Genomic DNA, 56196 nt, shown 5'->3' on the forward strand with positions numbered 1-56196 from the left:
CCCAATGGTTGATTCATGTGCTGGACAAAAGGAATAAATGCATTGCTTTTTAGCGTGTTACTTGTGCGCAAGGGGCTGAGCAAGCAGACGCCAAATCTGGCGTCTGATTAGATATCAATGAGTTATCACTAAAATGGGCTTTCAAATCCCAATTGGCGCGATCAGCCAAAAATTTGTTCGATCGGAACTGAGCCAAAGTGAGGACCTCGGATAAATCAAGGAGTTAGGTTAAAGGGGAGGATTGTTCCCTTTTTAGCTCATTATGTTCTATCGGTAGAGGAGTAGATTTTATTGTATGAAAAAAACCGCACGAGACGGGTCAGTTTAGATAAGAGGATAGCGGCATTTTAAACGGAGGATGACCAGAGAAATCCACTACTTTTAGCTCGTCAGGAACTAGCTGATTTATGTAATGAAGAACATACTCAGAAGTTCTATCGCCGAATGGTTTAGAGAGATCATATTCAACAACACCAATGTGGTAATGCCATAACTTATGCTGCTGGGCAAATTTCACCTTTGTGGGGAAAAAAGGGTCATCTTTGTCAACATCATCAGATGATTTATTCCTGCCCTCCAACTCACGCAGCCCATTTTGTTGAGTATGCTTAATAAATGCCAAAATTTTCTTTTTATCTTCAATCGGATAATTAAGGATTTCTTTAGCGAACTGGATACCTATTTTAACAATCATTATCAACAATTCCTCTCAGCCATTCATCCATATCTTCTATGCTATTAATGTCTGTTGGTACTGCCACAAAGTCATCGTTTACTCTACATTTCAACTTTTCTAAGTCAAAATGAACACTAAAATCCCTCGCACCAAAGAAGCGTCCTTCTTCAGTCACTATGCATTCTTTCAGTAACTTATTATCTATTGCTGATTTTTCACTGTTTGCCTTCGACCAAGCCGAACCAGGTAAGTGAGTAATTCTAGATAAGTAAGTCGCTTCCATACAACCATAAACAGAAACAACGCTATCAATTATCCGGTGCATCCAGATATCGTTTGCTGGTATGACTGGTGTCACTTGCTCAATATAGCCATTTTCATAAAATTCTAATGATTCTATGAGGTTACCAATCGTTGAGCCACCATATTCTTTCACAGCATGATAAAGGGATGGGATTACTGGCCCGTATTCCCATTTAGCAAAGAATTCATCTACTAATGGTTTATTAAAAATACGCAAGCACCATGATTGCGCGAAGAAAATTAACTTCTGCAGCTTCATTGGGGAAAGGTTTGGTATCTGCCCGCTAATCCCTCTTTCGATAAAGGCATTCGCGACAGCGACAGTTGAATATGCCATCTTGCCTCCTACAATCATGTACATTAATACAGTAATACAGATGAGCTAATGATAGCAGATTGCATGCAGTTGTCTATATCTAAGAGATCATTTTATAAATGTCAATACCTAAATGACCTTGTACAACCAAAATCATATTTTAGGAAGATGCGCGCACATTCGCAGCATAATCGATATAAAATTCTGACTAATGGCATCACATTACCGTCACTTTGTATTAAATTCCATACGTGTGATGAGAGTCAAATAAAGTCATCCGTGGTTTGGGATTATGTATTGACCTTTACCCCCATCATGTTTCATCAGTGGGATATGGATTTTATTAATGTCCTGCCAGTCATTCCATGCCATCCTAATCAGAAGTTCTCTCCAGTATTGATGAACCCCTTTATTGATGTTCACAGGCGGAGAAGTAACCCGCCTTCATAGATATAAAACCACTGAAATATAATTGGAGGTAATACTATGTACGATTGGTCTGGAACTGTGCCAGGAAAAGCCGAAAAAGGTCAACCCACAGGGCTTATTCTCAAGGCGGGAGATGTAATATCTATTATTGCAACAGGATGGATAAAATACGGCCATCCAGATAATTACTGGGGAGCACCTCAGAGCTCTATCCCTACCAACCCAAGGCCAGTACCTATCATCTCACTAGTAGCTAAAATCGGAAACAGCGCCTACAAAATAGGAAATGGTGTGCTTCATAAAACAGTTCCTGTGGATGGAGAGCTAATACTTTTATTCAATGATGCCCCTGGTACGTTTAGTGATAATTCAGGTGAATTTCACGTCGATATAAAAATAGAATCCCGATATAACCCAGATTACCTTGAAGAAATAAAATAAATAACAAAAATTCTAACCCGCAATTTTCTGCGGGTTAATGATTCTTCTGTGGCATCACCCCACCAGTTCAGATAATTCGATATCAGACGCCAATTTTTGTTTTTGATTCCACACCGAATCTTCCGGCATCTGGACGCGGACAGAAATAGACCGACCGGTGGGAATGTCAATTGGCTATAGGGCACTCAGCCCCTGATTGTTATTCTGGCGCTTTCGGCCAGTCAATTTCTGGTGCTGTCGAACAGTCGACGCGGTTCAGTAACACACAGTATTTTTTCCATGCTGTTAGCAATGTCAGCTCTGCGTTCGTCGCCATTTTCAAATCGACGGCGTATTGGAGTGGGGCAATAGAGTTTGCAGCTTGCGACATGCGTGATTGTTTCTGAGACTCAGCCTGTTGCTGTAATTCAGCCGGTGTTGGCGGCGGAATATCGACCCACGCAATTTTACCATCGGCGGAACCCAACATTTTTCCCGCGGGTGGGTGCGTTATGTAGTAGCTGCGTAATTCCTCATCTGTCAGTTCATACGCATCATCTGGCCACGTTCCAGCAGATTGATAGGCCGCCAAAAATTTTACCGGATAAAAACCCGTTGTTTTTGGAGAGAAATATATACTCATATCAGTACCCCATACAGATAACAGAAATGACATTACCCCCACCCGACCAGTTGAATATTCGGATGCCCCACGCTCCCTCGTTTGTATACGTGGGAGCTATGGTAATATCGCCAATACCATCCCGAGGTGTCAGTATTGCTGCGGAAAACAGATTAGGGAACGCGAACGGCAGTGGATATACATAGCCCCGCGGAGCTGTTCCCGGCACATCACATTCAAATGATTGTAAAATCAGTCCAGATGGAAATGTTGCGTATAACCCTCGGGATGTGCTGCTCGCCAGAGTAAAAAACGACATATCTGGGATTTGGTTGCGACCATTCCCGATAGTCCTGTAAACGGAATCCGATAAACCGAGGTTTTTCACAAACTCGTTTTTGTTTGGAATGTCCGCGCCGTTCTTGGATTTTTCCAGCGCTCCACTGGAAATTAGTTTCCTGATTGCCTCGGATAATTGCGCATCATTATGTTTATTCGGCTGTATTCCAGCCGCTGCCAATGCATTAATTATTTCTCGCTGGACAGTATTAAACCACGGTGCCTCTAACAACGTCGGTGGCACACCTGCGGCCACATTTCCATTCGTGAATTCACCATTACTGTCAGCGGTATTTGTCACGTCACCTATTTTTTGCATAGAAAATCCTCACTCAGTTAAGGTGATTAATAAATGATTAATAAATTTAAATTGAATTATTACTGGTTATAACCAAATTGAAGAATGGTATGGGATGGGCTAATTTTTCGGAATTGGCATTCGAGTTTTTTATTTCCCCATGAACGCAATGGATCACCGCAATAACTCCCGCCTGCGACGGCGTAATTCGTGGTGGTTGTCGGCGCATTAATACGCCAGACAAACGGCCACTCATCACCATTAATCGCCGCACCACAGGCAGACATGCCAGCGCGAGCCTGCCTAAATTCGGTGATCGTTATTTTAAATCCGAGTTCAGCCGCCAGACCGATAAAATACTCATTGGACTGGCCACCCGTTCGCAGCAATTTAGAAACAACAGATTTTTGCCGCAATGAGATACTATCAATTTCCCCAATCGCACAGGCATCAGGCAGTCCCAACGATTTTTCCCACTCCGGTAACATAATGGTTGCCGTCGCAGGAAAACTACCCTCTAGCAACTGATGCCCATCCTGATCACTCCGATGGTAACTACGCGCCATAGCACGGATAACCGCACTCATTATCGATTTTGGCTGCCGTGTCCATGCCATGCCTGTTGGCAATAGCCCATTCAACGCAGCGGTATAATCATTCACACTATATTGTTTCATGTGTATCGCACCTCACCCCGAATAGGTAATTGACCCACTGACAATTCAATATTGGTTACCGGTGATGTAATCACAAAACCCGCTGTTCCTGGCACATCTGCAATGGCGTATTGCAAATCGGATATGAATATTCGCCCCGTTCCGTCAGGATTGCCGTGTTCAAACAGCACATTATCAATCGCCGCCTCGATTTTACTCGTGACATCCGTTCCAACATGCGCGATACCAGTAATGGTGAAATTGATAGTGCGTTTTATCGGTGATAATACCCAGACCAACGCCGTTGTTGGTCGCAGCCGATAAATATAATCAGCAACACGCAATTGATCGCCTGTGGCGTGAACTGCATACGATTCATGGGATGAAACGCCATCTGTACCAATGGGAAAGCCATCCCGCCCGTTATTGTCGCACATAATATAAACACCTACCGTTCCCGCGCCCGCCGCTCTGGGTCTGACCCATGCACGGGTAATCCCCGGTACAGCCAATGCCCACTGTTTATAGTCATCATCAGAGCCACCCTGCGGTGAACCCTGATAGGCGAGTAACATTCTGGAGCGAAAATCTGATTCGCGCTCAATATCAGCCCCACCAGTTATCGCTACGATTGCCGTGCCCTCAACATCCACACCGGCAATACTCTGGTCGAGCGTTAACACGGTTCCCGCAGGAGCATTGCCTGCAACTCCACCCCCTGAAATATTGTCAGTGATATCAGGCAATATCCCGATGATACTACTGATTCCACGCCCGTGAGCATCAATACGGGTTTCTGCCACCGTCTGATACTGGTAACCATCCCCCCGGTTCAAAATCGCGGCAGGCGGAATAATTGCCCCCGCAGTACCCGTAAATTGAAATTTCTCACATCGGGCGGCAGCCGCCGGTTTTCGGTATATTTTTTTCAACGCAGCCCAGCCTGCCAGCCATTCATCCGTTGATGTAAACGGCGTCGTTTGCCGGGCAATATAATCGAGGTAACCGTAATGCAGATGCGCCATCCCGGCGTCCATATCTGCCAGAACACCCATATTGGAAAATCGCAATAACGGCCCTGTTTTCTGTAACTCCGATTGTAAAAAACTACGATTTTGCTCGCGTAATTCGGTGAGTGTTTTTCGTTTAAATGGCATTTTCTCGCTCCCATACCCAGAAAAACCGCAGATCCTCATTATCCCGTCCGGGACGCTGATAACGAATAATCATATTCAATCTGTTGGGCCAGACAATTTGAGTGCCGATGTCGATGGAGTCAGCCACACCATCATCTAGCATCCATTGCAGCGCCTCACGCGCATAATCCTCGGCGGCCAATGCAACTGCTGTAGTGAGTTTTTGTCGGTGTAATAGCCATAAACGGGAACCAATAGGATAATCAGTACCGCTGTCACCCCACCAACCGCGACGATCAGTACCGTCAATTTCATCATCAGCCCGCGCCTGTCGGTCAGTAAACAGACTAATAATGATGGCGGTTTGCAGGTCATTCCCGGTCATCAAATCCCCGCGCCCAATCGACCAGTCTGCATGGATATTTTTCACATCCCACCATGACGTTATGTCACTCATCTGACTGTCGCTCCTGTTGTCCTGCTGGTTACGGTCGAACTGCCTGATTCAACGCCTGAAACGGGGTGAGTATGGCGATTGTAACTATCACGCAATTGTTTCATAGTAGTTTTATTGCTGTTGCAATTATCAATAATATCGCCGGAAACCCGCAATACAGGCGTATTCAATAAAACCTCGGTTGAGGCGTTAATCGTTACCTGAGTGGCATTATTGACTGTAACAGGTTGCCCTCGTGCCTCCACCGTGATTCCCGATGCAGTCAGCAAAATATGCAGCCCCCACTGGTTATAAATCACAACCTCACCGGGATTTAATCCCTGATGCCGATATTGCTGATGATTGCTGCCAATCACTACGGCATTGGAGCGATCCCCGCCCAAAAAGGCGAGCAGCACATCAGTGTTCGCGGGCAATCCAGACGAAAAGCCAAACTCGGCGATCCGCTGGGTGTTATCCCGCACTTCCATTGCGGTCTGATACTGCACCTGCTGGATAACGCCGTTGTCATTACACGTTGTAACCCTACCTAAACCGATCATCATCATTGCCCGGCGATATAAATGGCGATATAAATTCTTAACGGCTTCCATTATTGACATAACCTCCATCACGAGTCTCCATCAGCGTGGAGTAAAATTCATACGGTTGCACGGTGAACGCAGCAGGCGGCATGAGTGTGAGTTCTGCTCGCGTGCCATCGTCTTTATTGCGAACATACGACACTTCGGATAATAGCCACTGTTCAGACTCCAGCCCGAACACGGGTAAATGGATTGGGATCAGGGTATTGGGTGTCCACAGCGTTCCGCTGACATCCCGCCAACTGTCAACCAGCACTTTGATCACTTTAGCGCGCCCGTAACGGCGGTTCATTTCCCAGTCAATGGATTCCTGTTGTCGCTGGTGTGAGTGCAGGGTGCTTTCGATAATAGTGACATAATTGCGATAGCGCATTGATTCGGTTTCAGGATCTTTTGCGGTGGCAATTTCAACCACGCTATACCCCTGCCCCTGAGACAACTCGCTGAGACCGCTGACATTCATAGACAGCCCGCTGTACTCTGAGAACCGCTCATTCATTGACGACTGATAGTCCGCCATTTCAACGTTTTTACCCTGTTCGACTCCACTGGCAGCCAACTGGTTACTGACACGGGTCAGAAACAGGTTGCCGTCCGGCGTGTCATAATAGAGCAGGGCTGACCAGCGAGTAATCCGATCAATGATTTCCTGTGAGGATTCCCCCCAGTTCAGGGTAAATTGCGGCACGGATTTCATATCAGTCACGTCGGAACTCACCTTAATGCCGTACCACTGCGCCAGTTTTTGGGCAATTTGCAATGCCGTTGCTGAGGTGATCACGTTCTGTGGCCATTTTGCCGAGCAGTCAACCAAATCCTGACATTTACTACGACCGGTCACCCGTATTTGATGGCTGCTCTTATTAATGGACGAGTTCCAGATATCGATATACCCCGTAATCACAGGGTCATCACCCAGCAACACCTGACAGGATTGCCCAGCCTCGACCAGTTGTTTTTCACTGCTGCCGGGATAATAGTCCATCAACATCAGTTCAAAATCAGACGGCAGTCGCTCTATGCCGCGCGTGACTCGGATACTGTCCCAGCCGTAAATCCGCTTGCCACCAATAACCAATGAGAGTTCATTTGAATTTTGTTTCATTTCCGTAACGCCGTAAATTTGACGGGCATAAATGCCGGGTGACGGGGGTTGGTCGCCTGTATTAACTCATCACTGCGTCCAGCATCCTGATAAATCCGATTGGACACATTCAGTGCCGGCAGAACCGCAGGCAGACTAAACTGCGCCAGTCGACCTGATTCAGCGCCGTTCAATTCTGCACTGGTGACAAACTCATGCCTCAGCGTTGTTAACGCCGAGTAGATCTCATCCATACCCAAATCACCAGACATCACTAGCGCAGTATTCAACGCATGGCACACGCGCCGCTGTAATTCGTTTGCGGCTTGCGTGTTCGCGGGTGTGATTTCACTGGCAACCTGCGCCATTGCCCCAGCAGATAGCACAACCAGTAGTAAAACCGTCATGTTCGTTACATGGCGATCGCTATCACTCAGTTGATATTGAGTGTTTTGAAATGCAGATAAATTTTCAAAAATGGCGATTTTCTCTTCCGCACTACCTGCTGAACGGATAATCGCATCCACGACGCCATGCGCTGCCTGACTGAATACCTCAACAGTCAATGAATGCGTCATTTTATCGATGGATTCGGCAATGGATTTGCGCCCCATGACAACCGCCGCTGTAGCCTGCTGAATAATTTCAGCATCATGCCGGCTTTGGTTATCACGTGACCTGACGCCAGTTGCTCCTGAAACCGTGCCACCAATCTGCCCCCGCTGATAGCGTCCATAGCGTTCTGTGCCAAACGTTGTTTTCAGCATATCACTCAGGTTCGTCACCTCATCCACCGAACGGGTTACCATCCCAATCCACTGACCGGCTGTCGATTTGATGATTTTCATGCCCCACACCACGGAGCGAATTTCACCCCGTACCATTGCGACATATTTCGCCAACGTCGTGGTATAGGTTAGCAGCCAGTGATTTTTAACCTCGGTTGCAGATTTGGTGCTATTGGTAACGGCAAAAACCTGTAACCCAGATTCAATGACTGTCAGCGTGAATTCAAACACCCGCCCAAACTCGACGCTTTCATTCATGCGTAGCCCGCTCTCTGTCACACTGACCGTCAGTTCCCCCAGTGTTGGGTGAACCAACGTCCCAGTTGAACCCGTTTCACAGGCAGCAACCAAATTTTTACGCTGAGTAATAACATCCGGTGCGTGATAAACCGCGCTGTCTTGAATGATAAAACCCCGTAATGTGATTTTTCGCGTTGCCCGGCCTAGATCCTCAATCCACGCGGTATCACGGTACGGGTATTCATGTACTGCCTGACGGCGACCAAAAACACTCTCACCGGAAACAACTGCAAACGGGACACCGCGAAATGATGCAGGGTGTAAATGTTCTGACCATTTCCATGATGAGCCACTATCGCCACCCAGCAGGGAATGGATAGCATTTTTAATAAAGGCCATGAATACCTCTTTTAGGCGGCTTGGGTTTGGACGTAAAAAAACCGCACTAGGCGGCAGATATGAAAAACCCGCCTGAGCGGGTTAGTTATTTGTTCGGGAGAGCTATTCTCGATATTATGGCTAGCCTATTCATGTAATGTTCCACATTACCCCATAACCAAGACTGATAGTAACCTACTTCATCTTCATTAGATATTTGCCTAACTTCACCACTCATTACGTCGTAGCCGTAGACATACAATCTATATTGTAATGCTTCGTACATTCTAGCTTGCCAGAATGACATACCCTCAGTTGTTTGATTTACATCAGAAGCTACAACGTCATAGCTTTTAATCAGGTAATGGAAGAATATTTTTGAAGCTAAGCCAGTTAGCGCAGCGTTGTGCTTAGGTTTTTTCGTGCGCCAAATCAATACTTGTGATACGGGTCTGTAATTTAGCTCTACATCATTGGTTATTATCACTTTATTATAATAAACCACTTCATTAGTGATATCGCATAGCAAAGCCAATTCAAAATGAGTCCTACCTAATGTTAACCTGTTATCAACCCGAATTAGTCGATATCCCGGAGGTAGAATCAGTTCGTCAACGTCCTTTACTATCTCGTTAGCCAATGGATTAAGAACATCATACAGGGCACGATTGCGCTCAGACTCATTCAGGTGACTGAAATCAGCAGCAACTTTATCTATATTTTCAAGATGTAACGGCATACCGACTCCTCACCAAAAGATTCAATATTTAGCTCATTGATAAATATTCCTTGAGGTGATATTAGTCTACTTGAACCTAAGGTTCAATAGCATTGGCTATATTGCTATTGTTCTGTTGACGATTAAAATGCATCAAAATATGGCAGTTTTTAGCCATCCGTGGCTTGGGGTTAGGCGCTGAACTTATAACCCCCCAGTGCTTTCATCATCGGCTGTATATCCTCTTTATGTATGAGTAAATAACCAGCACGTTGTGCAATTTCCATGAAATCATTTATGGTCGCTACATGATGATTTGGTGTCAGTGTTGAGTAATAAAAAAGATCTTGGCACAGAGGGAAACATCAGGTAAGGGAAGTGATAATAATGCTTTCGTTCAGGGCGTAAAAAGGAAGCGAATGACGTCTGAAGAGTTGAGAGAACTTTATCAAGAAAATGTCAAAAGACATAAGATGATCCATACAAGATCTGAATTTACAATATCTAGCCTGATGATCGTTAAGGAAATTATGATGAATTTACTGCAGGACAAAGAATTTTCGGGTCTTTTGTCTACTGAGAGCCTAAATTCCGTCCCTGCATTTATTCTCGATAATGTTGACCCAGAGCGAGGTCTTGAAAATGAATAAACCTAACTTCGGCAATAAGTGCTTTATAATTGATATTACTGATTTACAATACGGGAAAAAATTACCTATCAACGTAAAATCAAGCGTTAAATATCTTCAGATATTATCCACTATTAAAACAGTCGGCGTCATTGAACCAATCGTTATTTATATTAATAAATTATCTGAAAAGATCATACTTGATGGACACCTACGAGTCGAAGCATCAAAAGACATAGGTCTTGCAAATGTACCTTGTTTAATCGCAGAGGATGAAGAGTCTTACAGCTATAATAAGTATGTTAACCGATTACCTGTGATTCAGGAACACCGTATGATATTAAAGGCTGTAGATGATGGTGTTTCCGAGGAGAAAATAAGTGATTCACTAAATATATCGATCGATACGCTTAGGGCAAAATTTAAGTTACTTGATGGGATCAGCCCTGAAACTGCTGCATTGTTAGCAGAGAAGCATGTTCCACAGGCTATATTTAGCATTTTACGAAAAATGAAGCCTGAAAGACAGCATGAGGCTGTTTCCACGATGATAAGTATAAATAATTTTAGTCGTAAATTTGCCCTTTCATTATTACATTACACTCCTGATGAAATGTTAAAAAATCCGAAAGATTCGAAACTCAAGCAGCAAGATATCTTAAAAAACTTTGCCAGAATGGAACGTGAAATGGCAGCAATGGAAATGGAAACTAAGCAACTTGAAAATATTTATGGTACAAATAATTTAAAGCTGGCTGTGATTATTGGTCACATTAATAGATTACTTTCTAATTATGCCGTGTTGAATTGGTTAGTAGATAATAATCCAGATTATTTAGCTCAATTAAAGAAAATCGCCGCGATCGATTCCTTGCCAATGCACGAAGATACAAAATCTCGTTGAATGTTTTTTACGGCTACTATGAACAATGTATTTTATGCTGTAGTGTGTTGTTCATAGTAGAACTGCTATAGAAATAATATTCTAAGATTGTATGTTCGATAATGAAGTTTTTTTCAATGTTTGTCATTAACATAAAGTAAGAAATAATAATGACAGCTCCAATTAAAATTATTTCAATATAAATCATTTTTCCATTGCAAATGGATAATGAAAATACCAGACAACATCACTAATTATCTATACCAATCTAACTTCAAGATGCGTGTGATTTCTCCCCGCTTCGCGGGGAGAAATCAGGTTTCATATAGTGTTGTAAATTGCAACTTGAAGTTTAATGCGTATAGTTGATAAACTAGTAAATAAATGGTAATCATAATCCATAAAATTATTCATTACTTATTAAAAGCATCAATATTATTAATAAATAAGGTATTTAAATTTTAAAGAGGTAATAACATGAACAAAAATATTATCATTACTTATGGATTTCGTAAATATAGAAATCCTTATTTGGTTGATATTAAAAACATCAACACTAATGATATTTACATCACTATGGATGATTTATTTACCAGCCTGATGCTACTAATGCCTGGAGGTGGAAATCACCTAAAAAGAGTTAATATTTTCTTTGAAAACAATGGACAAAGTGATTATCTTTTGCAAAAAGAACGTGGTTATGATACCGATCGTTTTCATAATTTATTCATAGAAGAAATCTTAATAAATCAAAAAAGTGAACTTGATTCACAAATCTCAAAAATCAATAAAGACACCACAAATTATCTATTTCATAGCCTTAGTTATTTTTTAAAGAATCATTTTCCTCAACTATCGGTAAGTGCCACTCTAAATAGAAGGAAAGAAAACAAAACTAAAACAGGTGGTTATAAAAAGTATCAAAATTATCAAGCTGGGTTTCTCGCTAAAAATACACTTCTTAACGATGGTTACCGAAACAAAGATATCCTAAAAGAAAAAAGGAGCACCTCATCAGAAATATTAGCTAATAGATTCAATCATAATTTTGGTTCTAAAGATTATCCTAACCGTTCAGGACAAGATTTCATCTCAAATTCGCTTTACGGTCATTATGATATTGGAAATAGAGAATATACTTCCAATATTTTTAATGCTTTCCTTGAAAGTGATCAAAGAGGTTTTAGTCGCCTCTTTGATATGAAAGAGGATATAGAGGAACGTGATCGCCGCTGTTATAAAAAACCGGTCACCGAACAAGACAAGGAGATGTTTGAACATGGAAAAGTCCTTACAAATTGTTTTACAATGGCTTTTATACGAAAATTATGTAAACTATCAATCGATTGGGCTGAGCAAGAAGCGAGTAAGGAAAATTCACCCATCAAAAAAATCATCTTTTATTTAGAGGAACATTCTCCTTTTAATCTGGCAAAGATGGATAATATTAATTCCCATAATTTTCATCATAAATGGAGAACGAGTGATTTCAGGGATATCGGTTCCAGCAATAGAGGTTTCCCGATTACTTATTCCGAACTTAAATATGCCTTTGAATTAATGGACAGAAAAAAAGATCATCATATCGAACTGGTTCCTGTAAATAAATTCGCTTATAACAAAAGAGTCATTGATAATCTTTAACAACTTAAAATTATTTTCAGGACAAAAATACTGATGTATTTTTGGTAGCCATAATAATTTATTTAATTTCACCCTGCTCTTTCGTTAACCTCCGCCATAACGTCGTGCGGCTAATGCCCAGATATTCCGCTGCCGCACGCCGATTACCTGAAAATCGCGCAACAATATCATGGACTGAAACGTCGTCCCCTAAAAGCGCCGTTTCTGCCCTCATTTGGGTTGCTTGCGTGCTGGCGTTAACAATATTGGCATCAGCCTGACGCTCAGGTGAAAGGGACAATATCAATGCCGGCGTCAATGCCTGCTCTGGATGGGCACTCAAATACAGTGCGATCCGTTCCGTCAAGTTACGGAGTTCACGCACATTTCCAGGCCAATGATAGTCGTGTAACACGTCATGGCATCCAGCAAGCTCCTGTGTCCTCGATGCAGAAATAGGTAAGTCAAGTGCCGCGAAAGCCCGTTGTAAGTACTCTGTCGCCAACAAGCCAATATCATTTCCTCGCTCCCTTAATGCCGGCACGTTGATCCGCAAGACACTTAAACGATAAAATAAATCTGCCCGAAAACGCCCTTCCCTGACCCAGGTATCCAAATCACAATGTGTCGCACAGATGATCCTCACATCGACGGCAATTGGGCGATATCCCCCTACCCTGACCACAAACTTTTCTTCCAAGACCCTTAATAACCGCGTTTGCAACGGTAACGGCATTTCACCGATTTCATCCAAAAATAGCGTCCCCCTGTGCGCAATTTCAAATAATCCCGCCCGCCCGCCACGCCGTGAACCGGTGAAAGCCCCCTCCTCATAACCAAAAAGCTCGGCCTCCAGCAAAGATTCAGTAATCGCCCCACAGTTAACGGCAACAAAGGGGCGTGAATGCTTGCCCGCTAGCGACCCGTACCGCAAGGTATATTCATAATGAATAGCCTGTGCCACCAGCTCTTTTCCCGTACCGCTTTCTCCCTGAATGAGAACCGCCGCCGTCGAGCGGGAGTACAGCATAATCGTATTGCGCACATGTTCTACCGCAGCAGAATTTCCTCTAATGTCGCTAATTGTGTGCCGTGTATGTCGCTTATCTTCTGTAGAATAAGGAGAAATGACCGCCTGATTGAGTTTGCTCATGCGCGCCATCTCCAAAGCGTCCCGAAATGCCTGCCGAATGGAATCCGCTGAATAGACAAAAACCCCCACTAACTCAGCTTCATAAGCCAGATCGGTAATTAAGCCTGCCCCCACAATCACTTTGATACCCATCGCTTTCAACGCATTGACCTGCGCCCTGGCATCTTCTTCTGTGACATAACTACGTTGCTCAATGCGCAAATTGAAACGCCGTTGAAACTCCTCCAGTGCCGGCAAGGTATTCTGGTAAGTAATGACCCCAATTCGGGAGCTGATTTGTCGGGCGCGGGCCAGTGCCTGCATAAAATCAAATCCGCTGGCGTTAGCAATAATCACCGGTACGGATAACCGGCTTTTTAAATAGGCGCCATTAGATCCCGCGCAGATCACTGCATCACAATGTTCGGTTTCCAGTCGCTTACGGATATGCTGAACCGCACGCTCAAAACCCAACTGAATCGGCGTGATATTGGCCTGGTGAGCAAATTCCGGCGTGATATCACGAAACAGGTCAAACAGCCGGGAAACAGAGACTGTCCAGATCACAGGTCTGTTGTTACCATGCTCTTCTGCGGGTATCGATGCCATGTCTTCTCCTCTCTCTCTGGTAATACGGTTTATCCCCATCCAAACTGTAAGTTGCAGCTTGCAAACCAAGGTAAGTGTTTATATCTCCTCGCGCAGCGGGGAGATATAAGACGCATCTTGAAAGGCGACGGGTACATAACGATATTACGCCCCAGATATTCAGCGCTTACGTAGTGCTCTCAGCCGCATCGTCAGGATGAACAGGGGCACGCCAACGAGTGTGAAGCTCAACCCGATAGGGAGAAAGACGCCTGCGGGTGCTGCTTTCGTCATAATATCCGCGGTGATGACCAGATTGCCGCCCACCAGAGCGGAAAGAAACAGTCGGGCGCGGCCTGTGGCCGATGAAATAAAGCTGGCTAGATGCGGCGCCAGTATCCCCAGAAAGCTCAATGGCCCTACTGCAGTGACCGATGCTGCGCTTAGCAGGACAGAAAACATCATCAGCAACGGACGGGAATATTTGATAGGCTCCCCAAAGGATGTAGCAAGTTCATTTCCAAGCTCATAGCGGTTTAAAGCGGGGCCAGTGATCAGAATTCCGATAATACTCAATAAGAACAATGGCATAAATGATGCAATAATTGACCAACTGGCCTGAAACAACGATCCTTGCATCCATTCAGCAAGATTCAAGGATAACTCTGTTGGAAGATAGAGAATAAGAAAAGCGCTGACAGAACTCAGAACGGACGAGACGGCAATCCCCATCAGTAAAATTGCCAAGCCACTTGCGCGATTATTGCCGACGAGCAAAGTCAAAACCAACGCAACAATCAGTCCGCCAACGAGTGCAGCAAGGACGATCAGCATCTTCGGGGCGGAAGGAACAAATGCCAGTAAAACCATGATCATCGTCATCGATCCCTGACTTATGCCAAAAAGGCCGGGGTCGGCCAGCGGATTGCGAGCAATCGGCTGCAAAATAGCACCGGCAAGGGCTGCACACCAACCTACCATGAATCCCAATAAAATATGAGGTATGCGTACAACCCAGAGTGCATAAAACTGGTGGTGTTCAAGGGAATATCCGAAAAGCATATGCGTGAATTCACGTATACCCACGTTCGTCACCCCGACGTTTAAAGAAATAGCCACGAGTATGATCGTGATGGTAAATAGGCATAAACCGACTTTTATATCACGGGTGCGCATCTGTAATCCGTTGGCGAAACGTAATACCCTTTGTCCGTCTGTTGCCTGACCGAAATTCATAATGATCTCTCCGATGTTGCTGAAAGATAGCGCTTTCTGATAATCCAGATAAAAAACAATCCTCCCAAAAAATCCATTAGAACGCCGGTATGTATGACATAAGGCTGGAAGAGTGTCTGCGCACAGAGATTAGCCATCAAGCAGATACTTGCCCCCGTCAGAGCACAAGCTGGCAGCGACAGCATAAAACGCTGACCAACCAGAGGCTTGACAATATGGGGGACAACCAGCCCCACGAAACCAATTGGACCGCATATGGCAACGGCAGAACTGGATGCAACGATGGCTGCAATCAGCGCAATGCGTGAAACAAGCGTTACATTCGCGCCCATCGAAAGCGCCTTTTCGTAACCGAGCAGAATAAGTGTCAGTGGACGTGCCAGTAATAAAAGTACCATCAAGGCCAGTATACCGAACCACCAGAAGTGGTGAAGTCTGGTGATATAAGCATGATTGATAGCCCCTGCTAACCAGCTCAAATATTCCGTTCGTAATGCAGGATAGGCTAGAAGAACCGCATTGCTGATCCCAAGATAAAGCATCGCTATTAATGTACCTGACAGTATCAGTAGCAAATCGCGAGAGACGCCGTTAACGCCCGCCAGGCGAGATACCGCAAGAGATGACAGAAAGCCGAATAACCCGCCGACAAGGGCTGCTATGCCTTGTAATGTCAGATCGAACTCAAAGCTGATTGCGCCTATTATGACAAACAGTGTCGTACCAGCATTGATTCCCAATGTTGATGAGGAGGCCAGTGGATTGCGGATAAGTCCCTGGAAGACGAGGCCACTGCATGCCATCGCTGCACCGACATAAACAGAAATCAAAGCCCGTGGCAATCGCTGGTATAAGATAACTGCCTGCTCATAGTTTTGCGGTTCGGACTGGGTTAAGGCCGCATAAATTTGCGAAACTGACGCAATATTCACGCCAAAAGAGAGACTAGAAAAAAAGATCAGCAGCAATACAATCGGTGCGAATATAAAGAACAAACTGGATTTCATCGTCATACTCCGGACTGATTTCCAGGGTGGTTTATGCCCGGATAAGGCTGGCAGATAAGACTGCCGTTATAACTAAAAATATCGGCCGGAATATCGAATACGCGCCGGATATTATCGACCGTTATCGTTTTATTGACAGCACCTGCCGCAGTAACACTACCATTATTTAGCATCACAACATCATCGGCAAAAGTTGTGGTTAGATTTAAATCATGTAACACCACAACGATGGTTTTTCCGTGCTGGAGTGAGAGATCGCGAACCAGTTTAAGCACCGTGTATTGATATTTGATGTCTAGGTGATTCACTGGCTCGTCCATAAGAATGATGTCAGTATCCTGTGCAAGCACCATCGCCACCCAGGCGCGCTGGCGTTGCCCTCCTGAAAGGGCGTTGACTTGAGAGCCTGCCTTATCGGCCAAGCCAACGATTTCCAATACATCATGAAACAATTTGCGATCCCGCGGGGATGACCCGCCGAAAAGCGAATTGCGCCCACTCGCTGCCAGCTCGATCAACTCTCCCAGTGTCATGTAATCCGGGCAATGGCATTCCTGCGGCAGATAAGCGATTTTTCGAGCCAGCGCTTTGCGACCAATCCCTGTCATTAGCTGACCTTCCAACAGAATTTCTCCACTTTTCAGAGGGATGAAACCCATAATGGACTTCAGAAGTGTCGATTTACCGCAGCCATTAGATCCGACGAGTGCCGTGATACGCCCTTGGGCAAAGTCTACTGACAAATCATGCAATACGGTTTTCTTGCCGTAAGTTGCGGTGATATTTTTTGCTGTAAGCACCAACGGATCCTTCAATTTTATATAAAATAAATTACAGTGTAATCGTTATGATTTGGTTAGCACATCAAAATCACAGGATAAGCCCCAATGTGGTTGTTTTTACCTCTCACATGACAGCATCCTGCACTTGAACTATCTGGTGTGATTCAGCAATGACATCGTTGATTAATGCATCGATTTTACGACTGTCGTGATGATGTGCCGTGGTGATCAGGTGAGCAATATCTCCCGATCTTGCCAGACAATACTTCTTCCCGATGGCTGTCGACGGGCATGGAAATACCACCGTAATGGAGTTGTCATGACGCCAGGCGTCTATTCCGGCAGCACGGAAACGCTTGACGGCATATTGTGCCATCTCTAGGCAGTGTTTGGTGCGGCGCTGCCAATCGGCAAACGAGTGACTGCGAATGGCCGCCCACATCATCAGTGGCGTCTGGCCATTACGTGAACCTGAGAGGGTTTTGTCCTGAGCCGAAATGTAATCAACCTCGACGGTAATACGTTCAACATTTTTCCGTTTTGCAACAACAACTCCGCAAGGAATGGGGGAACCTATCATTTTGTGCCCGGAAACACAGATGGAGTCGATACCATCTGCAAAGGTAAAAGGCTGCGGGTTATCGACGAACGGCAAGATCATCCCACTTAAGGCCGCGTCGGCGTGCAGATAGTAATTCTCGCGAGCGATACCGATTTGCTGCATACGTTGTTGAATGATTTTTATGTTATCCACCGCACCGCGCAATGTCGTGCCGATATTGGCAAAGATGATTGGATGCGGTTCTTTATGAGCGATGATCTTCTGTATCAGGTCATTATCATCTATCTCACCCGTGGGTAAAGATTCGACTAAACAAGATTTGATACGCAGTAATCTGACAATTTTTGCCACCGAATAATGCGTATCTTTTGAATAATAAAGTGTCCCCTCCGGGAACAGTTCTCGCCCAAGATAGCAGCCGAACATATTACCTTCCGTTCCTCCGTTGGTCACATAGCCCCAACTGTCTTCGAAAGGGATTTTGAACAGTTCAGCAAAGTATTTCATGACCTCTTTTTCGAACTCAAAAGAGTTTAAGAGATAGTTGCATTCCGCTCCCCAGTCACCGCAATTGTTGATAGAAAACTGCATAAATTTCTGTAAATAAGAATAATCAAAGTCTGAGGACTCAGGATAACCAATATTGAAATACTGATTTTTAACACAGTAATGCCAAAACGCATCTAGCCTGTTCTTATCGGCAAAGGACAATGCCATCTTTATCTCCGGTACTGTAACACTCTGGCATACCAAAGCTCTGGAATGACGAATTTTGAGGCAAGCGATAATACTCTCGCCCAAGCAGCTGGTTGGCAATAATCCCATTGCGATACGCGCCAAGTCCCAGATCGGGAGAGCCAATACCATGCTGAAAAATCTCAGCATTCTGAACGAAAATAAGGCCTTGTCCTTTGTCAAGGCGCTGGGCACTAAAGTCCTCGTTGACAATAACATCGCCATAATCGTCGGTGGCAAGCACGGTATTTTTGAGCCCTTCTAACCACTTGGGGCAGGTGTGCGCATAACCGGTAGCAGCGACAATTGCATCGGTTTCAATGACGCCGACTTTATCCAGATGCCGATGACGAAAAACAACCCGCAACGCCTCAGCGTCTCCCGTGTTTTCCACCTGCTCGACCTCGCAGTTTGCAATAAGCGAAAGTCCAGGATCACGACCACCGAGGGAGCCTTCATACAAAATGTCGAAGATATCTGCGATAGTTGAGACGCTGATCCCTTTATAAAGCCCCCCCTGACCCGCCGTGATCTTGCGGCGTTTTTCTCTTGTGATACGGTGAAAATAGTTCATGTAGGCCGGCGTGAAACATTCCTGACCGAGTTTCGACGATTCCATAGGATGAAAACCGGCAGATCGGGTGATCCACTGGATTGAAGCACCGGCCGCTATCATTTCAGGCGTCAATGCCTTGTGGAGCGCCAGTACGCATTCGGCAGCACTTTGCCCTGAACCAATTACCGTGACACGCCGACACGTTGAGAGCTGTGCACGTCTGTTGATGAACTCTGCCGAATGTAAGATAGGCGCTTTGGTCTGGATTTTAGCCCACTCAGGCAGAAACGGAGCCGTTCCTATACCGATAGCAAGGTGACGACTGTAATACTGATGCGTCGCTCCCGTATGAGACTGACTGTCAACAATGAAATGATCGGAAACCGGATCATAAGCCACATCAATGACATTTTCACCGAACTGGCAGGCGGGAAGCTGTTGCGTTACCCAGCGGCAATAATGGTCATATTCCTGGCGTGGGATCTGAAATTTTTCATAATAGTAGAATTTGTAAAGACGATCATGTTTATGAAGATAATTAAGAAAACTCAGAGGATGTGTAGGCTCTGCCATCGTCACCAGATCCGCAAGGAATGGAACCTGTAGGGTTGTACCGGATAACAGGAGCCCCTCATGCCAGCGAAACTCAGGTTTACGTTCGAGGAAAAGGCTGGTGAGATCAGCGTGTGACGAAAGCAGTGCCGCCAATCCCAAATTGAAGGGGCCAATACCAATACCGATGAGGTCAATATTATTCATATTAATAATCCGGGCTGTTTTCTAACGTTTTTTCATTAAGAGACTGTTCGACTTCTGCCACATTACGGCAACGCAGCAGTTGCGGGAGCGAAAGCACAATGGCAAATTCTTCATAGAGCCGTGCTGAAATTGTTTTCAAATGCTGGGGACGCAGCCCCATGCTGATGAAGTCACTGGCTCCATCGATGTGGTGAGTGCGCGATTGGCCGAGCACGTCCAGATAGATTTCCAGCACCTTCTTTTTCATCGTTGTTTCTTGCGCAGGGAAAGCATTGTGTGGAATAGGCGGTTGCTCATGTACCGATTCCATCAACAGGCTGCGTGCTTTAGCGCGATCAGGCTTGCCATTGGGTGAGAGCGGTAATTCGGTGACCGGCAGGATCCGCGTTGGGATATGCGATGGTGGCAGGCATTGGCAGGCATATTTGCGCAATTCTGCGCCTGACAAAGCCTCCTCTTGTCGCGGCACATAAAGTACGCCGATGGAAGTCTCACCGTGCATTTCCTCGCCATAGTCCACCACAAGAACATGCTTAACCGACGGGTGGCGAACCAGTTCATTTTCGATGTCCGGCAACGAAATACGCACTCCACGTACCTTGACGTAACCGTTGACACGGCTATCAAAGACAATGATGCCATCACGACGATAGTGTCCGTAATCACCGGTTCGGAACGCGCGGATCTCTTCTCCGTTCGTATCTTTGATGGTCACAAAATCGGTCTGGGTGAGGCTTCCGTTTTCCAGATAACCCAATGCGACATTGACGCCGGCCGTATGAATACGGCCAGAAACCCCCACCGGACAATGGTCGCCACGCCCGTTTAGCAGAAAATAGCGGTTAGCCGGTAAGGGCCTTCCATAGGGGATCAGGCTAACATCGTCCTTCCCTATTTCGTGCCATATACTCCATATCGTCGTCTCCGTTGGTCCCCCCAACGAAATCAACCGTACTGACGGCAGGAGTGTACGCAGGCGACTAATAACAGCAGGTTTGATGTAATCGCCACCCTGCGCAATCAGCCGCAGGCTTTTCAATTCATTCCCCTGACGGCACGCGAGAAGCATTTCCAAAATAGCGGGCACAGAGCACCATAATGTCACCTTGTGCTTGGCAACCAACTGATTCCAGCGTCGTGCATCCTTTTCTTCACCGATGGCGGGAAGAACAAGGGTCGCCCCTGCCGTCAGGCAGCCAAAAACGTCGAAGACTGACATATCATGATGTAAAGGTGTGACAGAAATGAAGACATCCCGATGCGTTACGGACCATTCGTCAAGGGTGCTGGTGATAACATTCGATGTTGATTTATTGGATAAAACAACGCATTTCGGCCTGCCGGTTGTCCCAGATGTGTAGAGATAGTAAGCGGGCGCTTCACTTGATGAGAGCGCGTCAAGCGGAAGCGGGAGTTCCGCCAATGGCTTGGCAGATAAGAGTTTTTCAGGCGTTTCTGCCGGGTGTTCAATCCCTTCTCTTTTTGCCGTTACCACCAGGTCTGGATGGCAGTTTTCAAGGAGATAGTGCTGTCGCTCTGAGGGAGAACTTGCGTCTATCGGAACCCAGATCACCCCCGTCAACGCACAGGCCAGGGTCACAGCCGTGTGCTCAGGCCCACGGTGCATACAGAGGGCAACGACACTCCCTTTGGAAAGCCCTCTCTCCATGAAAGCGCCCATTATTCGACGCACATGACATCCCAGTTCGGCGTAGCTGATGTGCCTGTCGCCACTGATGAGGGCCGTTTTGGTGTTTTTGCTGTCGAAGATATTGGTGGCTATCCGGCTGAGAAATTGCCCGCAGTGAAAATCAGCTTCAATACCGTTTAATCGTAAGTGGGTTGTATCGATAATATCCTGCGCCGAAATTGCGAATACGCCTGAAGCGGCGATGGCCTGCATTGCCTTGCCTATCGCCCTTAAAATATCTTGAACGAGAGCCGATTCAATCGCCGCAGTGGCGTAATCGATGTCAAAGACAAGCGCGTTGTCTGCATTGATCGAAAAACGAATATCCATCGCGACTTGTGGTGTCTGCGTCAGCCCACTATGCAACTGCATACCACTGTCCTGACTTGATACTGGCCACGAAAGTCCGTTGGTCATCACTACCGGTAAAACAGGACCAGCACCCTGTTTTTCAACCAGAAGCCGGGTAATGTCTATACCTGAAAAGGCAAGATGTTCAAGCCCTTCCAGCACATCGTTCTGTAGCGTGTTGGCTCGCTCGGAAAGGTTGCCCTGCTCAGCATTCCAATTGACCACAATAAAACTTGACCGATTGCACAAAACACCGGATACCGGCGGCGCGACGGGAACGCCGATGAACAAACTCCGCTCTTCGAACCAATGGGACATAACCTCAAGTACCAGCGTCATGAGGGTAGAATTCTTGAAAAGCATGTGTTTGGCACCGGCTTTCAACACTGCGGTATAATCTTCCCGTGCGACAATCAGGCTTTGCCGTACATAGCGGGAAGTGCCTATTTGTGCCAGTGGCTTTGTCCACGGAAATCGTAGTGGACCGCTGACTGTTTCAAGTTTGGTTTTCCAATACGCTTCATCTATCTTGCGCCTTTCAGAGATATCTTCCCCATCCAAGGGAACATCCGTCTCCGCCACGATTGCTGGCTTGCCCTCAAAAAGCGCTACCATCAGGGCGGCTATCGACCATCCATCAAGGATCAGGGCGTCGAAACGAACAAACGCAATCAGATCATCCTCTTCCGGTTTATCCTTCGGCAAACGGAACAACGTGATGGCCCACGGAGAACGGTCCAGGTCGAAAAGCGCATGCGCAAATTCTTCACGGTGGTTTTCCACATGACGGAGGGCCTCTTCCCGTGACACGGTGCTCAGGTCGATTTGCTGTAAATTGATATCCACTTCTGCGCTAACATATTGGACGAGTCGCTTTGCATCTATTCGGGTGCGCAAACTTTCATGACGCTGAACACTCTCCGCTAGGTGATTTTGCAGATGTGCCAATGCCATGCGTCCGCGGTACTCGCGAAATTCTTGCATCGCAACGCCACCAAGCGGTAATTCTGCTCGCCGCCCAAGCAGATAGGCCAATTGCAGGGAGGTTAATGGTTTTTCCTGGCTGTTTTTCCGGTCGATTTTTACCGTAGCGTCAGTGGTTCTCATTCTGGCTGTCGGTGATGAGGCGGTGACTTCATCGAGGGAATGTATTGCCTCATCGAAGCGTTGCGGATATGTCGCGATTTCACGGACGAAATTGACAAAATTGTCGAACATCGGGGTTACCCATTCTTCTGGCAGCATATCGAGACGAATGTCCCAGTTGATGAGAATACCCCCGTCAGCGGAAGCAATTTGTGCGTCGAGCGCAACTTGCGGACCTTGTGAGATCACCCAATTCATGGGACCCAATGCGTTCCTGACGCGATCTGAAAGCAGCTCTCCCCCCGGTATATCCAATGCCGCGGTGAAGACAATTGGCGCCAATTGCGTCGCGCCATGATGCCGGGAAAGATCGCGCATCAGATTCACCCCCGGATAGGCCGAATGGGCGAGTAAATCGGTCAGTTGTCCACCAAGCCGTTTACAAAGGTCAGCAGCGCTTTCTGCTTCATTGATACCCACGCCGAGGATGAGCACATTGGAGAAATCGCCGACGATCCTCTCCACGTTATCCACAAGGGGAGCACGCCAGAACATCGGGACATTAAGCCGAAAGCATTTATCTCCGGTATGCCTTCCAAGAACAAGAGAGAAAAGTCCCAGCATCAGGTTCGACAGGGTTATCCTGTGTGTTCGGGCAAGTCTTTTCAACGCCTGACGCTCGTCTGGTTGGAGCCATGCCGCCAGTCGATGGCTGCAAGCCTGAGTGGGCAAAGTTTGGTTAATAGGCAACGCGGGAGCAGGCGGAATGTGCGGAATACGTGAGCGCCACCAGATTCGGTCCCTTTCACGGGCAGCTTTAAAATAGGGATCGGTGCGCACTTGGTCGCACCAGTCGAAATACGACGCGATGACCGGAGCCGGCTGATCCGGGTTATCGTAAAACATAGCCAGATCTTCCATTAACACCCTGAAACTCGACGGATCGATGGCTATCATATCGGTATCGACATGCAGGCGAAATTTGCCGCCATCTCGCAGACTGAGCGAAAAACGGGACGCCTGGCCAGAAGAAAGATCAAGTTTCTGATGAGTCCACTCCACACGTTTAACAAGCAGTAATCTTGCTTCTTCTTGTTCTGGTAATCCCCTAAAATCCTCAATCTCCAGCAACAACGACTCACCGGATGGAATAACAGACTGAAGCCCTTCAGCGTTAACACAGAGTCTTAGCATGGGGTGCAGAGAACAAACGCGTTCCAGAGCCTGTTTAAATCGTTCTATCTCAATGTGATAGCCGTCGAATTCAGCATAAAGATGCGCGGCAACGCCTCCCAAATCGGTCTGAATATTACGCCCGACCCAGCAGGCTGCCTGCATTGATGTTAATTCTCTCATCGTTTATTCACGTGGTTGAAAAATTCTGGTTAATAGGAGCAAGTATAAAAATACGTTGAATTCACACAGCCTCTGGCGGACGAGCACATTTTATTGCTTTGTCTTAGCCCATTCTCCCACGGCTCTGAGAGTATGTTCCGCACTGGCAAACGTGGGGGTAAAAACTTTGCCGGCGTTAAGAAAAATAATCCGTTTTTCGCGAGCGGGTTTCATATAGTGAGCCCATCCAGGCACAACCCGATCAAGTGCAGCGCGAATCGCGTTCTCATCGTGCTCCTTGCTGCCCCAACTGTTGAGCACGATCAGAACGTCTGGATTGAGTTCGCCTAATTTATCGGCACTCAACTGTAAAAGTAGTTGGGATGAGGGGGCAGAAAGACCGCCTTGTGCCGAGAGATTCAGGCGGGTGAAACCCAGATCTTCCAATGCTTGAGTGAAACCGGTTGCTTCTCCGACGACATTGATCTGATCGTTTACAAGGATAGGTAAATAGGTCTTATTAGACGAATTTTCCGGCAAAAGTTTGCGCGTTTCCGCTACCCGTTGTAAATACCTATCCCGCCGTTTTTGAAAATTCTGCTCACGTCCGGTCAGTCTGGCCAGATTTTCTTCAATATTGAAATGATGGAATTTTCCAGAAAGGAAATTTTGCAGATAGACAGGCGCCACTGTTGAAAGCTGTTTTACCTTGTCGATATCGAATTCTGTTCCAATAATAAGGTCAGGTTTAAGTGCGTAAAGCTTTTCCAGATCGATCTCCCTGCCAGCACTGATGCCTAGTGGTTTTGTGTACCCTTCACCGAGCACAGTATCGACGAAATCGGCACCCAACTGATAGGTGCCATCTTCCGAACGACCATAGCTGCCGACCGGTTGAACGCCCAGTTCCATTAGGGGCAAACCGATAGCTGGCTCACTCATCACCACAATACGTTGTGGCGCCTCAGGAATAACGACTTCCCGTCCCATCGTGTCCGTAACCTGCCGCGTTGCGGCAAAGGCCGATGTCCCCATCAAGCACAGTAATATGACAGTAATAACAGATCGCATAACGTTTTCTCTCTCAGAGTGGAATAGGGTTATATGGCGGGTTCACCATCTCCATAGACATCACACAGGAATGTGAGCAAGGGGGAGGCTTGAGACCTCAGGCGTTGTGAAGAATGTGAAAACTTTATCTATTGTTTCACGGATGCGTTGGACGTGTTCTTCAGGGTAACGATCCACACGGTAAGTGATTACCAGTCGCATTCTTCTTTCTCCATCAATAACATCTTCCATGATCTCGAATTGAAGACCAAACATGGATTCTTTTTTATCGGGATCGATTTGTCGGTAGCGTATCTCGTTACCAGACGGGGTTTTAAGGGCACCATTCAGCGCATTATTGGCATGAATTTGAATATAAACGTCGAAGATTAAGCCATCTTCAGGTGTCATCCCCAACGATTGTTGAATAAGATCGAGCGGTACATCTGCATACGGCATTGAATGATTGATAGTGTCTCTGGTGTCTTCGATCAGTGCGCTGGCGGGTTTCTCCGGATAGAACTGCAACCGATGAGCCACCATGGTGGTAAAATAGCCGACTGTTTCATAGGCATCGGGATCGGTACGACCCGACGCAGAGGTCCCGATCACGATATCCTTCAGATTGCCAAGCTTGTGCAGCGAAAGCGCAATTGCCGCGTAGACGACACTGAACAGGGAAGCATTATTTTGCCGCGCGAAGGAATAAAGACGATGCGTGATTTCAGGTTTAGGTTTGTACTCGATCCAGCCGGCTTCTGACGAACTTTCATGCGCCGCGATAGTCTTCCGGTTGTCAGATAAGGCGAGTTCTAACCCGCGTGTTGCATCACGCAACATATGAGTCCAGTAATCGAGATGCTTTTGATTAAAGCCGTCTGCCTGCTGTTGCAAAGCAAACTGATGGAATGACAAGGCGGTTTTTTTCCAGACAGGCGCCATACCCGCAGCACGCGATAAATAAGCCTGGGCAAGTTCCTCCATCAAAACGTTCAACGACCATTCATCAATCACCATATGATGAACGAGGAATGACAATATTTGACGCCCGGTTTCTGGATTACGGATCAGCCGTATTCTGATCGGCAATTCGCAGGAAAGATCGAACTGATAAGCCGCTTCGTCATCAAGATGTACACCTTTGCTTTCGTGACTGCGCCAGAACCACTTATTATTGGTCACGTCCGACATGGCGACAATCTGCTGACAGGCTTCACCATTTTGAACATAGAATAGGGTGCGCAGGCTGGAATGACGCTCGATAAGATCAGAAAAAGCGTGTTCAAGGAGCGCTTCGTCAACCTCATCAAGAAAATCCAGCGCGAATGGCAGGTTGAAGATTGAGCCAAATTCATAAGCGTTACAGGCATTCCAAAGAGAGGTTTGGGCGAGTGCTAAGGGAGCCGTCAAACGATCGTTTTGCGTCTGCGCAGAAGACGCCGCGTCCTTACCCTGATTTGTTATCACTGCGCGCGATGCCAAGGCAGCCGCTGAAGGGTGGCTGAAGAAATCACCGAAGTGAACTTCTAGCCCGTGCGTGCCAAGCAGTTTACCGATAATGCGCGTTGCCAGCAGAGAATGACCGCCGCAGTCGAAAAAATCATCATCCAGCGTCATATCGGTAATAGCTAACGTTTCACGGAACACTGACAATATGATCGCGGCTATTTCATCCGTGCTAGCGGAAGTCTCCTTGCCAGGGACGTTGTGAGCAGAATGTCCAGCAGTGCCAGACACAGCGTTCGCGACTAAACCCGCAATGGCACCTTCACCCCGTTTAAGAAATGACACAAAACGATTTAGCAGAAACTCGCCAGTATGACCAGAAATCGCCTGACCGGTTGTTAATATCAGGCTAATTTCTTCTGTACCTTCGCACTCTGTTGCCAGCTCAAAATCGGGTCGCATTTCATAGGTTGGCAACAGGATTGGCTGACTGAGTAAGCGCTGTTGTTCAACCAGGCCGTTCGGACGAGAGAGCAATCGAACATATACCCAGGGCTCATCACTCCCGATAACGGAATCACCGGAAAGAAAATTGTCTTCGTCTGGTTGCGCCTGAAGCCTCTCCATGACGGACTGGATAATCTGTGTTTCCGCCATGCCACACTCGATAATCATGCGGCGGAAACCGTCCGACTGTAACAGACAAAGTGCCATCTTTTCTTGACCGCTGAGCAGGCCAATGAACTGGGCAAATCTGGCGGAAATCATAGCCGACACAGAGTGGGGTTGTCTGTCGTGAGGAAGGGACGTTTTCAGCTCATTCATTTTAAGTCCGGTTTTCCAACGCAGTGCGAGCCGATCTTTACTCAAATCGGTGGTTACATCAAAAGAGGAGTGAATGACGGTGTCCTCACTATTGTCACAGCGCAGCCAAGGTACGAGAAACGTTGCCTTTCCGTTAAAAGGTAGTAAGGAGATAGGTAGTAAGGAGATGCGTTTTAGGGATGGCGGCTCTACCTCATGACCGGCATAAGCGTGGATCAGTATTTCGAGTATTTCGTTTTCATGACACGTTTGTGCCAATATCTCGTGCAAAATAAGAGATAAAATGACTTCATTATTTTTTTGTATTATCAATATCTTAAAGGGTGGATGTTGCTCAGGGATCCAAGCAGATGTTTGCACAGCGAGCAGATGCTTGATCACGTCTGTATGTGAGCTGGCATGGAAAAACTCAAGGCATTCCTGCCAGCCCACAACTCGGGTTTTATGCAACTCACCATCATCATTTAACTCATAGCGTACGTTCAGATCAGGTATTGCCTCAATAACAGACTGAATAGCATGTACCATGATTGAAATATTAACATTGTCATGAAGCCGCCAGGCTGAGAGCTGCTTGAGAATTCGGCCAGGATTCTGTTGCTGTAGTAGCCAGATATGTTCTTCATAACGGGATACGGGTAGATGTAATAAATTTCCTGAATCAATATTCAACATGGATTTTCTCGTTTTATCAAACTGAACAGTCGTTTTTTACAATGCATTAATACGCGCCAACACCCATTACATGCCGCATAAGAGGACTAATCCTGCCCGCAGAATGTGCATTGCAATGGCGGCCGTATTTGAAGCGAATTGACAAATATGCAATTGACAAATGTGAAGGTTAACATAATATTGTCGGCACGCGAACACAAATGATAATGATTATGAGAATGAGAATTATATCCATAAAGACAGTCACGCCTATTGGTATAAAGATGGGAAATCTGCTTTTTTCACGCAGAAAAGTGTTACTTAGCAGTGCGATTTTGTTTTCCTTATCCTCCTTAGGAAACCAGGCCACCGCTTTGACTCAAGCAGAGAAGAACAAAACGGGGAGTGATGACGCCGATGTCATCACGGTAACGGGTGAAAAAACAGCAAGATCTCTACAGAGAACGTCAAGTTCAGTCACGGTTATCTCCGGGCAGGAGATACAGAGTAAGCCTGAGGCGACAACCCTCGTTGATATTTTGCAGGGTACACCCAATGTGCTTTACACCAGCAGTACCGGTGCGCCAAGTATTCGTGGTATTGAGACAAACGGGCCTCTCGTAGGCGGGAATACCTTTCTTTCCAAACCCATACCGCGAGCAACTATCAGTGTTGATGGACGTTATATCAGCTCCGCAGAATTTAGTTTGGGGCGAGGGCCTGTTTGGGATGTGAACTCAGTCGAAGTCTTCCGTGGCCCACAGACGACGACACAGGGGGCAAATAGTATTGCCGGTGCGGTGATTATCAAGACTAACGATCCCACCTTTACCCCCGAATTCGATGGGCAGATTTTGTACGGAAGCCACCAAAAGAAACGGGCTTCCTTTACGGTCAATGCCCCATTGACAGACGATCTCGCCGTACGCCTCGCCATGGATTACAGCGGCAGAAATACGTTCATTAAATATACCAATCCCGGTTTCTTCGATTCTGATAAGAACAAAGATTTCGAAAATCTGAATGTCCGTGTGAAAGCACTTTGGCAACCGCTGGATAGCCCTTGGTTGGCCAAACTGACTTACTCCCATATGACCGCAAAAAATCCTGACAGTGAGTCGGCGTCATTGCCCTATCGTGACTTGAAAAACGCGATGCTAAACCTTGACAGAGCCAAGACCAACAGTGATGTCGGTATCTTAGATCTTCAATATACGTTCGAAAACGATATGGTGCTCTCCAACCAGCTCCAATATTCTGCATCGAAGTACCGCTACACGTTCACAAATCGGTTTCCAGGTATCGCCAATCGCGATTCGCACAATGTTGCCAATGAAATGCGTTTGAACTTCGGTGATGAATATTCAATCTGGAGTGGCGTGACAGGCCTCTATTACTCGCGTGATAAAGCCACGAATATACTTGATAATTCGCTGGGCAAGGCAGACGCCGATCTGACGAATACCAGTGTCGGTCTTTTCTCAGAGGCGACGAGGCGTTTTGCAGAAAAATGGGCTCTGACTGGCGGTTTGCGTTATCAGTATGACCAGGTCAAACATGAAGGGGTTACCAGCTATGTGCCAGGCGTTTATCATGACTATAGCAAGGGTTTTCATGCTATTTTGCCGAAAGTTTCTCTCGCCTATGACGTGACTGACGATATCACCGTCGGTACGCTGGTAAGCAAAGGCTATGCGCCGGGCGGTACAGGTGTGAATTTCTCTGGGCATTCCTATTACACCTTCGCTCCGGAGAAGGCTTGGAATTACGAATTGTTTGCGCGTGGTAGTGCGTTCAATAACCGCTTGCTGGTAACCGGTAATCTCTTTTATACCGATTATAAGGGGTTCCAGAGTGCTGTAACGGATTACAGGAAAGACTTACCTAACGGTTCTATCCTTGTCAACGCCGACAAGGCGGTAACCTACGGACTTGAGCTGGGAGCCGATTATCGTGCGCTGGATAATCTTCGCCTACGCGGTGGGCTTGGATTGCTTCATACCGAAATCAAAAAATTCGCCGATTATCGAGGCAACGTGTTTGAAGGCAAAAAATTCGCTAAAGCGCCCGGCTACATGTTTAACGTCGGTGCTGATTGGAATATCATCGAAAAAGTTCGTCTAAGTGGTGATCTTCGTTACGTAGATCGTTACTTTTCAAATGACCAGAACGAGCCCGAGTTGCGAGTCAGTTCTTATTTAGTGTCCAATCTCCGTTTATCCTATAATCCGACCAACTATCTGGAACTCTTTGTTTACGGCAATAACATCTTTGACAGACGGGTGCCAACATACAAACAAAATAATCGTGGAGCAGGCGTTTCAGGATACATGCTGGAGCCGCGTGAAGTGGGTATCGGTATGAAAGTCCGCTTCTAAAAATCAACATTGACCGCGCTGGTGTGTCGGTGATAGGTGCAGGTTGCCGCTTGCAAACCCATGTGAATGTATATCTCTCCCCGCGAAGCGGGGAGAGATAAGACGCATTTTGGAAGGTGACTACTGTATATAGGGTTCTATTAATAGCAGCTTGGTTAATTCCTTGGACGAAGGCTTACTTTCTTCCCCTTTAGGCACCACAAAAAACTCACCCTGCTTTATTATTACGTGATCATTTTTAAAATCTATCCGAAGTTCACCTTCAATAACCATAAACACCTTGTCTTCATCTTTATGTGTGTGCCACATAAAATCACCCTCAGCGAGTAATATGATTATCTTATATTCGTTTGTTTCCGCTATCACCTTCGGTGACCAGATTTCTTCTATTAAATCAAATTCTTGTTTTAAATTATTCACTTTTCTCAATGCTGCAATATGACTCATGTTCCTCTCCTTTCATTCGTTTTTGGTTTAAATTTTTAATATTTATCCATTCCATGGAATGATAGTCCCTCCGTTTTTCATAGCGACATACAGGTAAACCGATTTAAACATTCGGTTTATCAGACACCGAGCGTAGCGCCCCCATCAATGACAAGATCCTGCAACGTGATGTGGCTTGCTTGATCGGAGGCTAAAAACAAAATGACGTTGGCGATTTCATCGGGCTGGGCAATTTTCCTGAGTGGAATGCCGAGTTTAAATTGTTCGGCAGAACCGTTAATCAGACGTTGATGTGTCATATCATCGTTGAGCATTCCCTCCAGCATTGGCGTCAGTGTGGAACCGGGTGAAACAATGTTACATCGTACCCCAAAAGGTGCCAGTTCCAGCCCCACACTCAGGCACAGGCTACGCATCGCAGCCTTAGAAGCGCAGTAAACGGCCATATTCACGCGCGGCACGTGGGCGGCGTTGGAGGCTATCGAGACGATATTGCCGCTGCGTTGACGCTGGAAATGTGGAATAAGGATTTTAAACAGATTGAATGCTGCACCGGCATTAACGTTGATGGAGCTTTCCCAGTCTTCACGGCTTAACGTTTCTGTGGCGCCAAAGCGCAGAATTCCCGCCCCGTTAACCAGCACGTCCAGCCCATTTGCCTTCAGCAATGGCGGGCAGGTTTTTTGCACCGCATCGGTATCGCTGACATCCAGAATGCGCGTTTCAAACGGCATTGAATGGGGAAACGTCAAATCGAATCCAAAAACCCTGGCCCCTGCCTCGTGAAAACGGAGGGCGGTTCGGGAACCGATACCGTTCCCTGCTCCCGTCACCCAGACGGTTTTTCCCTTGAAACCGTTCATTTCTCTTCCCGATCGTTGTTCAGCAGTGCGAGCCAGTTTCGCAACCTGGGTTGTTTCATCAGCGTGATAAAATCAATTTCATACCCTTCCTGACGGCACTTTGAGACGAAGGACATTGTGCGTAGCGAGTCTAAGCCGTAATCAAGCAGGTTTTCGTCATCATCAATGTCGTGTGCATCTTCATCCAGTGCGGGTTGCAGTATGGCAAGCAAACGTTCACGATCCCATTTACGTTCCGCTACGGAAGGGGGGAGCGCCGACAGCGCCATAGCAGTACTCAACACCCGACCGGAACGACCCGCAGTATAGCGCAGCGCCATCATATGCTCTTCCCGGCTGAAATCTGCTAGCGCATCACTGATCATAAAAGCCTGTATGTCGCGCATAAAGGCATCAGTGGCAGTAGTGAGGCAGCCGATATGGGCGTACACGCCGCAGATCATAAGCTGGTCGCGCTGACGTTCTTGCAGATGGGCTTCCAGGTCAGAGCGCTGAAACGCGCTGTAGCGCCATTTCACCAAGATCGTGTCCTTCGGTTCGGGGGACAGTGCCGACGCGATGTTTTGTTGTTCTGGATAGCGGTTCAGGCCAGGCCCCCACATATCATTCAGTAGCGCGCGATCGACGTCGTTCTGTTGGTTCGGCTGAGCGGTGTAAAACACAGGAATACCGAGCTCATAGCAACGTGCACGCAGAATAACGATGTTGTCGATAACCTGCTGAATCATCTTGCTCTCTTTTCCCCAAAAGTTGAGGAAATATTCCTGCATATCGTGGATCAGCAGCGCAGCGCGCTGCGGCACCAACCTCCACTCAACTTTATTTGCCGGTAAGGCGGTTTCATCGGGCAGGGTATAATCCTGAAGTTTAGGAATGCTCATAACGTCTTTTCTCAATTTTCTAAGGCGGCGCTGGCACGTGCACGTAACGCCTGTTTGTTGATTTTTCCTACCGGAGTGAGCGGCAGTTCAGGTAGATTTTCAAAACGATCAGGGATTTTGTAGTCGGCGATGCCCTGCTCGCGTAGCCAGCGGCGCAGGACGGCGGGCTTCACGGGTTCTCGTTCGCGCGTTACCACATAGGCACAGGTTTTCTCGCCCATGAGACCGTCAGGAATAGCGACCAAGGCGGCGTACACCACCGCTGGGTGGCGCAACAACAGGTGTTCAACCTCTTCAGCGGCAATTTTTTCGCCGCCACGATTGATTTGATCCTTCTCACGTCCAACGACTTTCAGATATCCATCGGGAAGCTGAATGACCACGTCGCCAGAACAATAAAACCCGTTACTGTCGAACACCGTCTGGTTATGTTCTGGGCTTCGGTAATAGCCTCGAAAGGTGTATGGCCCTCTGGTCATCAGCAAACCTGGCTCTCCAGGCGGTACGGGTAGGCCTTCTCGGTTTGCGACCCATACCTCATCATCTTCACTGATTGGGCAGCCCTGAGTGGTAAAAATATGCGCATCGTCATCGTCTAATCGGGTGTAGTTCACCAGACCTTCTGCCATACCAAATACCTGTTGGAGCTGGCAGCCCAGCGTCTCTGGAACGCGTCTGGCCAGCGTTTCGCCCAGAGGAGCACCGCCAACCTGCATTACTTTCAGACTGGAAAGTTCGTTGGCGTGACCTCTGATATTGGCATATTCCAGCCAGATGCTGACCGCAGGTGGCACCAGAGCGGCAATATTGATCTGATGACGGGCTATGAGCGGAAAACATCCGTCTGGACTGGGATCGGGGGCGAGGATGACCTGACCACCTGCATAAAATACACCCAGCGCGCCCGGTGAACTCATCGGATAGTTGTGTGCGGCCGGCAGTGCGCAGAGATATCGGGTTTGACTGCTGATATTGCAGATCGGATTGCTGGCTCGGATACTGTAATAGTAGTCGTTATGGGTACGTGGGATCAGCTTGGGGGTGCCAGTGCTGCCGCCGGAAAGTTGGAAAAATGCGACTTCATCCGCTGGCGTTGGCGTTGGCGTGAAGTCTCCCGCTTCTTCCGATATCAGGCGTGAAAGCGAACGGTCCGAATCTGAATCCTCATGGTGAAGCACCACGATATTCAGCGCCGGACACTTGGCGACCAGAAGGTCAATAAGCGCATCATCATGAAACTGACGATGCTGGCGATCGGCAATGAGTATCTCTGGCATAATCTGGTGCGCATACGCCGTTAATTCGCTGCTCTGATGGCTATAAAGCGCGTTAACCGGCGCGACCCCCAAGCGCAGTAAGGCAAAAAAGACGATATAAAATTCAGCCTCGTTGCCAAGCTGCACCAGCGCGGTTTGTCCCTGACGCACGCCGCGTCGGCGCAGGGAAGCGGCGAGCCGGTTTACGGCTTCATTAAGCGCTCGATAGCTCCAGCACCGCTCCCCGCAGAATAGTGCCACGGCATCGTTCTCGCGGTGAATATCGAGGATCTCGCTCAACGGGCGATCAATCCAATACCCTTTCAAACGATAACGTTCAGCCAGCTCCTGAGGCCAGCGGTTGAATTCAATCATAATATCGGCTCCTGTTGCGTTGCAAAACCCAGTGCACTTAGCATGGTGTTAAATTTGGTACGGGTTTCCAGCCATTCGTTTTCCGGCACAGAGTCCGGAACGATGCCGGCACCAGCGAATAGCTCAATCTGATGAGGCCGAACTTTGCCGCAGCGGATCGCCACAACCCATTCCCCGTTCCCGCGGGCGTCACACCAGCCGACAATACCGCCAAACCAGCCACGGTCGAATGGCTCCAGCTCGCCGATCAGATTGCGGGATGAGGTATAAGGAGCGCCGCATAATGCGGGCGTGGGATGAAGCAGGCAGGCAAGAGACAGCGCGCTATGGCGATCATCGGCCACTATACCCTGAATCTCAGTCGCGAGATGCCAGAGCGTGGGTGTGCTGAGCAGCGAAGGTTCTGGGATCGTCAGGGACCGGCAGAGATCTGTCAATTGGTGCCGGATAGCCTCCGTGACCACCCGATGCTCATGGCGATCCTTTCCGGAAGCCAACAGTTTTTCCTTGGCATTTCTGTCACTGGCGTCATCGTCGCCGCGCCGCGCTGAGCCGGCAAGAGGGCAGGAGCGCAGGACATTGCCCTCTTTACGTAGCAGCAGTTCAGGGCTAGCCCCAATCAGAGTGCCATCCGCCAGCGGTAAGTGGAAGTTGTAGCTTTCCGGGTTCTGTCTGTTGAGCTGTAGCCATAGGCTCAGAGCGCTAAGCGGCGGGATGCTTTCAATCTGCAATAGGCGCGACAGCACGACTTTATTCAATGTCCCGATGCGCAGCGGATCCAGGGCGTTCTCCACCATGGCGCAAAACGCATCGTGGTCGGGAATGTAGTGAGCTTGCCCCTCCACCTGCACCGGAGAGTCGGAAAGGTTAAAGGTGTTGCGATCGAACCAGTAGCAGGTTTGTGGAATAAACAGCGAACAGGGTTGGCGCTTATCAAACGGAATAGCCCCCACGATAATGGGATTTTCTACTCCGGCCTGCTGAGTCTGACGAAGCAACTGTTGCACCTTCTGCTGGAACTCGCCCTCGACATGATGTCCGGATGCGGCGGGATGTGCCAAGGTGGCGAGACATCCCCGGGCGATCAGGCTTTTGTGGGGCGACAGAAAGATAAAGTCATCCTCTTGCAACGTGAGTGAAAGAAGGTTGTTGGCGATACCAGACAAAATCAGGTTCCTCTTATTGGTATAGGGGCCAGCTTTTCCCCCTCTTCCTGAGGGGATAAAATACCGACGGCAACGTGAGAGTGAGCCGCCAGCAGTGCCGGATACCCGGTTTTTAGCTATAGTTGACTGTGGAGAACATGCTGTGTTCATCGCCGTAGAAACACGCTTCTTTTCCGCCGTAGGCGGCGGCATGATGAGGTTGTTGACATTGAACTGCACAGATGCTCCTTTCAGGTTGGAAGCATTTTCTCTTAGACATTAAGCAGCGGATGACGACTTTATCATTGTGGTCAGATGAACCTGAATAATGGGTGAAGGCACTTTGGGTGCCATTTAGTGCGTTGAATACGAAAGTTGTTGCATACGCCCCATCAGATAACGTGGGTATTGAAAACAATGCCGCCTGAAACCCAACCCCTGTGTGTCTGGCGATGATTTTCACCACACGTTTTTTTCTTCTTATCTTAAACATAATCAAACACCGTCTGATTTGCCTTATAAAAATATTAACAATTAATGGGTACTGCTTACAGGCGGCACCAGAAATCCAATTTGACAAAACGTTCATCAGAAAGAGGTATGGGCGCCTGAGAAGGAAAACGCCATTACAATATTGTAAATAAAAATGATTATCAATATAATTAGCATTATTAATAATGGCTTTTCTTGTAAAACTTTCGTCACCCTTCACCAGCCCTATACCAGCCGTCTTTCAAGATGCGTCTGATATTTGAATAATCTCACCTTAGCGTTTCACCCACGAAACATGAAACAAAAATGAAACATAATTAATCCAGAATGAAACAACTATAGTGTATAGCCAATGGCTAAATAGTCACTATTCATAAATCAAAGCCAATCTATCTCATTAATTTATAGAAGAGAAACAATACACTTGTCACATATCCTGCTTCCCCTCTTCCCATTTTTTAAGCATTGGCATAAACCTTGCTAAAACTTTGCTTAAGTAACACATAAACACAAACCAGTTTCATTTTGGTAACAATGGAGTTATATATGGCATTTTCTTCTCCAGGTTTGGCTTTTCGTCAAGCGATAGAAGCCGAATCTCCGTTACAAGTCGTCGGCACTATCAATGCGAACCATGCATTGCTGGCAAAACGGGCAGGTTACAAAGCGATTTACCTTTCAGGCGGTGGGGTTGCTGCGGGTTCACTGGGGCTACCCGATTTGGGAATTTCGACGCTGGATGATGTGTTGATTGATGTCCGCCGCATTACCGATGTCTGTGACTTACCCCTGCTTGTCGATGCCGATATCGGATTCGGTTCCTCAGCGTTTAATGTCGCCCGCACAATTCGTTCTATTATTAAGGCAGGCGCTGCGGGTGTTCATATTGAAGATCAGGTCGGCGCTAAACGTTGTGGTCATCGTCCAAATAAAGAAATTGTGTCCAAACAGGAGATGGTAGACCGTATCAAGGCGGCCGTTGACGCCCGCACCGATGAAAATTTTGTCATCATGGCTCGCACGGATGCACTGGCCGTTGAAGGGTTGGATGCCGCTTTGGACAGGGCCACAGCTTATATCGACGCTGGCGCCGATATGCTATTCCCGGAAGCGATTACACAGCTATCGATGTATAAGGAATTCGCGTCCAAAACGCAGGTGCCTATTTTGGCGAATATTACCGAGTTCGGTGCAACACCGCTTTTCACCCTCGAAGAGTTAAGGAGCGTCAACGTCGCCATTGCCCTTTACCCGCTATCGGCATTTCGGGCGATGAATAGAGCGGCCGAACAGGTCTACACCACCTTGCGTCGCGATGGCACACAGAAAAATGTCATCAACACGATGCAAACCCGTAATGAACTTTATGAAAGCATCAACTACTACGATTTTGAACGAAAACTGGATGCCCTGTTTTCCCGGAAAAATAGCAGAGGTGATACTCATGAGTAAACAGAATACGACGACCTCATTCAAACCCAAAAAATCCGTTGCACTATCCGGTATTACGGCAGGCAATACGGCACTGTGTACTGTTGGCAAAAATGGCAATGACTTACATTACCGCGGCTATGATATTCTCGATTTGGCCGCCCAGTGTGAATTTGAAGAGGTCGCTTATCTTCTCATCCACGATAAACTCCCTTCCCGCGCAGAATTAACTGCCTACAAAAACAAATTAAAATCCTTACGTGGCCTGCCTGGCAGCGTCAAAGCCGCCTTGGAGTCATTGCCTGCGGTAGCGCATCCTATGGATGTCATGCGTACCGGCGTTTCCGTATTGGGCTGTACTTTACCGGAAAAAGACGATCACAACCTGACCGGCGCCCGCGATATCGCGGATCGCTTACTGGCCTCTCTCAGTTCAATGCTGCTTTATTGGTATCACTACAGCTATAACGGCCGCCGTATTGAAGTTGAAACCGATGATGATTCCATTGGTGGGCACTTCCTCCATCTTTTGCATGGTCAAAAACCGCGTAGCTCATGGGAAAAAGCCATGCACACTTCCCTGATCTTATACGCCGAGCATGAATTTAACGCCTCGACCTTTACCTGCCGGGTGATTGCCGGCACGGGATCGGATATTTACTCCGCCATTATCGGGGGGATTGGCGCCCTGCGCGGGCCGAAACATGGCGGCGCCAACGAGGTTTCATTCGACATTCAGCAACGCTATGACACCCCGGCACAAGCCGAGGCCGATATTCTGGCTCGTTTGGCAAGAAAAGAAGTCATCATGGGTTTCGGCCATCCGGTGTATACCCTTTCCGATCCCCGCCATAAAGTGATTAAAGCCGTTGCCCGGCAACTTTCCCAAGAGGCCGGGACAACCCAGATGTATGACATTGCCGACAGGATTGAATCCATGATGTGGGATAACAAAAACATGTTTCCGAATCTCGATTGGTTCTCTGCGGTGTCCTATCACATGATGGGCGTGCCTACTGCCATGTTTACGCCGCTGTTTGTGCTTGCCCGGACTTCGGGTTGGGCAGCTCACATTATTGAACAACGCATTGATAACAAAATCATCCGTCCATCAGCTAACTATATTGGCCCTGAAAATTTGGCCTTTATACCGATTGAACAACGTTAATAACCCGATTTACAAATAACACGATTTAAGGATTGATTATGTCTACCTCTGTGGTTAACAACCGCCCTGATTACGATCAGGTGATTGTGGATATTGTGGATTATGTCATGGACTACACCGTGACATCCCCAATTGCCTACGCCACCGCCCACCACTGCCTGATAGATACCCTGGGTTGCGGCTTAGAAGCGCTGGAATACCCCGCCTGCACCAAACTCTTGGGGCCGATTGTGCCGGGAACAACCGTGCCTAATGGGGCACGCGTACCCGGCACTTCATTCCAGCTCGATCCCGTTCAGGCTGCCTTCAACATTGGTGCGATGATCCGCTGGCTCGATTTCAATGACACCTGGCTGGCGGCTGAGTGGGGACATCCTTCTGATAACCTTGGGGGAATACTCGCCACTGCCGACTGGCTGTCAAGAAATGCGATTGCCCGCGGGGAAAAACCATTAATGATGTGGGATGTGCTGACAGCGATGATTAAGGCGCATGAAATTCAGGGTTGTCTGGCATTGGAAAATGCGTTCAATAAAGTCGGATTGGATCATGTTGTTCTCGTCAAGGTGGCTTCTACGGCGGTGGTTGCCCAAATGCTGGGGCTGCAACGTGAAGAAATATTAAGCGCGGTTTCATTGGCCTGGGTTGACGGCCAATCCTTGAGGACCTATCGTCACGCCCCCAATACCGGCTCGCGCAAATCCTGGGCGGCGGGAGACGCAACCTCCCGCGCCGTGCGTCTGGCACTGATAGCCCGAACAGGCGAAATGGGATATCCCTCGGTATTGACGGCTAAAACCTGGGGATTTTATGACGTCCTGTTTAATGGCCAGCCATTCCAATTCCAGCGCCCTTATGGTGCCTATGTTATGGAAAATGTGCTGTTTAAAATCGCTTTTCCGGCCGAATTTCATTCACAAACTGCCGTAGAAGCGGCCATGATGTTGCATCAACAACTCAAAGCGCATGGCAAACACATTGACGATATTGCCCAAATCACTATCCGTACCCACGAGGCCTGTATCCGAATCATCGATAAACAGGGTCCTTTGAATAACCCCGCTGACCGGGATCACTGCATCCAATATATGGTTGCCATTCCGCTGATTTTTGGCCGCCTGACGGCGGCGGATTATGAAGATGATATCGCGGCTGATCCCCGCATTGACACCTTGCGGGAAAAGATAGTCTGTGTCGAAGACCCAGACTTTACCCGTGACTATCATGATCCGGAAAAACGTGCCATCGCCAATGCGCTGACACTGACATTCACCGACGGCACTCAACTGGATGAAGTTAAAGTCGAGTTCCCGCTTGGTCACGCACGGCGGCGTAAGGAGGGCATTCCGCTATTAGAGGAAAAATTCAAAACCAATCTGGCACGCCGTTTTCCGCAAGCGCAGCAGCAAAAAATTTTAGCCGTCTCTCTTGACCTGATGTCATTGAGGGACATCCCCGTAAACGAATACCTCGATTTGTATGTCATATAATTTGTGTACCCTTGAAAGATGCAGGGCATAACTATTGGCGGCTCTGGTCTTAGATGCCGCCTCTCATCTGCATATCAGTAGGAGAGATTATGTCATTCCAGGATTTTTATCAGCACTCCATTGATGATCCCAATGCTTTTTGGGCTGAGCAGGCTCAACGCATACACTGGCAGCAACCTTTTGAACAGACGTTAGATCATCGCAATCCTCCTTTTGCCCGTTGGTTTTGTGGAGGAAAAACTAACCTCTGCTACAACGCACTGGATCGCTGGCTGGAAAGCCAACCCGATGCCAGGGCGCTGATTGCCATTTCAACGGAAACGAAAACAAATAACGAACGGGTTTTCACCTATAAAGAGTTACATCAGGAGGTCAATCGAGCCGCCGCTATCCTGCTGTCACTCGGTGTGGGGAAAGGCGATCGCGTCGTGGTTTATATGCCAATGGTGGCCGAAGCCCTGTTTATTCTACTGGCCTGTGCCCGCATTGGTGCCATCCATTCAGTCGTCTTTGGCGGGTTCGCGTCCCACAGTCTCGCCACTCGATTGGATAATGCCAAACCGGTTTTAGTTGTCTCCGCCGATGCCGGCTCACGTGGGGGCAAAATCATTCCCTATAAGCCCTTGTTGGATGAAGCGATTGAATTAGCCACGCATACACCCCGCCATGTTTTAATGGTGGATCGCGGGCTGTCCGACATCCATTGGGTGGGCGGCCGGGATGTGGATTTCGCCACATTACGGCAGGCGCATTTTGCCGCGGAAGTTCCCGTCACCTGGCTCGAATCCAATGAAACTTCTTGTGTACTCTATACATCCGGCACAACCGGAACACCGAAAGGTGTCCAGCGCGATGTCGGCGGTTATGCCGTGGCGCTGGCAACATCCATGGACGTTATTTTTGGTGGTAAAGCCGGGGGTGTTTTTTTCTGTACATCGGATATAGGCTGGGTTGTCGGGCACTCTTATATTGTCTATGCCCCCTTGATTGCCGGCATGGCCACCATCATGTACGAAGGGCTGCCGATCCGCCCGGATGCCGGCATTTGGTGGCGCATTGTCGAAAAATATCACGTCACCCGAATGTTTTCTGCCCCGACAGCCATCCGTGTTTTGAAAAAATACCCGACGGATTGCATCGCTAAATACGATATCTCATCGCTTGAAACGCTCTATTTAGCCGGAGAACCCCTTGATGAACACACTGCCCGCTGGATTGCCGAAACCCTCCATGTGCCGGTGATTGATAATTACTGGCAAACAGAAACCGGCTGGCCGATTATGGCGATTGCACGCAGCCGGGATGACAGGCCAAGCCGCTTTGGGAGCACGGGTTTTCCCATGTACGGTTTTAACGTCAAACTGTTCAACGAACTGACGGGCCAGGAATGCGGTGATAATGAAAAAGGGATGCTGGTCATCAAAGGCCCTTTACCGCCGGGTTGTATCCAGACGATTTATGGCGACGACAGCCGTTTTATCAATACCTATTGGAAGCACTTTGATCAGCCAGTCTATTCGACTTTTGACTGGGGTATCCGTGACAGCGACGGTTACTATTTTATTCTGGGGCGTTCGGATGACGTGATTAACGTTTCCGGCCACCGTCTGGGGACGCGCGAGATTGAAGAGTGTATTGCCAGCCACGAAGATGTCGCCGAAGTTGCTGTCATTGGTGTCAAAGATGAAGTCAAGGGGCAAACCGCGGTGGCTTTTGCTGTCCTCAAAGAGGGGCGGGAGATCCAGAATGCTGACCATTTTGCCATATTGGAAAAGGCGTTGATGGCATTGGTGGATAAAAAAATCGGCAGCGTTGGGCGGCCGGCACGGGTCTATTTTGTGGCACAATTACCGAAAACCCGTTCAGGAAAAATGTTACGCCGTACCATGCAGGCCATCTGTGAAGGACGTGAGCCAAGCGATATCGCCCTGATTGAAAACCCGGCTTCATTGGAAGCCATTCGAGACGCCATTTCCCATTAAGCCATGGATGAAGGATCACCCAATGAACCCAGTTAATATTTGGTATGGCTCTGTTGATGAACATTAATCGATGTTATCGATCTCAGCCATACCAGGTATTCGCCACTTTCCCAATATCCGCTTGTCCATACGGACTAATATACTCATTGATACGGTAAACAGGGCCAATCACCGGTGAATAGCATTTAAATTCCACCTTGTGATCCTCTTCACTCTCTTTGCCATCGCCTTCAGCGAAGCTGAACGAAGACAATATTCCCCACGCATTATTAAGCGCATAACGGTAATTTAGCGTGACTTCCTTTAATGCTTTTTTTTCCTGTAATGTGATGTGTGCATATCCTATAGAAATAGGTTGAGATCCCGCCTGTGCCAATGAGCAAACCAAGAGTAAACTTATCGCCAGAGCCGAACCTGCAATTGCGTTTTTCATCCTAACTATCCATTGTCAATAAAACGGTTAAAAATCCTGATTATACTGTCGGAGATAAACTTCAAAGGTGAAATAAACAGAGTAAAATCAATGGTATTCTTAAGGAGTGAGATTTTTTGTGCAAACCCTCTTTTGTTTAACCTGCATTTAATATAGGAGGGTTATTATACCTCCGTACTACATTTTCCCAGCTACTTTTACCCATTCCCGCTCCGTTCCTACACGGAGCTTTTTTTTATCCAGATAATCGGGTTAAGTCCATCGTACAAAGCTGGCGTAAGGCCGTAAAACCAGAGTGCATTTCCGCTGTGGCACTTCTCGCCCATGCTCTGGCTGTTTTATCGGATGGCCAAACTTGGGCATGATCCTCGGCAAGATATTCCACAATGTATATACCCGTCGTCTTTCAAGTTGCCGCTTTGTTGGCTGCGCTCATTCACCCCAGTCACAGAGTTATCTATGCTCCTGGGGGTTCATTCCCTTGCCGCCGCGCTGCATCTTGAAATCCATAGGGTATACATCGTTTTTCTCTCTGTAATGATAAAATAGCGTGATTACACAAGCGAATTATATTTTCTTGCTAAAATAAAACCTTATAAAAAAATAACACCTCAGATAAAGAAATTAATTCACTATGCACTTTAAGAACGCTCATCTATATTACAGTAACGTCTTTATCTTAAAAATAAGGATATAATATGTCATTCAAGAACACGGCCACCCACTTTGGTCATATTTCTATTTTCATTCATTGGCTGGTGGCATTAACTGTTTATGGCATGTTTGCACTGGGATTATGGATGGTAACATTAAGTTATTACGACACTTGGTATCATCGTGCTCCAGAAATTCATAAAAGCATAGGCAGTTTATTATTTATTATTATGGTGATTAGGGTAATCTGGCGATTTATTTCCCCACCCCCAAAACCTTTAGTCAACCATCGTCATTTTATACGCATAAGTTCCCAACTGATGCAATTCACTCTTTATCTCGCCTTATTTGGCCTTCTCTTTACCGGATATCTTATTTCCACCGCCGAGGGGCAGCCTGTCAGCATTTTTGGTTGGTTTGATATTCCCGCAACCCTGGCTGGACAAGGAATACAGGCTGATACGGCGGGCGTTATTCATCTTTATCTTGCCTGGATTATTGTAGTGCTTTCCCTATTACACGGGCTGGCTGCATTGAAACATCACTTTATTGATCGTGATATCACCCTAAAAAGAATGCTTGGTTACAAACCAAATTAAAATAGCCTTGGAGGAACATTATGCTGAAAAAGACGCTAGTCGCCCTGACGGTTGGGGGATGGCTAATGAGTACCGGAAATGCACTCGCTGCTGATTATAAGTTCGACAAAATAGGCCAACATGCCTTTATTGAATTCCGTATTCAGCATTTAGGATTTAGCTGGCTTTATGGGGGTTTTCGGGATTTTGATGGCCGCTTTACGTTTGATCCCCAAAATCCGGCAAACGATAAGGTGAGTGTCGTTATCAAAACCGATAGCGTAGACACCAAACATGCCGAACGGGATAAACATTTACGTGGCTCTGATTTTTTAAACAGTAAGCAATATCCTGAAGCTAAATTCACCTCAACGAATGTTAAAAAAGAAGGTGAACATTACTTTATTACCGGCAATCTCACATTAAATGGTGTGACCAAGCCAGTCACCCTGGATGCCAAATTGATCAATGCAGGAAACGACCCGTGGGGGGGATATCGCGCCGGTTTTGAGGCGACAGGTAAACTCAAATTAAAAGACTTTAATATCAAAGCCGATCTGGGACCAAAATCTCAGGAAGTCGAACTTATCATTTCTGTTGAAGGCGTGCGGGAAAAAGCCTAGTCATAAAAAAACGCGGTAAAAAAACATACCGCGTTCTATTTTATCGCCTTATCTGTGACCGAATATCTATTCAGCAATCAGTTCATTAACGTGACGCGTTATTGCTGCCAAAGCGTTATGGGCATCATAATCTGCCTTAATAATCTGTGACTGCTGGCGCCATATCGGGGAAGATAATATTGTTGTCACCGCCTTATAGAGTTGCTGCTCACTGGGGGTATCCGTATGCAAGCTGATGCCACAACGTGACCAGATAACACGGGCAACGGCTTCCAGTTTGCCATCTCCGGTTCCCGCAACCACCAAAGGTACACCGTGACGAATGGCGGAATTCAGTGAACCATAACCCCCATTGGTAATAAAAATGGCGGCTTGTGGGAGCCAGTGTTCAAAATTGAGATACTCCACTACCCTGGCATTTTCGGGGATCACTTCCCCCAAACCCTCAACCGCACGACCACCGGTGATCGCCACTACCCGAACCGGCAACGTTGCCAACGCACGTAATGTGGGTAATATCAATTGGTTAAAATCAATATTCGCCAGTGTCCCCTGCGTCACCAGAATCAACGGCAGGCTTTCATCCGGCCAATGAATTTGCGTTTTATCCTCTTTCACTTTCACCGGCAGCGATCCGATAAAATCCACCGTCTCAGGTAAATTATCACGAGGAAATTCAAATGACTGGGTGGCCAGTTGTAGAAAACGATCAACGCCGCTCATCAGGACATCATTGTGATCCCCTGTCAGTGGGGGGCAATCCACGACAGCCAGCGACTGGTTGAATGCGTCCCTAACCTGTTCAATTAATTGCTGCGTTTCCTCATCCACTAATTGCTCGCGGGTTAAATCCGCGGGTAATAATTCAGGCGGGAGCCTGGCTCCCCAGAATATGGCATCCTTGGATGACCATGACAACGGAGAAACACCAATCGCAATAACCGGGATCCGGTTTTCAGCCGGTTTTTGCAAAAGTGGCAGCGCGGCATAAAAGGTATTATCGATAAACAGCAGTTCAGCTTGCTGTTCTTCAATGACTTGCATCAATTGCTGCGACAACACAGGAATAGGTTCGGCAAAAAATCGCCTTAACGATAACCCCATCTGGATATTTCCCGGTGGATGTTCCGCCCGTTCGGGAAAATAGGTTTCCAGATAGCGGTAATCAACATCCACCTGTTTATCAAAGGGAACAAAAGTGGCTCCCAATGCTTCCGCTTGTTGTCGGAACAAAGAGCCGCTGAATAGGGTGACATCATGCCCCTGTCCGATTAAATGTTCCGCAATAGTGAATATTGGAAAAACATGACCTGGCGTTGCAACAGCAGCTAAGACAATACGCGACATTCATTAAACCCTCTTTAAAGGCAACTCGGCTCAATCTCTATCGGAACCGGGAACAGAAATGGTACGGAAATGGTGATTGTGACACACCGGTGTGCCGTGGATATGTACCCGTTGAATATGGCGAGGAGAACGTGAAATAAACGCTTCACGCCCATGTAATAACGTAAAATTATCGCAAATTGCAATATCACCCGACTGCCATTGATGGGCGTAGAAATAACGCGGATCATATAACCGGTTATACAATGTTTTCTCTAAGGCTTGTTGCGCTTCCTGTGATATGCCCTCGATCGCCAAAGCGTGATGATCGGCATATTTCACATCGTCTTTTCCCATCGGCTCATTGTAACGCATCACCCATTTTTCCCCGTCGGGATGAAGGCAAACCAACGGTGAAACCACTTCGCCGCCATAATGGGTCACTCGGCTTGTGCGGTAGGTAACGAGGGTATTTTTCCATCTATTTCGTTCATCATCACTGGCATCAATAACCAATTGTTCCGTGTTCACAAAGGTAGTGCGCCCTCCTTGAGCCGCTTCGGGAGCAGAAACACAGTGAAATATCTGAAATTCCGGGATCGTCTCGCGATACATCCCATCCCAATGCAACGGCACACTTCCGCTGTCCAGAACATGATCAGACGGCTTGGGGGATTCCATCACATCCAATACCGCGCCAAATGGCCACATCATAATTTCACCCCAGTGACCTGAATATTCCGCCAATTTTTCTTTATCCGTAAAACCGGATTGAAAACCACGCAATACAACCAATAGGTGAGTACGAGCCAGTTTACGCAACGCATCAACTGGCAGGGTGGAAATATCCTGATCAGGGTAATTGGGCGTAATAAATACGCCGAAAGGTTTTATTTCCTCAATACGACAATCAAGTTCATTCGTATTCATCATTTTTTCTCCAAAATGCGTTAGACCACTGGGTTATTCTGCTTATGCTGTCGCCGTCTGGGATGCTGTTTGCGGGATTTCTTCCGGTGACATTTCAATCACGTAATGGCTTGGAACACCTCGAATTTCGATCAGTTTTCCATTCATCTTTTTCACTTCATCGCCTTTCATCAGGACAAACTGACCGTTAATGTTGGCTGCCACACCATGCCACGGCGTCAACCAATCATCCCTGGTTGGCATCATATGAATACCTATTTTGATACTGTCCACCGGCTGTGGGTGAATAGAGAGACGGATCGCCAATGGAAACTGCTCTGCCAGCAAATTACCCCACGCCCAGCTACGTTGAATAACCCCCACCGAACGCTGGCGGGCATCTTTTTGTAACGCATTTTTCGAACCGGTATATTCTGGTAATAAACTATCTTCATAAAGAAAACGCGTAATCGCTCGATATAATTGAACGCCCTCTTCGGTTTTTTTGAGTTCTTCCTTAATCTCCTCGATTGAAGAAGCATAACGGCTGACCAATAATTCACGCAGTTGATCGTAATCATGGGTATATTGCGTGAGTGATTCAACGTTACCAAGATTAAAAACAGAAAGATGAGTTGCGCCCACTTCATGCAACAATTTTTCAATTTCTAATTGATAGTGATTAATTGTTTCATCATCGACATGAATAAGATCACTAAACACATGCCCATCAGAACAAATAACAATATTTGCCCCCGGTGGATAATAAAGCTGAATACGCTGACAAAGAGAGTTTAGAAAAATCAGTGATAATTTTTCTGCCATATCCGGTATTTTTCCCAATACTTTTCTAGGATTTGGGGATTTTGTCGGAAAGGCGGGCAAAATACATTCAATAGGTTTTCCCTGTTCCACAAATGCCCGGATACGTGGCAATTGAACCTCTGAAACCCGGGTTTCCTCATATTGAATTGTCTGTTCAGATTCAGGAAAACGACGTCGATACTGCAATAATTCATGTAGAATTTTATTAGACACTTTTTCTATATCAAGGCGTTCCATAATTCATTCCTAATTTATTACATTTACATCACGGCTAATTAATGCAATCGGCAATATAGCGATATTGCTGAGCATAAAACATCAACTCACATGCTTTTGAACATATAAAAACAGAAACATCGAAATAAAACTTACAGCCAGGAAATTACAATATACAACCAAACCTCACTATAAATACACTGAGTTTTTTTATTTTATATTTTTTATTACACATGTAATACAACCATAAAAATCATACACATAAATATATAGCATTATAATTTTATAAAAAAATTAAATTTTTTAAAAAAATAAGTCAATTTTTTTGATAATGTTACCAAAATCAAATAAAGTTCAAAAAACTTAGAAAATATTATTTTTTAAAGCCATATTATTTATATATCTAACAACATTTATTACGAGATAAAAAATAATGCATGGCGAATTTACCAATAAACCCGAAAAAGAGGTCGCAATCACCTCATATACTCGAAATCAGCTTATTCAAGCACGTCCTATCATCATTGAGGGAAAATCAATCAACAACTCGCAGAAAAGGGAATAACCCATTGATCATTTTGCAGGAAATCAGTCATGAACCCAGTGACTCATTGCCCAATACCCGTTTTATGATCCATCAGCCGATCGAAACGACTGATGGAACCAGAAGAAGCGCGCAATTAGGGTATTGTTGGACAGATCATTCGACATTGGGTGGGTTGTAATAATCACGCTTTGGATTCATCTTTATCAGGTCGCCATATGTTCTGGCCTTAAGTTATTCATTCAAGAAGGTATTGCCGCCATCGCCGGTTCAATCAAGCCCATAAGCTCCTCTTTTGACACACCATCACGGGCCTGCAATGAAATAGCCTGCATAATCCCCAAAAAATATGATGACAATTTTCCAATATGGATATTATTGGGTAATTCACCCTCTTTTACCCCTTTTTCTATCCGACTCTGGATCAATGCCAATGTGTTCTTGCGCATCGTTTTAAGATAAGCGTAAACATCCTCATTTTCTTGTGAATTGTTAACGACGCCTAAAATAAGCAAACACCCACCAGCTTGATTCGAGGTAGCCACGTCCAACTTTTGCAGCATTCACTTACTTCATCCCAATCTTAAAAGAGGTCACTAATTATAGCGATGACATGATCACCTGTTTACTGGTTGTCTATGGTGCCGCCACAATAGTGGGCAATGCGGTAGTGGGCAAGCTGGCGGATCGCCATACAATTCTAACCTTAGCCACGGGTTTAATTTCTCTTACCCTATTTCTCCTACTCTTTGGTTTATTTGCAGATAAAAAATTACTTGCAGCCTTATCCCTAATCGGTATCGGGTTAGTGGGTGTTACCATGAACCCAGCCATGGTGACACGCGTTATGCGAACGGCGAACGGTCGTCCACTGGTTAATACTATTCATTCCTCCGTGATTACTCTTGGTGTTGTCATCGGTTCTTTTCTTGGTGGATTTTGTATTCATTTAGGCTGGGGATTGCGGGCGCCATTATGGATTGGTGGACTCATGGCTTTAATGGGTTTAATCACTTTATTGCCTGATATTTACAATTTACATAAAGAAAATAATATTAACAAACAATGATGGCCTTTATTTTTCTTCCTAATGAATATACCAATCTAACTTCAAGTTGCCGTTTGCAAACCAACGAGAGTGTTTATATCTCCCCGCTACGCGGGGAGATATAAGACTCATCTTGAAAGGCGATTGGTATAGATATAAAAACACAGGCGGCATTACCCAAATATCAATAATAGCCGCCTGCTTTCTCAGTATTTTATTGAGGTTCCTTGGATATTGTCGTTTTGTCTAGCATCCAGACAAAATCCTGCTCTACCACGGGTGAAAAACCCAATTTTTTATAAAGCCAACTGGCATTAGAAGTCACCAACATCATGCGTTTTACATGGGGAATGATTGGGTGCTGTAAAACACACTCTATCAACCAGCGCCCTAACCCTTTCTTTTGATATTCATCGATAATAAACACATCTGAAAGATATGAAAACATGGCAAAATCAGTGACTAGCCTTGCAAACCCAATGGGTTTATCACGATGAAATAAGGCAAAACATAGACTATTTTCTACCGCAGTGTTAACTTTTTCAAACTCAACACCACGTGCCCAAAATAATTGCGTTAATTCACTATGTACGAAATGGATATCCATTTTACGCTTATCCGTTGTGATCCAATATTCGCCGCGTTCCCATGTTATATTTTTCTCCATCACCCTGCCTTTTAAGGAAATATTGAAGTGCGAATAAATTTACCATAAAAAGGCGTAAAAAAAAGCCATGCTATAACATGGCTTGCCAACATGAGGGAAATATTAATTAACGGATGAATCATCTTTCTGTAACAGTGTTCGATAGATCAATCCACCAAGAACACCACCCATTAATGGAATCAACCAAAATACCCAAAGTTGCTCCAAAGCCCACGTTCCTTGAAAAATAGCAACCGCTGTACTTCTTGCCGGGTTAACCGATGTATTTGTGACGGGAATACTGATTAAATGGATCAATGTCAATGATAAACCGATAGCTAATGGCGCAAAACCTGCCGGGGCTTTTTTATCGGTTGAACCAAGAATGACAATCAAGAAAAACCCGGTCAATACTAATTCAATAATAATTGCAGCTTGTAATGAAAAACCACCAGGAGAATGTTCGCCATAACCATTAGAGGCGAAACCACTTGCCGTTGCATCAAAACCACTTTTACCGCTGGCGATAAGATAAAGCACCGCCGCCGCCGCAATTCCCCCAATCACTTGGGCAATAATATAAGGGATAACATCTTTAGCAGAAATACGCCCGCCGACGAACAACCCCAATGTGACTGCCGGATTAAAATGCCCGCCTGAAATATGCCCTACCGCATAGGCCATCGTTACTACAGTTAAACCAAACGCCAGAGAGACTCCCACAAAACCAATCCCCAACTGAGGAAATGCCGCAGCTAAAACTGCACTACCACACCCACCAAATACCAACCAAAAAGTCCCCAAAAATTCCGCCGATAATTTTTTAAACATTCTATGATTCCTCAATAATATTTGCATGCATGCAAAAAAATCTAAAACTAGTTTAGTTAGTATTTTTAAATATGGGCAAGGGATCAGCGGCAGAAAAATAAAGAAAACCGACTTTATCAATACGAAGGGGAAAAATGCACGTTTCAACAACCTGAGTTTAATATAAAAACCCAGGTTGTTGATTTACCTAACCAATAACTTATTTAATCTCTGAGTTCTTTACCTCAGCCGAGGCTTGCCAAATACGATATTTTACTGTCATCGATTTTGGCGTATAGACGACGATAGGTAATTTGCTGTTATAACGCACAAAAGCCTCTTTACCTAACTGAACTTGGACAAAACGTATTGTTTCTTCTTTATTTGGACAGGCCATTTTTGTTGAAGCAGGGCCAGTCACATTATTTAGCACATAATAATCATATCCCCATCCTTCCAGCGTTTTAGTTTCCAACTTACCGCCAAACCAGTGGTGATTACAATCCACTTTCATATCCTTGCCAATCACTAATTCAACCTTATAGTCGTTTTCATGTTCTTTCTGAGGCAATTCAATCACACTACGAACCATTTTCTCAGAAGGCGCAGGATAAGGGGCGATGTCTTCAAGTTTTTTGTCCGCAAAAACAGAAGTCGATACCATCAATGCTGCTAAAGGAAATAGATATTTTTTCATAAGTCACCTCTATATATATTGAAAAAGGAGACTGAATAATAACAATAAAAAAATTGGGGTAAATTATGTTTTTTGGCAAGGAACTGATTTTAAAAGGTATTAGATAATAAAAAATCTCTTCACTTATCATCACTGTCAACTTTTATTAATCATTCAAAAGTGAACAGGTGTTACCAGTTCTTTTTTGTGTGATATTTCTCAAATCTGGTATTACAATGGCCTGCTACACTCATTGAGTGTGATAGTAAATTTCGTATAGGAGGTTTTATGTTTCCAGAATATCGCGATTTAGTGTCCAACCTGAAAGAATCTCATCCCCGCTTCCAATCCCTGTTTGAAAAACATAACCGACTTGACCACGAGATAGCCCAGCTTGAAGGCCCAAATGGCGCAGGCTACAACGATAAAGTTGTGCGCCTGAAAAAAGAAAAACTACACATCAAAGATGAAATGCAAAGGATTTTGCAGGAGCAATATCAGAGCCAGAAGTAAACCAGCCAATGGTTTTGACGCCTGCTTTGTTGACGGGTGGGCGTCACAAGAAGTTCTCTATTAGAGAACCACTTCAATTCAACATCCACAAAAAAGCCACCATAACGGTGGCAAAAATGGGAGCAAGGGTTTTTGCGTTATTTATTGTGCGGCAGCCGCTTTCTGGCGAGGTTGTCTCTTGGTTTTTGCCCTTGGATGTGGCGTAACACCCTCGACTTCACCTGGCTTTGAAATGAAACGGACAAAGGTTTCATGGCTGACGAACGTTGCTCCACAATTGATATTCTGACATTGGTTATAGCGCTCCTTTGTTTGGCTTGAATGCTCGAAGCTACTACGCGTATGCGCTGATTGACCACACAGAGGACACTTAATCATATTGTTCACCTTTCTGAAATCGTTATCTCGAAATAACCCGTCTCGTCTGGTGAACAATATACCAAAGATCTCATATTGAGATCAAGCGTTTATTTTACTATTGCCGATACTGATTTAGATCCCATCAATTTTAACTTCGAGATCCAATGAAGTTGTAAAACCGCTGTCATTAAAATTGTGGGTGACTTTAACTATCGTCCAATGAGTTCCATCAATTTCTGGCTTAAATCCTTCAATCTGAACCGGGGTTTCGGGATAAATATCAGCACGCCCTTTCGCCAAAGTGATAGAAAATTGCGCCACGCCTCTCTGTAGCTTTTCCCAAACCGCTTTAGCACCACGCTCTGCCTCTTCCTTGTTATGGAATACACGGGAAAGTGTCAGTACATTTTCTTCTGTCCCTTGCAAATATTGCTGGGCTTCTTTCTGGGTAGTCGCCGTTTCAGTCGTTGTTTCATGGGACTCAAGCACTGATTGTTGCTGTGTCTGATAAAACTGGCTTTCATTCCTTCTGCTGATATGGCTGTTACCTGATTTTCTCCCCTTATCTCCCCCCTTATCATAAGGAGAGCGTTTCCTTCCCTTTTTGTTCGGATCTTTTTTCGATAAATCAACCGCACCTGGCTTTTTATTTTTTTCTTTCAGCTTCTTTTGCGCTTTTTTATCTTTATGTTTTAAAACATCATGATGAGAAGATTTGTCATTTTTTGGGGCATGATTTTTGTCCGAAGATTTATTTTTACTACTCTCATAGTGTACGGAAACCCCAACCTTTGTGCTTTTTGACGCTTTTCGGGTATAGGTTACCGTCTGTTTAGACGCAGTACGTGTATCCCACCATTGTGCGACAACGCCCGTATAGGCTTCACGATCAGACAGAGAAAACCGGTGACTATCCCCCAATTCACGGGTAATCACGACGAGAGGAATATCCCTACCACTCGCGCTCTTGTTTTGTCCTTGGCGGATAAACAGCAATTCGCCATTTTTGACTGAAGCGATTGCCCCTTCCTGTTTTGCCACCCGTGTTAAAAAGCTCACATCAGATTCGTTAGTCTGATCAATATGCATGGAAATGCCTTTCAATTCCTGGCTCATTTGGAATTTCAGTTGGTTCCTCATGGCAATCGTACTAACAATGTTCTCTAACGTATGCTTATGGTAAGACGCTTCGCGTTTAACATTCAGATCACCACGAAAATCGGCACTGCGAGCACGAACCGTCAGCTTATCAGGGGCGCCACTATGTTCAATTTCATCAACAACAAACTTTCCCTTTGGGGTTAAAGGGTGGCCGTGCCACCCTAATTCCAGTGTCAAAATATCGCCTCTGGAAGGAAATATCAGTTTTCCATCGGCATCATCCAATTCAAGATCAAGCTGGTCTGATTCCAGGCCACGATTATCCGTCAGTGTCAAAGACATTAAACGCGACTGAATATTGCCAGTAACATCTTTTTTATTGGTTTCCAATCGAAAAGCCGGCGCCCCCTCTTTTCCGGTAGCCAGATCAAATTGGGGAACCCAGTTCGTGTTTGGCATCCACTGTTTAAAATCAATCATGAAAAGACCCCCTTGACTTTATTCATGGATTGATCTTTAAGACCAGAAAACGCATCCAGTGATTTAGGTAGCTTATCCTTCATATCAGCGAGTTGATCTTGTAAATCCCCTAACATGTCAAACAAATTGTTATCAACACGCCGCAAGGTCAGTGTAAAACTGATTTTTCTGGCTGCACCGCCTGACATAAATTCGGTTTTTGTCTTGTCAATGCTTTCGATAATGAACATGCCATAAATCACACCGCTGCCATCAATAAAAGACCAGGCTTTCCCACTATCTGCCATCAATTCTAATGCCGTCAGTGAAAGGGAACCCCCTGTCAGTTCAGGATAAAGCTCTCCCGATAACGTGATCGTATCATTATCTGACCCAATGAATTGCCATGCTGGCCGTGCTCCCACACGGCTATTAAAGGCATGTCTCCAGCTTTGTTTATGTTGAAAACTTTGGTATGGCGTTGTTTTCAGCATAAAAACAAATAAACCCAGTGCTGCCATCATGAGAAAAATTCCTCCCTATCAGAATACGAGCTACGCATACGGGCTTGGTGCATACGTTCCCTTTGTTCCAATTCCTGCTTAACGACACGGGCAATATCCTGTGCGGATTGTCCCTGTGCGCCATAGACATAGATGTTATATTGTGGTGCAGCGCCACTGTATTGCTGTGGCTGGCTCCGCTCCCGTTTCGCCTGCACTTCTTCATAAGCGTGAGCAGGTAAACTCTGCGCATGTAATGGTGCATCCTGCGCCGCCACCGGCAGTGACATTGAGCTGAGAGCCACACCAACAGCAGCATATTTCGCCGTATTTTTCCGGCTAATCACACTGGCTGAACCGCTGATAATTTCTGGACCACGCTCACCGACGATACCGAATTCTCCAGCCGGAATAACGCCACCTTTATCATATTGAGCAGCAACCAGCTTCGCTTGCGTAGCCGTTTCGCTCTTGGTAATTTCCTCTGTTTGTTTTAACGTGACTTCTTTTTTCTCTTCGTCGCCCCCCCATGATTTAAACCAATCAATAATCGAGGCGAATTTACTTTTCAGGTTTTCCCATTTTTCTTGAATACCCGTTAGCAAACTGTCGATCATGGCTGACCCAGCCGCTTTTAATTTCTCAGGAATAGCTTGAACATTAGCAACAATTTCATTCCATCTATCTGAAATTGATTTTTTGACGTTTTCCCAAATTTCCAGCGTATTTTGTTTAACGGATCCCCAAACTTCACTTATTTTATTTTTAACTGATTCCCAGACTTCTGAAGCACTTTGTTTAATCGTATCCCAGTTTTGGTAGATAATGCCGATTAACCCACCATCCATGAAATAGCTTTTAATACCCTGCCATGCATTACTGACGCTGTCTTTAATTCCCTGCCATGCATTGCTACAGACATTTTTGACACTTTCCCACAAGGCGGTGAATTTTGGTCCCAATGATCCCCAATTCTGCCAAATATAAATAGCAGCCATGGCGATAAGACCAATCACGGCAAGAATTGGGTTTGCCATCATGACTCGACCAACAACCATGATTGCTTTACCTAATACACTGAAAGTACTAGTTAAAAAAGACAGGCCTTTTACACCAACACTTGCCAGAATATTTATGCCACTACCCAAAACACCAAAAATTTTCTGTCCAATATTTCCTAATATTCCCAGTCCTTTTCTTTGGTTTCCAAAAGTATCTTTACCTCCTTTATTCGAGAGTAAATCAGCACCCTCATTCAATGAGCCAAAAACCTTTTTCCCGGTTTTGCCAAAAAAGTCCATAGCGGCTCTTAGCGCTTCTAAAGCCTCGGTGCCGAATTGTGCAAATGCCTTCAAGCCATCTCTTAAATTCTCCATAGCCTGAATTCCCACCTGCGCAAATTTATTCAGGTTGGCTCTTAATTCTTCCAGCGCCTGGACGCCAATCTGAGTAAATATTTCCAGCGGCGCGGTCAGTTTATCCAGTCCCTGAACGCCTAGCTGCACAAAGGCATCCAGTGTGGACTTTAACTTGTCCAGCGCCTGCGTTCCCAACTGCGCAAAGACATCCAGCGGCGCGGTCAGTTTATCCAGCCCCTGAACGCCCAACTGCACAAAGGCATCCAGTGTGGACTTCAATTTATCCAGTGCCTGAGTCCCCAACTGCGCAAAGACATCCAGCGGCGCGGTCAG

Annotated in this window: 51 protein-coding genes and 2 pseudogenes; 14 read left to right on the forward strand and 39 right to left on the reverse strand. The window is 46.2% G+C overall.

Going from position 1 to position 56196, the window contains the following annotated elements:
* Window positions 1-319 precede the first annotated feature (319 nt).
* Together Xkoz_RS15530 and Xkoz_RS15535 are read right to left on the reverse strand one after the other, a co-directional pair.
* The gene (locus Xkoz_RS15530; RefSeq protein WP_167386605.1) at window positions 320-694 is read right to left on the reverse strand and encodes a hypothetical protein; all 375 of its coding nucleotides are present in this window, start codon (window positions 692-694) and stop codon (window positions 320-322) included.
* On the reverse strand, window positions 684-1316 hold the full coding sequence (locus Xkoz_RS15535; RefSeq protein ID WP_071827329.1) for a Panacea domain-containing protein: 633 nt from the start codon (window positions 1314-1316) through the stop codon (window positions 684-686). The genes Xkoz_RS15530 and Xkoz_RS15535 overlap by 11 nt, the downstream gene beginning before the upstream one ends.
* Window positions 1317-1781: 465 nt before the next feature.
* Between Xkoz_RS15535 and Xkoz_RS15540 the strand changes: the two genes are divergently transcribed.
* Window positions 1782-2165 (forward strand): LecA/PA-IL family lectin, encoded by a 384-nt coding sequence (locus Xkoz_RS15540; protein WP_099142976.1) that lies wholly within the window; start codon window positions 1782-1784, stop codon window positions 2163-2165.
* A 199-nt stretch (window positions 2166-2364) separates the two neighbouring features.
* Here Xkoz_RS15540 and Xkoz_RS15545 read toward each other — a convergent pair whose 3' ends face one another.
* The 9 genes and pseudogenes from Xkoz_RS15545 to Xkoz_RS15585 all read right to left on the reverse strand — a co-directional run bounded on the left by Xkoz_RS15545 (window position 2365) and on the right by Xkoz_RS15585 (window position 9465).
* Window positions 2365-2787 carry a tail fiber assembly protein gene (locus tag Xkoz_RS15545; RefSeq protein WP_099142977.1) on the reverse strand — a complete coding sequence of 141 codons (423 nt, stop codon included), beginning with the start codon at window positions 2785-2787 and terminating at the stop codon, window positions 2365-2367.
* Between the two features lie 507 nt (window positions 2788-3294).
* Window positions 3295-3424 (reverse strand): annotated as a pseudogene (locus Xkoz_RS25955) (pyocin knob domain-containing protein); the annotation flags it as partial.
* 59 nt (window positions 3425-3483) lie between these two features.
* A complete protein-coding gene (locus Xkoz_RS15555; RefSeq protein ID WP_099142979.1) occupies window positions 3484-4080 on the reverse strand; it encodes a YmfQ family protein in 597 nt (198 codons plus the stop codon).
* The gene (locus tag Xkoz_RS15560; RefSeq protein WP_099142980.1) at window positions 4077-5216 is read right to left on the reverse strand and encodes a baseplate J/gp47 family protein; all 1140 of its coding nucleotides are present in this window, start codon (window positions 5214-5216) and stop codon (window positions 4077-4079) included. The genes Xkoz_RS15555 and Xkoz_RS15560 overlap by 4 nt, the downstream gene beginning before the upstream one ends.
* Window positions 5206-5652 carry a phage GP46 family protein gene (locus Xkoz_RS15565; RefSeq protein WP_099142981.1) on the reverse strand — a complete coding sequence of 149 codons (447 nt, stop codon included), beginning with the start codon at window positions 5650-5652 and terminating at the stop codon, window positions 5206-5208. Before Xkoz_RS15565 ends, Xkoz_RS15560 begins: the two co-directional genes overlap by 11 nt.
* Window positions 5649-6245: a phage baseplate assembly protein domain-containing protein gene (locus tag Xkoz_RS15570; protein WP_244183489.1), complete on the reverse strand. Its 597-nt coding sequence runs from the start codon at window positions 6243-6245 to the stop codon at window positions 5649-5651. The genes Xkoz_RS15565 and Xkoz_RS15570 overlap by 4 nt, the downstream gene beginning before the upstream one ends.
* Window positions 6232-7341, reverse strand: a complete 1110-nt coding sequence (locus Xkoz_RS15575) for a phage baseplate assembly protein (RefSeq protein WP_099142982.1) — start codon at window positions 7339-7341, stop codon at window positions 6232-6234. Before Xkoz_RS15575 ends, Xkoz_RS15570 begins: the two co-directional genes overlap by 14 nt.
* Complete coding sequence (locus tag Xkoz_RS15580; protein ID WP_099142983.1) at window positions 7338-8747, reverse strand: DNA circularization protein; 1410 nt, start codon at window positions 8745-8747, stop codon at window positions 7338-7340. Before Xkoz_RS15580 ends, Xkoz_RS15575 begins: the two co-directional genes overlap by 4 nt.
* An 85-nt stretch (window positions 8748-8832) precedes the next feature.
* Window positions 8833-9465 (reverse strand): hypothetical protein, encoded by a 633-nt coding sequence (locus tag Xkoz_RS15585; protein ID WP_099142984.1) that lies wholly within the window; start codon window positions 9463-9465, stop codon window positions 8833-8835.
* Between the two features lie 398 nt (window positions 9466-9863).
* Here Xkoz_RS15585 and Xkoz_RS15590 point away from each other — a divergent pair, with 398 nt between their 5' ends.
* The 3 genes from Xkoz_RS15590 to Xkoz_RS15600 all read left to right on the forward strand — a co-directional run bounded on the left by Xkoz_RS15590 (window position 9864) and on the right by Xkoz_RS15600 (window position 12600).
* The gene (locus Xkoz_RS15590) at window positions 9864-10094 is read left to right on the forward strand and encodes a hypothetical protein (protein WP_099142985.1); all 231 of its coding nucleotides are present in this window, start codon (window positions 9864-9866) and stop codon (window positions 10092-10094) included.
* On the forward strand, window positions 10087-10977 hold the full coding sequence (locus tag Xkoz_RS15595) for a plasmid partitioning protein RepB C-terminal domain-containing protein (protein ID WP_099142986.1): 891 nt from the start codon (window positions 10087-10089) through the stop codon (window positions 10975-10977). Before Xkoz_RS15590 ends, Xkoz_RS15595 begins: the two co-directional genes overlap by 8 nt.
* 456 nt (window positions 10978-11433) lie before the next feature.
* Complete coding sequence (locus tag Xkoz_RS15600) at window positions 11434-12600, forward strand: hypothetical protein (protein ID WP_099142987.1); 1167 nt, start codon at window positions 11434-11436, stop codon at window positions 12598-12600.
* A 58-nt stretch (window positions 12601-12658) separates the two neighbouring features.
* On the opposite strand, the gene prpR is transcribed toward Xkoz_RS15600, so the two are convergent.
* The 9 genes from prpR to Xkoz_RS15645 form a co-directional block, all read right to left on the reverse strand.
* Window positions 12659-14320 (reverse strand): propionate catabolism operon regulatory protein PrpR, encoded by a 1662-nt coding sequence (prpR, locus tag Xkoz_RS15605; RefSeq protein WP_099142988.1) that lies wholly within the window; start codon window positions 14318-14320, stop codon window positions 12659-12661.
* 159 nt (window positions 14321-14479) lie between these two features.
* On the reverse strand, window positions 14480-15535 hold the full coding sequence (locus Xkoz_RS15610; RefSeq protein WP_099142989.1) for a FecCD family ABC transporter permease: 1056 nt from the start codon (window positions 15533-15535) through the stop codon (window positions 14480-14482).
* Window positions 15532-16542 carry a FecCD family ABC transporter permease gene (locus Xkoz_RS15615; RefSeq protein WP_208615279.1) on the reverse strand — a complete coding sequence of 337 codons (1011 nt, stop codon included), beginning with the start codon at window positions 16540-16542 and terminating at the stop codon, window positions 15532-15534. The genes Xkoz_RS15610 and Xkoz_RS15615 overlap by 4 nt, the downstream gene beginning before the upstream one ends.
* Window positions 16543-16544: 2 nt before the next feature.
* Complete coding sequence (locus Xkoz_RS15620) at window positions 16545-17342, reverse strand: ABC transporter ATP-binding protein (RefSeq protein ID WP_099142991.1); 798 nt, start codon at window positions 17340-17342, stop codon at window positions 16545-16547.
* 106 nt (window positions 17343-17448) lie between these two features.
* The gene (locus Xkoz_RS15625) at window positions 17449-18603 is read right to left on the reverse strand and encodes a histidine decarboxylase (RefSeq protein ID WP_099142992.1); all 1155 of its coding nucleotides are present in this window, start codon (window positions 18601-18603) and stop codon (window positions 17449-17451) included.
* On the reverse strand, window positions 18581-19936 hold the full coding sequence (gene basC, locus Xkoz_RS15630; protein ID WP_099142993.1) for a putative histamine N-monooxygenase: 1356 nt from the start codon (window positions 19934-19936) through the stop codon (window positions 18581-18583). Before basC ends, Xkoz_RS15625 begins: the two co-directional genes overlap by 23 nt.
* Window position 19937: 1 nt before the next feature.
* A complete protein-coding gene (locus tag Xkoz_RS15635) occupies window positions 19938-24419 on the reverse strand; it encodes an amino acid adenylation domain-containing protein (protein WP_208615280.1) in 4482 nt (1493 codons plus the stop codon).
* Window positions 24420-24509: 90 nt separating this feature from the next.
* Window positions 24510-25469, reverse strand: a complete 960-nt coding sequence (locus Xkoz_RS15640; RefSeq protein WP_099142995.1) for an ABC transporter substrate-binding protein — start codon at window positions 25467-25469, stop codon at window positions 24510-24512.
* Window positions 25470-25529: 60 nt separating this feature from the next.
* Window positions 25530-28079, reverse strand: a complete 2550-nt coding sequence (locus Xkoz_RS15645) for a condensation domain-containing protein (protein WP_208615281.1) — start codon at window positions 28077-28079, stop codon at window positions 25530-25532.
* 578 nt (window positions 28080-28657) lie between these two features.
* Here Xkoz_RS15645 and Xkoz_RS15650 point away from each other — a divergent pair.
* Window positions 28658-30751: a TonB-dependent receptor gene (locus Xkoz_RS15650; RefSeq protein ID WP_099142996.1), complete on the forward strand. Its 2094-nt coding sequence runs from the start codon at window positions 28658-28660 to the stop codon at window positions 30749-30751.
* Window positions 30752-30871: 120 nt separating this feature from the next.
* On the opposite strand, the gene Xkoz_RS15655 is transcribed toward Xkoz_RS15650, so the two are convergent.
* The 6 genes from Xkoz_RS15655 to Xkoz_RS23090 all read right to left on the reverse strand — a co-directional run bounded on the left by Xkoz_RS15655 (window position 30872) and on the right by Xkoz_RS23090 (window position 36211).
* The gene (locus Xkoz_RS15655) at window positions 30872-31198 is read right to left on the reverse strand and encodes a cupin domain-containing protein (protein ID WP_099142997.1); all 327 of its coding nucleotides are present in this window, start codon (window positions 31196-31198) and stop codon (window positions 30872-30874) included.
* A gap of 119 nt (window positions 31199-31317) precedes the next feature.
* The gene (gene dhbA / locus Xkoz_RS15660; RefSeq protein WP_099142998.1) at window positions 31318-32061 is read right to left on the reverse strand and encodes a 2,3-dihydro-2,3-dihydroxybenzoate dehydrogenase; all 744 of its coding nucleotides are present in this window, start codon (window positions 32059-32061) and stop codon (window positions 31318-31320) included.
* Window positions 32058-32942: an isochorismatase family protein gene (locus Xkoz_RS15665; RefSeq protein ID WP_099142999.1), complete on the reverse strand. Its 885-nt coding sequence runs from the start codon at window positions 32940-32942 to the stop codon at window positions 32058-32060. Before Xkoz_RS15665 ends, dhbA begins: the two co-directional genes overlap by 4 nt.
* Window positions 32943-32953: 11 nt before the next feature.
* A complete protein-coding gene (locus Xkoz_RS15670) occupies window positions 32954-34576 on the reverse strand; it encodes a (2,3-dihydroxybenzoyl)adenylate synthase (protein WP_099143000.1) in 1623 nt (540 codons plus the stop codon).
* Complete coding sequence (locus tag Xkoz_RS15675; protein ID WP_244183490.1) at window positions 34570-35739, reverse strand: isochorismate synthase; 1170 nt, start codon at window positions 35737-35739, stop codon at window positions 34570-34572. Before Xkoz_RS15675 ends, Xkoz_RS15670 begins: the two co-directional genes overlap by 7 nt.
* A gap of 112 nt (window positions 35740-35851) precedes the next feature.
* Window positions 35852-36211 (reverse strand): hypothetical protein, encoded by a 360-nt coding sequence (locus tag Xkoz_RS23090; RefSeq protein WP_244183491.1) that lies wholly within the window; start codon window positions 36209-36211, stop codon window positions 35852-35854.
* Window positions 36212-36756: 545 nt separating this feature from the next.
* Between Xkoz_RS23090 and prpB the strand changes: the two genes are divergently transcribed.
* The 4 genes from prpB to Xkoz_RS15695 all read left to right on the forward strand — a co-directional run bounded on the left by prpB (window position 36757) and on the right by Xkoz_RS15695 (window position 42281).
* The gene (gene prpB / locus Xkoz_RS15680) at window positions 36757-37662 is read left to right on the forward strand and encodes a methylisocitrate lyase (RefSeq protein WP_099143001.1); all 906 of its coding nucleotides are present in this window, start codon (window positions 36757-36759) and stop codon (window positions 37660-37662) included.
* A complete protein-coding gene (gene prpC, locus Xkoz_RS15685) occupies window positions 37655-38809 on the forward strand; it encodes a bifunctional 2-methylcitrate synthase/citrate synthase (RefSeq protein WP_099143002.1) in 1155 nt (384 codons plus the stop codon). Before prpB ends, prpC begins: the two co-directional genes overlap by 8 nt.
* Before the next feature lie 38 nt (window positions 38810-38847).
* Window positions 38848-40299 carry a bifunctional 2-methylcitrate dehydratase/aconitate hydratase gene (locus Xkoz_RS15690; protein ID WP_099143003.1) on the forward strand — a complete coding sequence of 484 codons (1452 nt, stop codon included), beginning with the start codon at window positions 38848-38850 and terminating at the stop codon, window positions 40297-40299.
* Between the two features lie 89 nt (window positions 40300-40388).
* Entirely contained in the window at window positions 40389-42281 is a 1893-nt protein-coding gene (locus Xkoz_RS15695) for a propionate--CoA ligase (RefSeq protein ID WP_099143004.1), read from the forward strand.
* Window positions 42282-42363: 82 nt separating this feature from the next.
* Here the strand turns inward: Xkoz_RS15695 and Xkoz_RS15700 are convergent, their stop codons facing one another.
* Window positions 42364-42714, reverse strand: coding sequence for an Ail/Lom family outer membrane beta-barrel protein (locus tag Xkoz_RS15700; RefSeq protein WP_099143005.1), 351 nt, complete (start codon window positions 42712-42714; stop codon window positions 42364-42366).
* 250 nt (window positions 42715-42964) lie between these two features.
* A pseudogene (locus Xkoz_RS15705) lies at window positions 42965-43102 on the reverse strand (glutathione S-transferase); the annotation flags it as partial.
* A 310-nt stretch (window positions 43103-43412) separates the two neighbouring features.
* Here Xkoz_RS15705 and Xkoz_RS15710 point away from each other — a divergent pair.
* Window positions 43413-43967, forward strand: a complete 555-nt coding sequence (locus tag Xkoz_RS15710) for a cytochrome b (RefSeq protein WP_099143006.1) — start codon at window positions 43413-43415, stop codon at window positions 43965-43967.
* A gap of 20 nt (window positions 43968-43987) precedes the next feature.
* A complete protein-coding gene (locus Xkoz_RS15715; RefSeq protein ID WP_099143007.1) occupies window positions 43988-44569 on the forward strand; it encodes a YceI family protein in 582 nt (193 codons plus the stop codon).
* Between the two features lie 66 nt (window positions 44570-44635).
* On the opposite strand, the gene Xkoz_RS15720 is transcribed toward Xkoz_RS15715, so the two are convergent.
* Genes Xkoz_RS15720 through pvcA form a run of 3 tightly spaced genes read right to left on the reverse strand, consistent with a single transcriptional unit; the run spans window position 44636 to window position 47866 of the window.
* The gene (locus Xkoz_RS15720; RefSeq protein WP_099143008.1) at window positions 44636-45916 is read right to left on the reverse strand and encodes a rhabduscin glycosyltransferase; all 1281 of its coding nucleotides are present in this window, start codon (window positions 45914-45916) and stop codon (window positions 44636-44638) included.
* A 30-nt stretch (window positions 45917-45946) separates the two neighbouring features.
* Entirely contained in the window at window positions 45947-46825 is an 879-nt protein-coding gene (pvcB, locus tag Xkoz_RS15725) for a tyrosine isonitrile desaturase/decarboxylase (RefSeq protein WP_099143022.1), read from the reverse strand.
* A gap of 42 nt (window positions 46826-46867) precedes the next feature.
* Entirely contained in the window at window positions 46868-47866 is a 999-nt protein-coding gene (pvcA, locus tag Xkoz_RS15730; RefSeq protein ID WP_099143009.1) for an L-tyrosine isonitrile synthase, read from the reverse strand.
* Window positions 47867-48414: 548 nt separating this feature from the next.
* Between pvcA and Xkoz_RS20900 the strand changes: the two genes are divergently transcribed.
* On the forward strand, window positions 48415-48570 hold the full coding sequence (locus Xkoz_RS20900; protein WP_167386608.1) for a hypothetical protein: 156 nt from the start codon (window positions 48415-48417) through the stop codon (window positions 48568-48570).
* A gap of 61 nt (window positions 48571-48631) precedes the next feature.
* Here the strand turns inward: Xkoz_RS20900 and Xkoz_RS15735 are convergent, their stop codons facing one another.
* Window positions 48632-48952, reverse strand: a complete 321-nt coding sequence (locus tag Xkoz_RS15735) for a TetR family transcriptional regulator C-terminal domain-containing protein (protein WP_099143010.1) — start codon at window positions 48950-48952, stop codon at window positions 48632-48634.
* 50 nt (window positions 48953-49002) lie between these two features.
* Here Xkoz_RS15735 and Xkoz_RS15740 point away from each other — a divergent pair, with 50 nt between their 5' ends.
* The gene (locus tag Xkoz_RS15740; protein WP_244183492.1) at window positions 49003-49458 is read left to right on the forward strand and encodes an MFS transporter; all 456 of its coding nucleotides are present in this window, start codon (window positions 49003-49005) and stop codon (window positions 49456-49458) included.
* Window positions 49459-49651: 193 nt separating this feature from the next.
* Here the strand turns inward: Xkoz_RS15740 and Xkoz_RS15745 are convergent, their stop codons facing one another.
* From Xkoz_RS15745 to eco, 3 genes are all read right to left on the reverse strand, one after another.
* Entirely contained in the window at window positions 49652-50104 is a 453-nt protein-coding gene (locus tag Xkoz_RS15745; RefSeq protein ID WP_099143012.1) for a GNAT family N-acetyltransferase, read from the reverse strand.
* Window positions 50105-50206: 102 nt separating this feature from the next.
* On the reverse strand, window positions 50207-50914 hold the full coding sequence (gene aqpZ / locus Xkoz_RS15750; protein WP_099143013.1) for an aquaporin Z: 708 nt from the start codon (window positions 50912-50914) through the stop codon (window positions 50207-50209).
* Window positions 50915-51113: 199 nt separating this feature from the next.
* Window positions 51114-51590, reverse strand: a complete 477-nt coding sequence (eco, locus tag Xkoz_RS15755) for a serine protease inhibitor ecotin (RefSeq protein WP_099143014.1) — start codon at window positions 51588-51590, stop codon at window positions 51114-51116.
* A 267-nt stretch (window positions 51591-51857) separates the two neighbouring features.
* Here eco and Xkoz_RS15760 point away from each other — a divergent pair, with 267 nt between their 5' ends.
* Window positions 51858-52082 (forward strand): HP1242/YdcH family protein, encoded by a 225-nt coding sequence (locus Xkoz_RS15760; protein ID WP_099143015.1) that lies wholly within the window; start codon window positions 51858-51860, stop codon window positions 52080-52082.
* Window positions 52083-52223: 141 nt separating this feature from the next.
* Here the strand turns inward: Xkoz_RS15760 and Xkoz_RS15765 are convergent, their stop codons facing one another.
* The 4 genes from Xkoz_RS15765 to Xkoz_RS15780 all read right to left on the reverse strand — a co-directional run.
* Window positions 52224-52460 carry an ogr/Delta-like zinc finger family protein gene (locus Xkoz_RS15765; protein WP_099143016.1) on the reverse strand — a complete coding sequence of 79 codons (237 nt, stop codon included), beginning with the start codon at window positions 52458-52460 and terminating at the stop codon, window positions 52224-52226.
* Between the two features lie 114 nt (window positions 52461-52574).
* Complete coding sequence (locus Xkoz_RS15770) at window positions 52575-54023, reverse strand: phage late control D family protein (protein WP_099143017.1); 1449 nt, start codon at window positions 54021-54023, stop codon at window positions 52575-52577.
* Window positions 54020-54526: a phage tail protein gene (locus Xkoz_RS15775; RefSeq protein WP_099143018.1), complete on the reverse strand. Its 507-nt coding sequence runs from the start codon at window positions 54524-54526 to the stop codon at window positions 54020-54022. Before Xkoz_RS15775 ends, Xkoz_RS15770 begins: the two co-directional genes overlap by 4 nt.
* The coding region (locus Xkoz_RS15780) for a phage tail protein (RefSeq protein WP_479688400.1) at window positions 54523-56196 on the reverse strand (1674 nt) is incomplete at its 5' end. The genes Xkoz_RS15775 and Xkoz_RS15780, both read right to left, overlap by 4 nt.

This window comes from Xenorhabdus kozodoii (assembly GCF_002632875.1).
Taxonomy (GTDB): Bacteria; Pseudomonadota; Gammaproteobacteria; order Enterobacterales; family Enterobacteriaceae; genus Xenorhabdus; species Xenorhabdus kozodoii.

What these genes read in the sequence shown, in the direction of transcription:
- Xkoz_RS15530 (WP_167386605.1), bottom strand. Translation starts at nt 694, where the DNA reads ATGATTGTTAAAATAGGTATCCAGTTCGCTAAAGAAATCCTTAATTAT.
- Xkoz_RS15535 (WP_071827329.1), bottom strand. Translation starts at nt 1,316, where the DNA reads ATGGCATATTCAACTGTCGCTGTCGCGAATGCCTTTATCGAAAGAGGG.
- Xkoz_RS15540 (WP_099142976.1), top strand. Translation starts at nt 1,782, where the DNA reads ATGTACGATTGGTCTGGAACTGTGCCAGGAAAAGCCGAAAAAGGTCAA.
- Xkoz_RS15545 (WP_099142977.1), bottom strand. Translation starts at nt 2,787, where the DNA reads ATGAGTATATATTTCTCTCCAAAAACAACGGGTTTTTATCCGGTAAAA.
- Xkoz_RS15555 (WP_099142979.1), bottom strand. Translation starts at nt 4,080, where the DNA reads ATGAAACAATATAGTGTGAATGATTATACCGCTGCGTTGAATGGGCTA.
- Xkoz_RS15560 (WP_099142980.1), bottom strand. Translation starts at nt 5,216, where the DNA reads ATGCCATTTAAACGAAAAACACTCACCGAATTACGCGAGCAAAATCGT.
- Xkoz_RS15565 (WP_099142981.1), bottom strand. Translation starts at nt 5,652, where the DNA reads ATGAGTGACATAACGTCATGGTGGGATGTGAAAAATATCCATGCAGAC.
- Xkoz_RS15570 (WP_244183489.1), bottom strand. Translation starts at nt 6,245, where the DNA reads ATGGAAGCCGTTAAGAATTTATATCGCCATTTATATCGCCGGGCAATG.
- Xkoz_RS15575 (WP_099142982.1), bottom strand. Translation starts at nt 7,341, where the DNA reads ATGAAACAAAATTCAAATGAACTCTCATTGGTTATTGGTGGCAAGCGG.
- Xkoz_RS15580 (WP_099142983.1), bottom strand. Translation starts at nt 8,747, where the DNA reads ATGGCCTTTATTAAAAATGCTATCCATTCCCTGCTGGGTGGCGATAGT.
- Xkoz_RS15585 (WP_099142984.1), bottom strand. Translation starts at nt 9,465, where the DNA reads ATGCCGTTACATCTTGAAAATATAGATAAAGTTGCTGCTGATTTCAGT.
- Xkoz_RS15590 (WP_099142985.1), top strand. Translation starts at nt 9,864, where the DNA reads ATGACGTCTGAAGAGTTGAGAGAACTTTATCAAGAAAATGTCAAAAGA.
- Xkoz_RS15595 (WP_099142986.1), top strand. Translation starts at nt 10,087, where the DNA reads ATGAATAAACCTAACTTCGGCAATAAGTGCTTTATAATTGATATTACT.
- Xkoz_RS15600 (WP_099142987.1), top strand. Translation starts at nt 11,434, where the DNA reads ATGAACAAAAATATTATCATTACTTATGGATTTCGTAAATATAGAAAT.
- prpR (WP_099142988.1), bottom strand. Translation starts at nt 14,320, where the DNA reads ATGGCATCGATACCCGCAGAAGAGCATGGTAACAACAGACCTGTGATC.
- Xkoz_RS15610 (WP_099142989.1), bottom strand. Translation starts at nt 15,535, where the DNA reads ATGAATTTCGGTCAGGCAACAGACGGACAAAGGGTATTACGTTTCGCC.
- Xkoz_RS15615 (WP_208615279.1), bottom strand. Translation starts at nt 16,542, where the DNA reads ATGAAATCCAGTTTGTTCTTTATATTCGCACCGATTGTATTGCTGCTG.
- Xkoz_RS15625 (WP_099142992.1), bottom strand. Translation starts at nt 18,603, where the DNA reads ATGGCATTGTCCTTTGCCGATAAGAACAGGCTAGATGCGTTTTGGCAT.
- basC (WP_099142993.1), bottom strand. Translation starts at nt 19,936, where the DNA reads ATGAATAATATTGACCTCATCGGTATTGGTATTGGCCCCTTCAATTTG.
- Xkoz_RS15635 (WP_208615280.1), bottom strand. Translation starts at nt 24,419, where the DNA reads ATGAGAGAATTAACATCAATGCAGGCAGCCTGCTGGGTCGGGCGTAAT.
- Xkoz_RS15640 (WP_099142995.1), bottom strand. Translation starts at nt 25,469, where the DNA reads ATGCGATCTGTTATTACTGTCATATTACTGTGCTTGATGGGGACATCG.
- Xkoz_RS15650 (WP_099142996.1), top strand. Translation starts at nt 28,658, where the DNA reads ATGGGAAATCTGCTTTTTTCACGCAGAAAAGTGTTACTTAGCAGTGCG.
- Xkoz_RS15655 (WP_099142997.1), bottom strand. Translation starts at nt 31,198, where the DNA reads ATGAGTCATATTGCAGCATTGAGAAAAGTGAATAATTTAAAACAAGAA.
- dhbA (WP_099142998.1), bottom strand. Translation starts at nt 32,061, where the DNA reads ATGAACGGTTTCAAGGGAAAAACCGTCTGGGTGACGGGAGCAGGGAAC.
- Xkoz_RS15665 (WP_099142999.1), bottom strand. Translation starts at nt 32,942, where the DNA reads ATGAGCATTCCTAAACTTCAGGATTATACCCTGCCCGATGAAACCGCC.
- Xkoz_RS23090 (WP_244183491.1), bottom strand. Translation starts at nt 36,211, where the DNA reads ATGTTTAAGATAAGAAGAAAAAAACGTGTGGTGAAAATCATCGCCAGA.
- prpB (WP_099143001.1), top strand. Translation starts at nt 36,757, where the DNA reads ATGGCATTTTCTTCTCCAGGTTTGGCTTTTCGTCAAGCGATAGAAGCC.
- prpC (WP_099143002.1), top strand. Translation starts at nt 37,655, where the DNA reads ATGAGTAAACAGAATACGACGACCTCATTCAAACCCAAAAAATCCGTT.
- Xkoz_RS15690 (WP_099143003.1), top strand. Translation starts at nt 38,848, where the DNA reads ATGTCTACCTCTGTGGTTAACAACCGCCCTGATTACGATCAGGTGATT.
- Xkoz_RS15695 (WP_099143004.1), top strand. Translation starts at nt 40,389, where the DNA reads ATGTCATTCCAGGATTTTTATCAGCACTCCATTGATGATCCCAATGCT.
- Xkoz_RS15700 (WP_099143005.1), bottom strand. Translation starts at nt 42,714, where the DNA reads ATGAAAAACGCAATTGCAGGTTCGGCTCTGGCGATAAGTTTACTCTTG.
- Xkoz_RS15710 (WP_099143006.1), top strand. Translation starts at nt 43,413, where the DNA reads ATGTCATTCAAGAACACGGCCACCCACTTTGGTCATATTTCTATTTTC.
- Xkoz_RS15715 (WP_099143007.1), top strand. Translation starts at nt 43,988, where the DNA reads ATGCTGAAAAAGACGCTAGTCGCCCTGACGGTTGGGGGATGGCTAATG.
- Xkoz_RS15720 (WP_099143008.1), bottom strand. Translation starts at nt 45,916, where the DNA reads ATGTCGCGTATTGTCTTAGCTGCTGTTGCAACGCCAGGTCATGTTTTT.
- pvcB (WP_099143022.1), bottom strand. Translation starts at nt 46,825, where the DNA reads ATGAATACGAATGAACTTGATTGTCGTATTGAGGAAATAAAACCTTTC.
- pvcA (WP_099143009.1), bottom strand. Translation starts at nt 47,866, where the DNA reads ATGGAACGCCTTGATATAGAAAAAGTGTCTAATAAAATTCTACATGAA.
- Xkoz_RS15735 (WP_099143010.1), bottom strand. Translation starts at nt 48,952, where the DNA reads ATGCTGCAAAAGTTGGACGTGGCTACCTCGAATCAAGCTGGTGGGTGT.
- Xkoz_RS15740 (WP_244183492.1), top strand. Translation starts at nt 49,003, where the DNA reads ATGATCACCTGTTTACTGGTTGTCTATGGTGCCGCCACAATAGTGGGC.
- Xkoz_RS15745 (WP_099143012.1), bottom strand. Translation starts at nt 50,104, where the DNA reads ATGGAGAAAAATATAACATGGGAACGCGGCGAATATTGGATCACAACG.
- aqpZ (WP_099143013.1), bottom strand. Translation starts at nt 50,914, where the DNA reads ATGTTTAAAAAATTATCGGCGGAATTTTTGGGGACTTTTTGGTTGGTA.
- eco (WP_099143014.1), bottom strand. Translation starts at nt 51,590, where the DNA reads ATGAAAAAATATCTATTTCCTTTAGCAGCATTGATGGTATCGACTTCT.
- Xkoz_RS15760 (WP_099143015.1), top strand. Translation starts at nt 51,858, where the DNA reads ATGTTTCCAGAATATCGCGATTTAGTGTCCAACCTGAAAGAATCTCAT.
- Xkoz_RS15765 (WP_099143016.1), bottom strand. Translation starts at nt 52,460, where the DNA reads ATGATTAAGTGTCCTCTGTGTGGTCAATCAGCGCATACGCGTAGTAGC.
- Xkoz_RS15770 (WP_099143017.1), bottom strand. Translation starts at nt 54,023, where the DNA reads ATGATTGATTTTAAACAGTGGATGCCAAACACGAACTGGGTTCCCCAA.
- Xkoz_RS15775 (WP_099143018.1), bottom strand. Translation starts at nt 54,526, where the DNA reads ATGATGGCAGCACTGGGTTTATTTGTTTTTATGCTGAAAACAACGCCA.